We start from the raw sequence: 45,918 nt of genomic DNA, 5'->3' as shown, positions 1-45,918 counted from the left end.
CGCTTTTGCAGCGTCAGTTTGCTCTGGCCGAATCGTTACTCGCGCGCCAAACAGCCTAACGCTGTTTAGGTGACTAAGCTTTGGGGATCACTGAGTGATAGCCCGCGAGCAGCGCCGACCAGTCGGCGGGCGTAAAGGCAAGCGTAGGCTGTTTACCTTGCTCTTTGTTGAAGGAGCGTAGCAGCCTATCGAGGTTCGCCTTTTGCCATTGGGCATTGGGCGTTTTGATTTCACCCCTATCAAAATCAATCAGATAGAAACGTTCTTGTACGCCATCCGTTTGCTGTGGTTGCCATAAAATATTCTTCGCGTTTAAGTCGGCATGGTAAACGCCGCGGCGATGAAATTGGGCAATGGTGGCGCCGAGTGCTTGCCATTGCTCAGGAGCCATGGCGCCTTTAGTTAACTTAGCGACCAAGTCTTCGGCACCATCGACCCGCTCGATAATAATGTCGGCGCGGTAGAACAAGCCATCGCGCACAATATTGGCGGCAATAGGTTTAGGCACCGCAAATTGCTCGCGGTAGAGCAGGTCAAGCAGCCTTAATTCGCCCATGGCGCGGGTGTTTTCTGCCCAGCAGCAGAGTGCAGGCATCCTTACTGAATTTCTCCATCAGGCCACCGCGCCAGTAATGTCGCAATACCCAATGGTGCTCGCTAAAGGCCACAAACCAAGTGGTGTAACGTCCCTTGGATGATCCCACAACCGCGGCTTTTTCACGCCAGAAATCCACCGAAAACCAAGCTGGTGTTATGTCTTCAGGCGTATCTTGGCAAAGTGCCATATAGCCATCGGCGGTATTTATGATTTTGATTTGTGCGTTCATGGGAGATTTGTTGACTTAAGCGTGGCACCTGCGGCCATTCTACATTAAGATCCTTAGCTTGCGCCAAATAACCTTAAGAGCTATTCGCTTGAGTTTAAATCCCAACACCATGAATTCTCTCTGCCTGCTTAGGCTATCGGCTATCGGTGACGTCTGTCATGCCGTGGCTATGGTGCAGGCGATTCAACGCCAATATCCCCAGCTCAAAATCACTTGGGTGATAGGCAAGCTCGAATACCAACTATTAAAGCACTTGCCTGGTATTGAGTTTGTGATTTTCGATAAATGCAGGGCTGGCGCAGTTATTTCAACTTGCATAAAGCCTTGAAAGGCCGCCGCTTCGATGTCTTGTTGCACATGCAAGTCGCGCTACGTGCGACCTTAGCCTCCCTCGCGATTTCGGCAAAGGTTCGGGTCGGATTCGACCGTGCCCGCGCCAAAGAAGGTCAATGGCTGGTCACCAATCATAGAGTCGAACCTTTAGCTCAGCCCCATGTGCTGGACGGCTTTATGGGGTTCGCCAAGGCGATAGGCGTGAGCGACATCACCCCTAGTTGGAATATTCCAGTCCCTCAAGCGGACACTGAATTTGCCCAGCGCCAGATAGCCGATGGCGAGAAGGTATTGGTGATTTGTGCAGCCGCCAGCAAAGCCGAGCGTAATTGGCTGCCCGAGCGTTATGCGGCGGTAGCGCAACATGCGGTAAATAAGGGTTATCGAGTCATTCTCTGCGGTGGCCCAACGGCACTTGAAAAGACATTGGCCGAAAATATTGCTAATGCGTGCTCTGCCAAACTCGACAACTTAGTCGGCAAAACCAGTTTGACTCAATTACTGGCTCTGCTGAAACGCGCCAGCCTAGTGTTAGCGCCAGATACTGGCCCTGCACACATGGCGGTCACGCAAGGGACGCCTGTCATAGGTTTATATGCCCATTCCAACCCAGGTCGCACAGGGCCTTATTTATCGCAGCAATATGTGGTGAGCGCCTATCAAGAGGCCATCGCCTCACAGCAAAGCGGTGAGGTGAAATGGGGCACCCGTGCCAAGGGAGAGCACCTTATGGCGCTAATTAGTGTCGAAGCCGTGATTGAGAAATTTGATCAGGTTATTCAGCAGACACACAGTTAACCACTGTTAGCCTGTCATCCTGAGTTTTAGATTATCGTTTAGGAGAAAAATCATGCGGATAGCCATAGCCATCGACAGTTTAGCGGGTGGTGGAGCCGAGAAGGTCATGATTACCTTGGCAAAGCAGTTTATTAGCCTAGGGCATGAGCCGCATTTTTTGGTCATGGAAGATAATCGTTATTACGAAACGCCAGACAATTTACCTGTTCATCAATGTTTTGCCGACAAAGATAAAGATTATGACCACTTCGGGCGCCTAGGGGCATCGGTCGATAAGTTACGGGCAAAGATTACCGAGATTGAGTCCCGAGTCGGTAAGTTCGATCTGTTTTTATCTAATCTTGATAAGACCAATTTGATGATGACCAAAACCGGGGTGACACCACTCTATGTGATTGTGCACTCATCGGTTGAAGAAGAATTGAGTCGTCAGTTTAAGTTAGGCCCCTTCGCCTACTATAAGAAACTGCGGGCGAAAAAAGCGCTCAATGGCCAGCATTTGATCACTGTGTCCAACGGCATCGCTAAAGAGATTCAAGCTAAGGGGCGTTTGCAGCCAGCATCCATGCGAACTATCTACAATCCATTTGAATTTAATGAGATTGTTGCTCAGTCACAGCAAGAGAATCCGCAAATCCCTCAGGGTGACTATCTGATCCACGTAGGACGTTTTGCTAAACAGAAGCGCCACGATGTGTTGTTTGAGGCCCTTAAACAGACCCAAAATCAGTTACCTGTGGTGCTGTTATGCCATAACCACAAGAAGGCGATTAAAGCGGCGAAGAAATACGGCATCGAGAAGCGTTTAATCATTCCTGGGTTCCAGAGTAATCCTTTTCCTTGGATCAAACGCGCTAAAGCTCTGGTGCTGAGTTCCGATTTCGAAGGATTGCCGACGGTATTAATCGAATCCTTAGCCTGCGGCACGCCAGTGGTCAGTACCGACTGCCCACACGGACCTAATGAGATTTTGACCGGAAATTTGGCTCCCTATCTTGTGCCCCGTCGCAATCCTGCGGCCTTGGCGAAGATGATTGACGCCGTGGTCGCGCAGCCACCATCCCTCGACAATGTGGAGATTTTAGCTAAGGTGGATGCGACTGCGATTGCCGAACAATATCTCGCGCTCGCGAAATAATTTACCCGAGGAGAAAGCGGTGGAAGCGCGTAAATCAAATAAAAGACGTTATTTGTTCTACATCGCACAGAACTATTCCTATGCGATGCTAAGGCCGCTGCAGCAAGTGATTCTGGCGCGTGGCGATGAGGCGTGTTGGTTCCTCGAAGGCCGTGAGGTCGACCCCAAATTCCTTAAAGCGGATGAAAAACGCTTACCCGATATCGATGCCGTTAAGGCATGGAAACCCGATGCCGTGTTCGTGCCGGGTAACGTAGTGCCAAGCTTTATCCCTGGGGTTAAAGTGGGGGTGTTCCACGGTTTTAATGCGGGCAAAATGAATCATAAGGGGAGAGAAGATCACTTCGAAATCCGTGATTGCTTTGACTTGTATTGCACCCAAGGGCCGGCGACGACGTTACCTTTCCTTGAGCTAGAGAAAAAAATCGGCACCTTTACTGTGGCCGAAACGGGCTGGCCAGCGCTCGATCCCTTATTTATTGAAAATAAAGATAATCCTTACATTAAGCCCGATGATCCACGGCCAGTAGTGCTGTTTTGCTCGACATTCTCCCCCAGTCTGACCTGTGCGCCAGAGGTATTCGAGCAGATTAAAGCCCTGTCGCAAAAGAGCCAGTGGCGCTGGTTGGTACAGTTCCATCCTAAGATGAAGCCAAGTATTGTTGAGCAATACAAGACTCTCGAAAATGAGAATCTCCAGTTTGTGGAAACCGACAACGTGATCCCGCTTTTGCAGGCAGGTGATGTGATGCTCTGCGATACTTCTTCGATTTTATTGATGTTTTTAATGCAGCGTAAGCCAGTGGTAACCTTTAAAAATCAGTCACCGAAGGCTCATTTAATCGATATTAACCGAGTCGAAGAGATTGAACCTGCACTCATGAGAGCGCTGAGCCGCCCCGATGATTTGATGGCGCATATCCATGATTATTGCAATCAAATCCACCCTACGGGAGATGGTCAGTCTAGCCAGCGTGTACTCGCGGCAACCGATGCTCTGATCGATAAGGGAACCGCTTGGCTGAAACCTAAGCCATTGAACCTACTGCGACACTTTAAAATGCGCCGCAAGTTAGGCTATTGGAAACTGTTTTAAGAAAAAGTAAGGCCGACATAGTGTCGGCCTTGTTTTTAGCTTTGCGCTTTAGTCTCTTCGACTAGCTTAAAGATAATCTCTTGCATATTTTTCTGAAAATCTTCAATGCTGTGAGTCGCTTTGATGTAGTTCACCGCTTTTAGCGCCAGCTCTTGGCGGAGTGGCTCGTTTTCCATCAAATGGCGGATACCGTCGACAAAGAGTGGGACTTTATCGAAACCATCTCCTAGTACTGTGCCTGTAAATACCCCAAATTGGCTGGTGAGTTCATCGGGATCACGACAGCTCACGAGCAGCGTTCCGTAGGATAAGGCTTCCAAAAACGAAATAGGTAGCGCCTCGTGGATTGAGGTGTTCACTAAAATCTTAGCGTCCTTAATCAACTGTGCCTTTTTCTCGCCCTCAACATGCCCCACAAAGTGTAAGTTGGGGATATCGAGGTAGTTATTCATGATGGATTGGTTTTTCTTCGACTGTCTAAAGGATTGACCAAGCATGAAAAATTCATATTCTGGCATCAATTTGGCAATCTCACAGAATAACCAGCCACGCTTAACCGACTCGATACGGCCGAGGAAGATAATGTGATTTTTCTTCGGATGGGTTTCGACATCGAAGTTGTGATCGATTTCGATAGGATTCGGTAAGTATTTGATCTCGGTTTTATCGTCGAGGTTGTAGAGATCCCGCGCTTTTCTATCGAGAAAACGTGCTTGAGAAATAAACGAGACTTTACCCGCGGCCCATAGGTCATGGACAAATTGATAAATATTGCTATCCCAATAACTTTTCTCAGGAAAAAGTTTTACGGTATTAATTTCATCCCATTCGTAATCGGGGCGCGGATCTTGAACCCAGAACAACAATTTTTTATCGATATTGGGGATTGTTTTAAGAATACGATAGGAATGGGTCGTCATTTCGATGGATAAAAAAAGATCATAGTTTTTCTTTTTTAAGAATCTGATATTAAGAAAATCCATAAACTTAGCGGCAAGGCGATACACTTTGATACCATCGATCATATAACGACGGGGAATTAATCGCTGTTTGCTGCAATCTTTTTTTATTAGTACTTCTACTTCAATGTTCTCATTGGGTAGATGTTTGGCGATCAGATGACGGGCCAGAAAGCCGTATCCACCGTACACTGTACCTGTACCACCAAAATATTCATCGACTAATAAAGCGACCTTTAGCTTACTCATAACTACCCCAAAAATACTCACTAAATCCGTTTGTGAGACAAATTTATTCCAAGCGGAATATTTTGAGGTTTTTAATTCTGGCGATCAATTAAATAATGATTTAATTAATGCAGGACGCGGTATTATATAATTAATTGTTCGTTAAATGTTTTTAATTTGTATCACCTTAATCAATAAGTATGATGACATTAATGGTTTGTTGATACATTTGTTATATTAATTTTTATTTTAAATAGTGTTTCATGCTGTATCAATTTGTTGCGATATTAATTAGAACGCCAATATAAGAAATGGCGTTCTAATTAAAAGTGAAAATTTATTTCGCTAAGTTAATATATTGAGCGGCAATATATTGGCTGTCTACGGCCTTTAATATTTCTAGATTGTCTAAAGCGGGCGGTGAGGCCAGACACTCCAGTGCCTTTTGTGCCAACAGCGCGGGTTGGCGAACGGGGACGAGATATTGTGCTAAATGCCCTGTGAGAATTTCATTGGGCCCGTGTGGGCAATCTGTACTGACGACAGGTGTGCCACAGGCTAAAGACTCAATCACCACGGTCGGTAGGCCTTCAAAATCTGAGCTGAGTAACATCAACTCGGCTTTGGCAATCCAAGCGTAGGGATTGTGTTGGAACCCAGGCGTGATGATTCTGTGTTCGACACCGTATTTCTTAGCGAGTTTGCGTGCCTTTTTGGGGCGGTTGCACAGCAGGACAAGTTTAGGGGCCGTTGGCATATCCCTAAGTGCCTTAAACAAAATATCGTGGCGTTTTTGCCGTGTCACACGGCCGACATGGATCATATAAGGCTCACTTGGGATCTCGGCAATTTCTTCCTGAGTCTTCTTGCGGATTTCCTCCAATCTAAAGGGATTATAGATGGTCTGAACGCTTTGTGGCTTCAGCCAAGAAGTGGCACTGAGCTCATCGGCGATGCCATTGGAAACTGTAATGATCTTTTTGCCAATCAGTGCCTTGGCCTTTTTCCAGCGCCGCCAGAAATGCACTGGACCACGCTTTAATTCCATCAAGAGTTCTTGCTTAAGGGCGCAGTGGCAAAAGTAATAGCAGGGATCGAAATCGCAGCCGGAAACAACGACATCGCAGTCGGTCGAGTTACTTAAGAATAGCGAGAACTTACCCGATTGTTCCGCTTCGGCCACCTTGGCCTGCAGGCGTTGTCTTTGCTCCTGTAGACTTGGCTTTTGACCTGCTTCATATAGGTAATGAATCGTCACATTTTCTGGCGGCATAAAATCCCCCTCTTTATGGAACACAAAGAGGTGAACATCTTGCCCGGCTTCCTGCAGCACTTCTGCCTGGGATAAGGCGATTTTGACTGTGCCGTTAGAGAAAAAGTTATGGCAAAAAATGGCGATTTTTTTCATATAAGTGCTCTGATGACGTGGACTTAATCGGTTGTGGTGTGGTTTCAATCCATCTTGGTTGGACGAAAGCCGCTGCCTACTTAAGCCAATATATATCGAGTCGGCATTATATCAGTTCATGCCTTTACATGGGCTTAATCCGAGGAATTCTTGCCAGTATTTCAATTTTTAACGGGATTTTCAGCGGTTTTTATCTGGATGATTCACTCAAGTGGCTAAAACGAGTAGACTGGCGGCAATGATTTTTGGGTATCTATCTGAGTCGAGTCAGCAAAGTGCATACAAGAGCTATTTATCCTGGGACTTTCGATCCCATTACCAATGGTCATGCCGATTTGATTGAGCGTGCGGCTAAGTTGTTTAAGCATGTGATTATTGGCATTGCGGCCAATCCATCTAAGCAGCCAAGGTTTACTCTTGAGGAGCGCGTTGAGTTGGTAAACCGCGTCACAGCCCATTTGGATAATGTGGAAGTGGTTGGTTTTTCGGGCTTGCTGGTGGATTTTGCCAAGGAACAGCGTGCGAGCGTGCTGGTGCGTGGTTTGCGTGCGGTTTCCGACTTTGAGTATGAATTCCAATTGGCCAACATGAATCGCAGATTAAGCCCTGATCTTGAGAGCGTGTTTTTAACGCCGGCTGAAGAAAACTCCTTTATTTCTTCCACCTTAGTGAAGGAAGTCGCGCTGCATGGCGGCGATGTGAGTCAATTTGTACACTCTGAGGTGGCAAGCGCGTTGACCGCCAAGCTTAACCTCGCAAAGGCCTGATAAGGCTGAGTATTTCCATAAAACCTTTGAGGCATCAGGCCTCGCGATGATAATGAAAAGGATGTTATGAAGGCTTTTTTGACCCCCACTATCCTCGCTGCTAGCGTTGCATCTGGTTTATTGTTTTCTGCTTCCGTTGCTGCAGCCCCTTGGGTGGATGCCTCGGACATTTATTTAAGAGCCGATATTCAAGCTCTGGCCGATGCGGGCGTGATCCGTGTGCCAGTGAATACCTTTCCCTTGATGTGGTCAGGTATTGGTGGCGACTTAGCGAAAGTCGAACCCGAACTATTGTCTCCCCGTTTAGTGCAAGCCTTTGCCCGAGTTAACTTTTACTATCAAAATGCCGTCGATAATCGCGGTAATGCTAGGGTTAAACTCTCGGGCGCGACCGATCCCGCTCGCTTCCAGCATTATGGCTCCGACTATCGTGAAAAGGGTGAGGCTAAAGCCTCTTACGAATACTTAGGCTCACGTGTGGCCTATAAAACCACAGTTGCCGAGACTTACGACCCGCAAGATAACAAAAACTTCCGTCTCGATGAGTCTTACTTCGCGGTGATCATGGGTAACTGGATTGCGACTTTAGGTACGGTTGAGCAATGGTGGGGCCCGGGATTTGATTCTGCATTGCATCGCTCTAACAATGCGCGCCCTATGCAGTCACTGTCGCTCAGCCGTAATAATGCTGCCGCCTTCGAAACGCCATGGTTATCTTGGATTGGTCCTTGGACTTTCAAGACCGGTTTTAGCATGGCTGAAAAAGAGCGTGCCGTGCCTAAAACGGCGGAATGGGATATGCGCTTTACCGCCAAACCCCTTCAGCAGTTAGAAATAGGCCTATCTTGGTCGACACTATTCTGTGGTGAAGGGCAGAATTGCGACTTCGATTCTTGGTGGGATTCAGTTGCTGGTAATGCGGTGTGCATCGACGGTTCGGATTCTTGCCTTGCCGATCAACGCCGTGGCGCTGGCCATAGAACCCAGAGCATCGATTTACGTTATGCCAATACTTGGCAGGATATCCCTGTGGGTTTGTACCTTGAGCATAGCTGTGAAAACGGCAGCGATTGCGGCTCACTTTGGGGGATAGATACCCATTTCGGCACGTCGGGTAAGCAATTCAAGCTGTTTATGGAATACTCGGATACCTTTGTCGAGTGTGATGGCAAGCCTAACTGCTTCTATGAAGATCCTGTCTACCTGAGTGGAGCGCGTTACTACGGCAGAGCCTTAGGTTCGACCTATGATAGCGATGCTCAAGTCTTTGTATTGGGTTTAGTTGGCCAGTTCCATAACAGCCGCGGTTTTACCTCGCTCCTGCGTTATGCCAAGTTGAATAAAGACGGCACCAATGTGGCGACCACATGGGCGCCACAGCCACCGAAGGAAGACTTGCTGATGCTGGAGCTTTCCTATCGTATGCCTGTGTGGAAGGGCATGTGGAGTCTGGGCGGTACAGTATCGAGATCGGAATTTGATGTACAAGAAAACGATACTAATGCGACTTTCTTCAGCAGTTTTGAATATCGTTTTTAAGCGTTAACTCAATAAAAAGGCCTGCAAATCAGCAGGCCTTTTTATTTTCTCAAAGAAGTTACTTCGCATAAAACGCGCGGTACCACTCGACAAATCTGCTCACCCCGGTATTGATATCCACTTGGGGTTTATAACCCACGGCCTTAAACAGGTCTTCGGTATCGGCCCAAGTGGAATGCACATCTCCGGGCTGCATGGGTAAGAATTGTTTGTTAGCCTCAATACCGAGTGCACTTTCGAGTGCGGTAATAAAATCCAGCAATTGCACTGGGCTGCCATTGCCTATGTTGAATACGCGATAGGGGGCGCTGCTATTGGCGGGTGTGCCAGTTTCAACATGCCAGTCCGGTGTTGGGTGAGGAGGTTTGTCTTGTACCCTGATGATGCCCTCAACGATATCGTCGATATAGGTGAAATCACGGCTGAGATCGCCATGGTTATACACATCGATAGTGTCGCCTGCGAGAATCGCTTTTGTGAATTTAAACAAGGCCATATCGGGTCGTCCCCAGGGGCCATACACGGTAAAAAAGCGCAAGCCTGTGGTGGGTAATTGATAGAGATGCGAGTAAGTGTGCGACATTAACTCGTTAGCTTTCTTGGTCGCCGCGTATAGGGAAATCGGGTGATCGACACTATCCTCGGTCGAAAATGGCATCTTTTGATTCAAGCCATACACAGAGGATGAAGAGGCATAGACTAGATGCTCAATCTTATGGTGCCGACAGCCCTCTAAAATGGTGAGATGCCCGACTAAATTGCTATCGGCATAGGCGAGGGGATTATCGAGGGAGTAGCGCACCCCAGCCTGCGCGGCGAGATGGATAACCCGTTGAAAACCTTGCTCTGCAAACAATGCCGCTATGCCTTCTCTGTCGGCTAAGTCCAGTTTGATAAAACGGAAATTGCTTAACGCTTCGAGTGGAGATAACCGAGCTAGTTTTAAGCCGACATCATAATAGTCATTGAGGTTATCGATACCGATTACCTCATGGCCCTGTGCGCAGAGGCGCTCACTGACTTTAGCGCCGATAAATCCGGCGGCGCCTGTGACTAAGTATTTCATAGTAAACCTTTATATTCTGGACGCTTAGTCGTGATGGAACAGATCCCGAGTGTAGACTTTAGCGGCGACATCTTCGAGTTCATTGGCCATACGGTTAGAAATAATCACATCGCACATGGCTTTAAATTCGTGTAAATCGCGGATCACTTTCGAGTTAAAAAACTCGTCTTCCTTGAGTACGGGCTCATAGACTACGACTTCGATGCCCTTGGCCTTGATGCGTTTCATCACGCCCTGTACCGCCGAGGCGCGGAAGTTGTCCGAGTCGGATTTCATGATTAAGCGATAGATACCCACTCGCTTCGGTTGCTTATTGATAATAGCGTTGGCGATAAAATCTTTGCGGGTCGTATTGGAGTCGACAATGGCGCTGATGAGATTGTTAGGCACATCGTTATAGTTGGCTAACAATTGCTTAGTGTCCTTGGGCAGGCAGTAACCGCCATAACCGAAGGACGGGTTGTTGTAGTAATCGCCGATGCGCGGATCTAAACATACGCCTTCGATAATCTGACGGGTGTTGAGTCCTCGGCTCTCCGCATAGGTGTCCAACTCATTAAAGTAGGCGACGCGCATGGCTAAAAAGGTGTTGGCAAACAACTTAATCGCCTCGGCCTCAGTGCTGTCTGTGAGTAAAGTCGGAATATCTTGTTTAATGGCGGCGCGGGCAAGAAGATTAGCGAAGGCTTGGGCGCGCTCGGAACGCTCACCCACTATGATGCGCGAGGGGTGCAGGTTATCGTAAAGCGCCTTACCTTCACGCAAAAACTCTGGCGAAAATAAGATATTGTCACTGTTGAGCTTATTTCTCAGCCCTTCGGTAAAACCCACTGGCACAGTCGATTTGATAACAATGGTGGTATCTGGATTCAGGGCGAGTACTTCCTTCGCGACCCGTTCTACCGACTGAGTATTAAAGTAGTTAGTTTGTGGGTCGTAATCTGTAGGAGTCGCTATGATGACAAAATCAGCTTCTTTAACGGCTTTTTTGTCGGTCGTGGCACTGAGATTTAAGGCTTTATGCTGCAGATATTCTTCAATCAGGCTGTCGGCGACCGTTGGTTTACGCGCATTAACTAACGCGACACGCTCGGGCATCAAATCAATCGCTACTACATGGTTTTGCTGGGCGAGTAAAACCGCGTTCGATAGGCCAACATAGCCCATTCCAACTACAACTATGTTCATAGGTTTTATACAGTTTGGCATTTTGTTTCCCAAACTAGCATTTTCTGCGGAGATAAAACATGTCATTTCGATGAAATTCACAGTTCCAAATTAAGTGCTCTTTTCTCGATTTTCACCCGTATACAATGCTGGGCCTGCATACTGTTTAATTCATAACATCCTATCGATACAGATTTTTGTTTGCCACAATCCTATGTTACCGTACTCATGGTTATTAAGCTTGGAGCCTTAATGTGATTTCAGTCGTGATCCCCGCAAAAGATGAAGTGGGCAATATTGGCCCATTAATGAAAGAGATATGCCAAGCCCTGCAAGGGTTGACTGAGTTTGAAATTCTTGTTGTCGACGACGGTAGTCAGGACGACACTTTTGGTGAGGTGATGCACACCGCCGAGGTGATGCAATGCGATGCCAAAGCCATTCGTCACGAGCGCAGTACGGGTCAGAGTACCGCTATCTCCACTGGCGTTTTACATGCCCGTGGTAAATACATAGTCACCTTAGATGCTGATGGGCAAAACGACCCTGCGGATATTCCCGCCATGTTGGCCCAATTGCCGCAAATCCATGCCGAACACTTTTGTATCGCAGGCTATCGCAAAAGCCGCAAGGACACGGCGTGGAAGCGCTTCCAGTCCCGCTTTGCCAATAAAGTGCGTGATGCACTGTTACACGATGGCGTACCCGATACCGGATGTGGCTTAAAACTCTTCCCCCGTGAAACCTTCCTGCGTATGCCTTACTTCGACCATATGCACAGATATATTCCTGCACTGGTGCGCCGCATGGGTGGCGAAGTGTTTATTTCTGTGGTTAATCATAGGGATCGCCAAGTAGGCGTGTCTAAATATACCGCTTGGAATCGGGTCTGGGTCGGGATTGTCGATATCATGGGCGTCATGTGGCTCGGTCGCAGGGCGAAAATCGCTAAGGTCGCCCGTAGCGAAACCAGCTGGCACGATTAAGATGAAGCGACTCTATAAGGCGATTTTTATCGTCTTTATTTTGTTGGTGTTAATGTTTGCTGCCCAGCAAGGGTTATTCGAGCATGTGACCGATAGCAATTGGGTGGCACACTTTATTGCCGCCCAAGGGGTCTATGCGCTGGCGGTATTGCTGATGGTGGGCGCCTTGTTTACCGCTGTCGGTGGGCCGAGGCAGGTGATCGCCTTTGTATTTGGCTTTGCCCTCGGCGGTATCTATGGCGGTCTATTTTCCACCTTAGCGGCATTGCTGGGTTGTGTGCTGGCGTTTTATACCGCGAGATTAACCATTCGAAGCAGCCTGCAACGACGTTTTGGCAATCGTTTACAAAAGTTTGAGGCGCTGATCCTTCATCGGACTTGGTTAAAAGTCTTAATGATCCGTCTGTTGCCTGTGGGGAGTAATCTGCTGACGAATCTGTTTGCGGGGGCGACACACATCCCCGCGGGGGGATTTATGTTTGGCAGCGTGCTGGGTTATTTGCCGCAGATGCTGATATTCAGTTTTGCGGGCGCGGGCATTGGTTTGTCTGATCATAACCAACTGGGGATCAGTATTGGGCTGTTTATTATCTCGAGTCTTATCGGCGCTTACCTTTACCGTTCGAGCCTGCGCAAGCAGGTGGATGAATTGGAAAACTAAATAGGGATTAGGAATGGATGCATTGAATCGTCGTTTCAATAGCGAAGATTATTACCAAGTACTCTGGCCGCTGCTGTTGATGAGTTTGTTGATCTTACTGGTTGGCATAGGTTTTCGTTCACCTTGGCCCGCCGACGAACCGCGGTTTGTTGAGGTCGCGCGGGAAATGGTTGCCTCGGGTCAATGGTTATTCCCTACCCGGGGCGGGGAATATTATCCCGATAAGCCGCCAGTGTTTATGTGGGCCATCGCCCTGTTTTATCAACTCACAGGCTCGTTAAAACTCTCCTTCTTACTCCCCAATGCCCTCTGTGGTTTGCTGACGGTATTCCTTGTCTATGATCTGGGTGCCAGATTGTGGAATGTGCGGGTTGGCCGCAACGCTGCACTGTTGCTCCTTATCGTGCCGCAGTTTTTGATGCAGGCGAAAAATGCCCAGATAGATGCCATGGTGATGTGCTGGATAACCGTGGGATGTTACGGATTAATCAGGCATTTTATGCTTGGGCCTAAGTGGCATTGGTATTTTATTGGCTGGGCGTTTATGGGGCTAGGGGTAATCACTAAGGGAGTTGGTTTCTTGCCCCTATTGTTGCTCATTCCGATTGGGATTTACGCCTTCAAAGATAAGACCCGTTTTGAGGGCCGTTTAACTTGGCTTTGCCTCGCGGGGCCTTTGGCCATGCTGGCCGTGATTGCCTGTTGGCTAGTGCCCATGGTGATGACGGTTCAAGCCCATGGTACTCCTGAGATGGTGGCCTATCAAAATAATATTTTGTTTAAGCAAACGGGCGAGCGTTACGTTAATGCTTGGCACCATATCAAGCCATGGTACTTCTTCGTGCTGAGCGTGATCCCTTGGATGTGGTTCCCGATTTCGTTGCTGGTGGTGGCCTATTGGAAACAGTGGGTGCAAAAGGTGAAGGCCGATCCCACCATTGCGATTCTGCTGATTTGGGTCGGGCTCGTGGTGCTGTTTTTCAGTATCAGCCCTGGCAAGCGCAACGTGTATATTCTGCCCGCATTACCTATGTTGGCCCTAGCGGCGTCGGCGGTATTAACGGGCGTTTCGCCAAAAGCCTGGTTTGAAAAACTGGTCACTGGTGTGCTGTGGTTCTTAGGCGCACTCGTGTTAGTGGCAGGTGTGCTGGCGCTTATTCATCATCCCGCACTCGTCAAAGCGCTAGCTGACTATACCGATGATCTTACTGGCATTGGTTACTTGTTTATTTTGCTCGGGGTGCTTTGGTTTGCCTTGCTGTGGCTGGCGCGTCGTCAGTTTGCACTGGTAAAGGTGGGGCTGGTTTCAGCCTTGGGTTGGGTGCTGGTGAGCACTTGGGGTTACGCTATGCTCGATGAGATGCGCACCCCCAGAAGCCTGATGCTACACACTGCCGAAGTGATAGGTGAGGATGCCGAACTTGGCCTAGTTAACTTTAAAGAGCAATTTATCCTGTTCTCGCCCATGAGTGTAACGCACTTTAGTTACCTCGCGCCGCTAGAAGAGCAAGAGCGTAACGCGTGGCAATGGATGCAGGAGAACAAACAGCGTTATGTTTTAGTGCCTAGCGGTGCCGAGCTTAGTTGTTTCGATATCAAAGGCGGTAAGATCATGGGGATTGCCCACCGTGACGAGTGGATTTTGTTATCCGCTGCAGAACTTAAGCCTCAGTGCCAAGCGCCAGAACGTGAGTACCGTTACTTTACTGACCATCCAGGCCGTTGGTTAAAAGAGTAATCAAAAGCAGTATCGAAGAAGCTAAAAATGCCTGCGATTGCAGGCATTTTTATCGGCGAGATTAACGTGTCTGGCAGATGCCGCAAAACACTGTGGTGCGTTGACCAAGGCGGATTTCGCTGAGTAGATTGCCGCACTGAGTACAGGTTTCGCCACCGCGGCCGTAAACATGCAGCTTTTGTGCGAAATAGCCGGGTTTACCCTCGGCATTGGTGAAGTCCTTAAGCGTGGTGCCGCCCTGCTTAATGGCGTGGGCGAGGATTTGTTTGACCTCGGCAACCAGTACCGTTAAGCGTTCAATATCTATCTTGCCCGCCTCCGCCTCGGGGTGTATTCCGGCGGCAAACAGAGCTTCGTTGGCGTAAATATTTCCCACACCCACCACAATATGGTTATCCATCAGGCAGAGTTTGATGGCCTTCTTCTTACCTGCCAGCGCGGCCGCTAACTGATTGACGTTAAAGGCATCGGTCAGAGGTTCTGGCCCGAGTTTTTCCAGCAGTGGATGGGCTTCCTCAGGCAATTGGCACCATAACCAGGCGCCGAAACGTCTTGGATCGTTAAAGCGCAGAATACGGCCATTGGCGAGGACAAGATCGATATGGTCGTGCTTCTCCACTGGCGTGTCATGGGGCAGGATCCGCAAACTGCCCGACATTCCCAAATGCACTATGCTGGTGCCTGCATCCGTATCGATTAACAGATATTTAGCGCGGCGGCGCACTTGGCGTATGGTTTGGCCGATGATCTGTTTGGCAAGTTCGGGAACGGGCCAACGCAGTGAGGCGTTACGGATTACGAGGTCAGCCACGGTTTGTTCGACAAGATGTGGGGCTATGCCCTGACGGGTGACTTCGACTTCTGGTAATTCCGGCATGATTGAGTTCTTTTAGGTAATAAATTAGCTGGTGGATTTGGCATCGAGGATTGGCTGTAAATCGGCCCTTAGGCTGGGGGGCACTAAGTACCAGTTGCCAGCGGGTGACTTGAGTACACCGTCCTCGGGGAAATAAATCCAACGTTGCGATTGGCGGATCTCGGCAATTTGGATTACCAGTTCCTGCGGCTTGCCTGTGGGTTGTGGTGCCTCGCTGAGTGGCGAGACTCTTAGGCCTTGCCAAGCCTTGACCCATTGCGCACAGTTGAGCACCAGCGGATCGCACTCCCAACCCGAGGCTCGCTTATGCAACCACACGCCATCTAGCTGCAACTGCGCCAGCGGCGCATTGTCATCAAATAATAGTTGGGCATCACTCGGCACATTATGAGTTTTCTTGTCCATAAACGTCAGCACCGCAATGATAAAAATGCAGGCAAGAATAATGATGTTATTCCACTGTTTACGAGTAAGCGCCATGGTAAGAGTGACACAAAAAAGGGGACTGATGCCTTGAGTGTATCACGGCAAAATAGAGATGCTAGCCCTAGGTGAGAGGGGTTAACCGCCAGTGCTATTCATAAAGCGCAGGATTTGTACGCCGTTATTATCGAAAACATGCTGCTTAGGTTTGAGCTTAATACCTTGGAGAATCGCGGTTTTAAGTCGCTCAATGTCTCCGGGGTATTCTCGCACAATGCTTTTTAAATCAATGGAGTGTTCATTACCTAGGCAGAGCAATAATTGCCCCTCTACGGTCACGCGCACTCTATTACATTCGTGGCAAAAGTTGTGGCTATGGGGTGAGATAAACCCGATGTGAATCGGACTATCCGCCATGGTGTAGTAACGCGCGGGGCCGCCTGTGCGTTTATTAGAAAGCTGCAGGGGATAATGCTGGTTAATCATGGCCTTAACTTCATCACTGCTGCAATGACGCGCGTCTTTGCGCTCGTCCATTTCACCCAGCGGCATTTCTTCAATAAAGGCGATATCTAACTTACGGTCACGACAAAAATTAACTAGATCAATAACTTCATGATCGTTTTGCTGTTTAAGGATCACCGCATTGATTTTAATCCGCTCAAAACCTGCGGCGATGGCCGCATCAATCCCTTCGATAACACGTGCTAATTTGCCGTTGCGCGTCAGTTGGGTAAAGAGTTCGGGGTTAAGGGTATCTAGGCTGATATTTAAGCGCTTAAGACCCGCATCAAACATAGGTTTGGCAAACTTACTGAGCCTAGAACCATTGGTGGTCATCGATAAATCTTTGAGCCCAGGGAGCTTGCCCAGTAAGTGCACCAGTTGATCGCAATCGCTACGCACCAGCGGCTCGCCGCCTGTGAGGCGAATTTTAGTCACCCCCAGTTCAGTAAAGGCTTGGGCAATCCAAGCCAACTCTTCGAGGTGCAGTACATGGTCCTTGGGCAAGAAGCAGGGATCTTCCGTCATGCAATAGACACAACGGAAGTCGCAGCGATCCGTCACTGAGAGTCGTAAATATTCGACCTGACGGCCAAAGGCATCCACAAGTTGGCTCATAGAGCTTACCTGAACTTATAAAAGATCGGCAAATGGTTGAATAAACACAGTTTCACCCGCATTGACCGCCTCAGCGTCATCTCCAATGATGATAAGGCAATTGCCTTTGACCATAGAGCTGAGCATGCCCGAACCTTGGTTGCCAGTACTGGTCACGTGCAGCCTGCCATCATTACCGAGGCGATAAATTCCGCGGATAAACTCAGTACGGCCCGTGCGGCTACGCAGGGTTTCATCGGTGATCGCCGGAAATAACGGTGCCTGCCAGTTTGTTTCGCCAGCGAGTTTACGCAGTGCAGGTTGCACAAATTGCAGGAAGGACACCATCACAGCCACTGGATTGCCGGGCAAGCCGAAGAATAGGCTATCGCCGACCTTACCAAAGGCGAGTGGACGACCTGGGCGCATATTGATCCGCCAGAAGTCGATATTGCCAAGGCGTGCTAGCACGGCCTTGATGTAGTCGGCGTCGCCAACGGAAACGCCGCCAGAGCTAATCACCACATCTGCCTGCGCCGCGGCTTTGGTCAAGGTGGCTTCGAGAGCGCTTTCGGAATCTTCGATAATGCCTAAGTCAATGACTTCACAACCTAAACGTTTTGCCATCGCCTTGATGGTGTAACGGTTCGAGTCATAAATACAGTTTGGATTTAGCGCTTCGCCGGGTTGGCTGACTTCATCCCCGGTTGAGAACACGGCCACCGTCGGGCGGCGATAAACCGTCACACGGTCAAGGCCGAGGGAAGCTAATAAGCCCTGTTCGGCGGCGCTTAGGCGTGTGGCTTGGGTGAGGGCGACTTGGCCTTGGCCTATGTCTTCACCCGCAAGGCGTACGTGTTGGCCTTGCTGAATGCGACCATCGAAACTGACCTTGGCATTGGCCTCGTTAGCTAGCTCACGAGGTTGAACTGTATCTGCGCCAGCGGGTACGGGCGCGCCCGTCATAATGCGCACGGTTTCACCCGCTTTGAGTGTGCCCGAATATTGATGTCCGGCGAGGACTTCACCGACTAAGTCGAAGCTCGCTGGCAGCGGATCTTGATAGGCAAAGGCATAGCCATCCATCGCCGAGTTGGTTTGCTGCGGCACATCCACGGGCGAAATGCTGTCGCGGGCGAGCACGCGGTTATCTAACGCATCTAAACCTATGTCTTCCACCTCAGTGACAGGGGCGACATGGGATAAAATCTGCGCTAAGCCTTGGCTCACGCTGAGGTTTTTATCGCTACCCAAGGTGCAGGCATCGACAGTCGCAATCGGTAATGCGGGGTTAGGGGCTTGCCAGCTATTGGCGTATTCCATCACAAAGTCAGCAATTTGCGCGACATTGTTGAGGTCGAGTCTTCTTAGCTCGCTCGGCAGCTCAGTGTCATCACAGCAAGCGATGGCGAGAATATTGTCGTCTTGGGTATAGATAAACGGCTTGCCGTGGGCGGCGCGGTGCAGCTCAATTTTCGGCAGCGTGAGTTTTTTAAAGCCTTCGACTAAGACGATATCGACTTTATCGGCTTCAATTTGTTTGAGTAGGTGGACTAACTCAGGGTCGCCATCGCGGGCATCTTCGGTCATCAGCGCCCAACGCACATGGGAGGCTACTAACATTTGCCGCGCGCCGGCTTTGCGCATCTCGTAGCTGTCTTTACCGGGAATATCGACATCGAAATTGTGGTGAGCATGTTTGATCACCGCCAGACGCAGGCCGCGCTGATTCAACTCGGGGATCAATTGCTTGAGTAGGGTGGTTTTCCCCGTGCCGCTATAGGCACAAAATCCGAGAACGGGAATAGATAGCGGATTGACGAAGGGAGTACTCATTTGCACCTCTAATCTAGGAAATTTGAAGCCTTAGCTTTGGTTTATCTCTGCAGCCAGTCGTTGTTTTTGTTCTGGCGTGTTCACATTGACAAAGGCATTGGGTTGATCGGCAAAGGCCGCTACTGCAAAGCGATGTTTGGCATACCAAAAATCAATTTTACGCTCGCCCGCTTCGAGGAAGGCTGTCATCGACTCGCGCAGGCTCGGCTTTAGTAACATCACCACCGGCTGCTCTCGTTCACCATCGCTGGCAACGGCAAGTTCAGCATCGTTTGCCTCAATGGCGGCCAATAAGCGGGCGACTAAATCCCGCGGCAGCAGCGGACAATCACAGGGCACCACGAGCAGATAGTCTGCTTGGGTGTGACCCATAGCGGTGATCATGCCCGCCAAGGGGCCGAGAAACCCGGTATGTTCATCGCTCAACACCGTAAAACCGAACTCAGCATAACGTGTTTGGTTACGATTTGCGTTGATCAGGATCTCCTTAACCTGAGGTTTTATCCGCTCGATAGTGTGTTCAATCATGGCCTTGCCGTTTAGCTCGACGAGGCCTTTATCGTCCCCGCCCATACGGCGCGCCATACCACCGGCAAGAATTACGGCATCAATTTGCAACGACATATAAAGATCCCTGTGTGGAGTTTGTGGGCGTTTGCTGACGGGAGGTTATCACCTGTTGGTCTTCAATGTGCCACTGCTGCTCGCAAATGGCGGTGAGCGCACAGTTTTGATGGCTGCTTAATAGCATTCCCGTCCCTTGCTGTTTGAGCTGCTGGATCATTTGCAGCACTAAGGCTTGGGAGTCCTTATCCATATTGGAGGTCGGCTCATCGAGCATCAGTAACTTTGGCTGCAATATCCAAGCGCGGGCGATGGCGAGGCGTTGTCTCTCGCCGCCGGATAAATTGCTGGCTCTGGCCTGTAATAACGAGCCCAGTTGCGCCATCTCAATTGCTTGGCCAATTCGGCGTTTGGCCTCGGTTTTTGAGGCCGCAAAGGGGAGCCCGTAGGTCAGGTTGTAATTGACTGTGCCATCAAAAAGATAGGGATGCTGGTGGAGATAAACGGCTTTACCCAGCAAAGGGTTACGTGTCCACCATGCGTCCTTTTTAAAGCCGCTGACTTCAATCTTGCCCTTAGATGGCAGCTGTAGACCCGCGAGGATCTTCATCAGTGTCGACTTGCCCGAGCCGTTGTCACCCTGCAAATAAATAACGTTCCCTTGGCATAACTCGAGGCTGTGGGCTTTGAATAATAAGCGCGGGCCAAAGGACATTTCCAAGTCACGGGCGATCAGTTTGGCTTGGGTCATAAGTTAATGGCTCCTTGGCGTTTCTTTGCCGCGTAAACTACCTAAGGCAAAGTTGAGGATCAAGGCCAAGATTAGCAGCACTAATCCGAGGGCGATAGCTTGGGCGAAATCGCCTTTACTGGTTTCCAGTGCGATAGCCGTCGGGATATTACGTGTTACGTTTAAAATGTTGCCGCCGACCATCATAGAACAGCCGACTTCGGTGAGAATACGGCTAAAGGCTGCGACAATCGCCAGTAATAACGGCATACGCAGTTCGCGACACACGGTCCAGACCGCGCTAAACCAAGAGGCGCCTAAGGTACGTGAGGTTTCCCATGCCCGGCGATCGACACTGGTGAAGGCTGCTTGACTCATGGCGATCATCACTGGGGCGCAAATCATCATTTGGCCGAGGATCATCCCCTCTTGAGTGAACAACCACTTTAAATCCCCAAGCGGGCCGTTGCGGGTCAAAATGAGATACACCAGCAGGCCGATGACGACCGTGGGAATCGATTGCAATGTTTGCACTAAGTTAGTGACAAACCACTTTCCGGGGAAATGGGCAAACGCCAACACAAAACCGAGCACCATAGAGGGGACTAAGGTGATGAGCAGCGCCGCGAAAGAAACCGAAAACGAGACAGAGATGATGGACCAAACGTCAGGGTCCAATGAAAACAGCAGGCTTAACGCCTGCTGTAACAGTGCTAGCCAGCCTTCGCTCATTCGCTATAGGTTGCCTTGAACAGTTGCTCGCCTTCAACTTTGAAGTTGTTGATCATGGCTTGACCTTCTTTGCTGATCAACCAGTCACTGAAGGCTTTGGCGCCTTTGTGGTTCAGATCTGGGTATTTAGCTGGGTTGATCAGAATCACTTGGTATGGGTTCGCCAGCGTTTTACCGCCATCGAAATCCACGCCTAAGTCCAGCTTAGTTTTGTACGCCACGAAAGTACCACGGTCTGACAGCGTATAACCTTGTAATTCGTTTGCCATCAGCAGGGTTTTACCCATGCCTTGACCGACGGAAGTGTAACCTTTGAAGTCAGGAGTCACGCCTGCGGCTTTCCATACTTCTAACTCTTTGATATGGGTGCCAGAGTTGTCACCACGAGAGACGAAAGGTAAGCCAGATTTGGCGATTTTCGCGAAGGCTTCTTCGGCAGTTTTGCTTTCACGTAGTTTTGCTGGGTCGTTTTTAGGACCTAACACCACGAAATCGTTTTCCATAATGCCACGTGGCTCAACACCAAAACCGTCGGCAACAAATTTTGCTTCAGCACTTGGGGCGTGGGTCATCACTAAATCCACATCGCCTTGCTCGCCCAGTTTCAGCGCTTTACCGGTACCCGTTGCGATAACTTGTACTTTGTAGCCTGATTCACTTTCAAACTTAGGCAGTAATTCTTTTAACAGACCTGAGTTTTCAGTACTGGTGGTGGTGGCTAACTTGATCACTTCAGCAGATTGAGCGGGTAACACTGTGAGCATGCTGGCTGCAACAACCAGGCCCAGTAATGACTTCATATGGGATTTCACGTTTAGCATGGATACTCCTTGGCGAAAAATAGGGTTCCGACTCAATTGCCTACTGAGTGGAGGTTCCGTAAATTGTAATGCGTTCGATTGAAAGCAAATAGGATGCCAAACCAACAATGACGCATTTACGTTCACAGCTTGATCTAAATTGTGACCCTGATCTCAGGCTTAACAAATAGTTCGCAGACAAATTGTCTCAGCGCATGCTTCTTATGGTTCATAGTGACCTATTTGTCTAGTTTCAATGCTAGAATTGGTCGCAATTGAGTCAAAATGTCCAGAAGTGAGCACTATGAGCCAGATAGATAATAACCTCAAGCCCCTTCCTTCCGCTGTGTCTGTCCTGATCGTCGATGACGAGCCCGGGATGCGTAGCTTTTTGAATAAGGCGCTGTCGAAGAAATTCGCCTTAGTCGAAACGGCGGGCAGTATTGAAGATGCTGAGCAGTTACGTAGTCGCTGCCACTTCGACCTATTGATTGTCGATATCCGTTTACCGGGGCGCTCGGGAATCGAGTGGCACGAAGCCTTAGATGAGCAAGGCCGCCGCTCCGATGTGATTTTTATGACCGGCTATGCGGATTTAGAAGTCGCGATTAAAGCGCTGCGGGCCGGTGCCTCAGACTTTATTATGAAGCCCTTCCACCTCGAGCAGATGATGTCGGCGGTTGACCGCTGTATCGAGCGCCGTTTGTTGCGCCGTGAAAACTTGATGCTGCGCCGTGAAGTCTCTATCGGCTATTCCTCCACCATTATCGGTAGCAGTGAGGCCATGAAGTCGGTTAAGCAAGTGATTGAGCGTGTGGCGCCGACCAATGCGGTAGTGTTAATTCAAGGCGAGTCTGGCACGGGTAAAGAGTTGGTTGCGCGCCAATTACACTTACTCAGCGGCCGCCAAGGGCCCTTCGTGCCCGTTAACTGCGGCTCTATCGCCCCCGAACTACTGGAGAGTGAACTCTTTGGCCATACCGCGGGTGCCTTTACCGGTGCTAAGGGAAACCGTGAAGGCTTATTCAGTTTTGCCTCTGGCGGCACCATTTTCCTCGATGAAATTGGCGAGATGCCCCTCAAGATGCAAACGGCCCTGCTCAGGGTATTAGAACAGAAGGCGATTCGCCCCGTCGGCAGTGAGAAGGAAGTCAATATTGATGTCCGGGTAATTGCGGCCACTAACCGCACGCTGGTGGATGAAGTCGAAGCGGGTAACTTCCGTCGTGATCTCTATTATCGATTGAATGTGCTGGATATTTTAATTCCTCCCCTGCGTGAGCGTCCGGAAGATGTGGTCGAATTGACCCACCACTTTACTCGCCAATTAGCGGCCGAATTGGGTGTGCGTGAAGTTGTGTGGAGCCATGAGGATATGGTGAAACTGCAACAACACGAGTGGCCAGGTAATATCCGTGAACTGCGCAATATGATTGAACGCTGTATTCTGCTGGGCAAGCCACCGGCGGAATATTGGAAGCAACAGGTGAAGACTGAATCTTCGGCTTCCCAAGGTTATCCCTTAGATTGGTCGTTGAAAGAAGTGGAAAAACACCATGTGACTAGCGTGGTGGATCTGCACTCTGGTAATAAATCGGCGGCGGCTCGGGACTTAGGCGTTTCCCGTAAGACCTTAGATCGCAAGTATAAAGAGTGGTTTGACGTTAGCGACGAGCAGGAGTTCTAAGTGTCGTTTTTTACTCACTTTTTTGGTGTCAGTTGGCAGCAAATGCAGGCCAAAGTGCGTTATCGCATTCTGATCCTCACCTTGCTGCCGATTTTGCTCACCTTGGTGAGTTTAGTGTTTATCACTATTTACTGGAATATCAGTTACACAGGCAAGCAACTGTTTATGAAGGTAAAAGCCGATCTGGCTGTGGCTGAAAATACCTTGCAACAGGTGCAGGTTCGTCAGGAGAAACAGCTCGAACGAGTGATGACCTCATGGACTTTTCAGAATGATTTTCGGCCCATTCTTAGCGGTGAGTTGGCCCACAGGGCGAGCATAGATACCTTTCTGAATGAGCAGAAAAAGCAACTCGATTTAGACTTCTTGCGGCTTGTGAGTGTTGCCGAAGCGGCGTCCGACCCGGATTTACGGCAAATATTACCGAAAATGGGTGGGCTCTTGCCCTATTCGGGATTGATGGTGTTATCGCCCGATCGCTTAGCCCGCATCGACCCAGACTTAGCCCAAAGGGCGGCCATCCCACTGTTGGCGACATTGCGGGCGCAGAGCCCGAATAAGCAAGTGGAAGACCGTGGTTTACTAAGCCGCAGTTTGCTGCCTATTCCCGACTTTGAGGGGAAAGTGGCTTGGTATCTCGATGGTGGTGTGTTGTTTAATCGGGATACCCGCATCGTCGACCATATCCGCGACCTCGTCTACGACAAGGGCACACTGCCAGAGCGTTCTATCGGTACTGTGACCATCTTCCTCGACAATATTCGCGTTTCCACCAACGTGCCTTTACACTTTTTTCCGCAGCCGAATGAAACTCAAGGGCGAGCGCTCGGCAGTTTAGTGTCGGAAGAAGTGCGTGAAAAAGTGCTGAATCATGGTGAGTTATGGGTCGACCGCGCCTTTGTGTTTAACGATTGGTTTATTTCCGCCTACGCCCCCTTAGAGGACATTCGTGGGCAACGTGTCGGTATGATCTATACTGGCTTCTCAGAATCGCCCTTTATCCATAACTATCTGCTTAATATCATCGAGTTAGGCACTATTCTGATGCTGGTGCTGCTGATTTCCGGTTTATTGGTTTACCGCGGTGCCTACAGCTTGTTGCAACCGATAGAGCGTATTCATCATGTGGTGCAAGCGGTGCAGTCGGGGCGCAATGTGCGTATCGGTGCCTTGGGGCTAGATAGGGATAACGAATTGTCGAACCTTGCCGAGCAGTTCGACCGTATGCTCGACTTATTGCAGCGGCGCAACGCACAAATCCAAGCCGCCGCCGAACAACTCGAGATGAAAGTCGAGGAGCGGACTCGAAGCCTGCAGGACAAAACCTTAGAGTTACAGCGCAACGTGGCGCTGCTCAATGAGACTCGCCAGCAGTTAGTGACCAATGAAAAATTAACCGCGCTGGGTGAGCTAACCGCAGGGATTGCCCATGAGATCAACAACCCAACGGCGGTGATCCTCGGGAATATGGAGTTACTGCGTTATGAGCTTGGGGATAATGCTGAGTCGGTAAAAGAAGAAATCGATCTTGTTATCCAACAGGTTGGCCGTATTAGCACTATTATTCGCAGCCTGCTGCAATACAGCCGCCCAGGTGAGTTTAACGCTCCCTTAGAGATGCATCCTATTACGCCTATCATCGAGGAAATGCTGGTATTAGTGCGGCACTCGATTCAAAAACAAGAAGTGGTGCTGATAACAGAACTGAACGCCAGTTGCCCAGTGCAGGTTAACCGCCCGCAGTTATTGCAAGTGCTGATTAACCTTGTTGTTAACGCCGCCCATGCGATGGATGGCAAAGGCAGGATTTGGGTGCGAACCTATGATTGGCTGCAACAAGATATGCCGATAGGGGTGAAAATCGAGGTTGAGGACGAAGGTTCGGGGATTGCCCCTGAGCAGCTAGGGCGGATTTTTGATCCCTTCTACACCACGCGTAAAGACGGCACTGGCCTTGGATTATCCTTAAGTTACGGCATTATCAAGCGAATCGGCGGCACCATAGAGGTGAGCTCTGTACTGGGTAAGGGGTCTATCTTCACCATTGGCTTGTACCATGAGGCGAAGGAAGATCAGCAAAACAACCCCTACGATGGCTTACATTTTTCCGGCCAAAGCACCGAAATGTCATCTTAGAAGCTACTCTGCACGAAATGCTATAGGATTGATTTACTGAATAAAACGCAAAAAAAAGCCGGATGATGAATCCGGCCACAAAAGAGTGTGTGTGAGCAATGTCGTGCTTGCAAACTCAGGAGCACTTTAACAACGTCAGATTACCAGTCATCCGTGTTAAAGATGAGTTTTGGAACGCAAGTTAACGATAATCATTCTCAATTAGGTTTGCAAGCTATTTCTCGCAAAAAATGCACATTTTTATGTAAATCGCTTTTAAGCTGTCGCAATCGACTTGCTTAAATGCAGTTTATGATCGATCAGGCTTTGCGGATCGGCCTTCAGTTCAGTAATCAAATACTGGTTTCTAATCAGCAGATTGAGCATGGCAGGGAAGCGATTCATGGTTTTTACTTGGATCAGCTTGTAGCCTTGGCGGCTCGCCCACGTTTCTTGGTATTCCAATAGGCTCTGTGCCAGCCCTAAGCGTCTAAAGTCGGTCGCGACACCGCCTAACCAACTGTAAAACACGGCATCAGCCTGCTCGTATCCCAGCTTAAAGCCTGCCAATTCACCTTCCACATAGGCTAAGAGAATCAAGCAAGTCTTATCTGAGAGACGTTCCGCGAGGATTTCGCTCGTTAGCGGGCGGTCAAGTTCAGGGATTTGCTTGCTCAGTTCGATAAGCTGTGTGGTCAACTCAGGTGTCAGAGCTGTCAGTGCTTTGATTTCAATTGAATACATAATTTTCTCTCACAGAAAATCAGCCCCAAATGCGCATAAACACAGTGGGGCTGAACAAAAAACTGCTCAAATTATAACAGGTCTGGCCAGTTGAGTTAATCAGGAAAATGATTTTTGTGGACTGGTTTGCAAGATCTTGTCTTGTAAGACCTTCAGCAGGACGCCGTAGGCGGGCAGGAATAAGCCTAAACTCACGAGTAATTTGAAGCTGTAATCCACGGCCGCGATTTCGGGCCAGTTGGCCGCCATAAAGCTGTCTGTCGAGGCATAAAAAGCGACACTGAAGAACACTAAGGTGTCGACTAAGTTACCGACAATGGTCGATGCCGCAGGCGCGACCCACCAGGAACGGCTTTGGCGTAGGCGAGCGAAGACTGTGATATCCATCAGTTGGCCAATCAAATATGCCGCGAAGCTGGCGAAGGCGATGCGAAACACAAAAGTGTTCCATTGGCTTAAGGAATCAATCCCTTGGAAGCTGCCTTGATGGAATACCACACCCATGACATAGGAAATCATCAACGCGGGCACCATGGCCTTGAGGATGATGCTACGGGCAGGTGTTTGTCCAAAGATGCGCACGGTGAGATCGGTCGCGAGATAGACAAAGGGAAAACTAAACGCGCCCCAAGTGGTGTGAAAACCAAACAATTGAAACGGTAGTTGTACCAAGTAGTTGCTGACGCAAATAATCAGTATATGAAATCCCACTAATAGCAGGAGTGCGCGGCGAAGCTGCGCAGGGGTTAACATTAACATATGTGGCCTTTTTAGTTGTGTAGGGCGGGGTGAGGGAACCCGCTAAATGATCTGTTGTTATTTTACCCAAAATCAGCGTGCTGAAATCGGGGTCGCCATTATAGTGACCAGGCTTGAAGATGCAAGCTTACTGTTTATATTCCAAGCAATTTAGCTGCTCTCTCCAAGCGCGAGTGATCGATATGGTCACAGCATGGGTATAGAAACTATTCTACACTCTTAAGAAATGGGAGGAGAACGCGATGCGATCATTTCTTGCGGCCTTGTGTTTAAGCTTTTTGAGTTTGTGCGCTTTCGCTACGCCGAGTAAGCCTGTGATTATTCATTTGGTTACTGCTACTTGGGAAGGTTTCGCGAATCCCGATGAAACGGGTTATTACTTCGATATTTTGCAACGTACTTTTCCTGCGCCCGAGTGGCAACTCGATGTGCAGTTTATGCCTTTTGCCCGCACTTTATACCTGATTGAGCACAACAGAGCCGATATGATCCTCAGTGTGTATCGAGGTGATGTGAAACAGAGTTTGCTGAGTGAAAATCCCGTCGAGGTCGATAGTATTGATGCGGCCGTGACGCCGGCAATCGCGGCCAGCTGGATTGGTATTGAAAGTTTATCCTATCGTAAAGTTCAAGCCATGTTGGCCTATCGATTCAATATGCTCACTCCAACGCCAATGTATTACGAAGAGAGCAGCGATATGCTTAACATGTTGAATAATCTCAATGCGGGACGAGTCGATGCCGTTTTAGATTATCAGCCGGATATCTTAGCGTTAGCGCCAAAAATGAAGGAGCCGCAAAACTTTGTGGTGATACAAGGTGTGTTAAAGGCGGAAGCTTTTTTTGCGTTTTCGAATACCGATAAAGGACGAATGTTAAAGCAACAGTTTGATACGGCACATAAAAAGCTTATCGATTCTGGAGAGCAAAATAGGCTATACACTGAGACCAAAGCAAAGGGATTTTAGTGTTTATCAGTAGCTTAAAGTTCAATCAGGATCGACATAATCGTCGCTAACTTATTCTCTAGCTCTTGCCATTCCGCCTCGGGATCTGAGCCCGCAATAATCCCCGCACCAGCAAACAGATTGATCTTGCCAGGTTCAATCAAGGCGCTGCGAATCGCCACCGAAAACTCACTCTCATACTTATTGAAATAGCCACAGGCACCGGCGTACCAACCGCGCATATAGCCTTCACGTTCACGAATAAAGTTCATTGCAGACTGTCTGGGAAGACCACCCACTGCTGGAGTTGGGTGCAGAGCCTGTAGCAATTGGAAGTCATTCACGCCCTGCTTTAACTCGGCACGAATGGCGCGGTGGAGATGCTGAATATGGTTTAGCTTAAAAATCGTCGCGGTTTCTTCGGCGCCCACATGCTGGCTCAAGGGGGAGAGCATACTGACGATATGACGGCGAACCAGCTGGTTTTCTATGCTGTTTTTGTTGTCTTCGAGCAGCGCGTTGGCCAGTGCCGTGTCTTCTTCTTGGTTTAAGCCACGTACAGTGGTGCCAGCAAGCGCCTCGGTAAACAATTCCTGCTGACGACGGCGAAATAACCGCTCTGGCGAGCAGGAGATATAGGTGCGCTCAGGGCTAAATTGGAAGCCAAATTGGAAACTATTCGGATTACGCCCCTGCCAGCAGGCTAATACCATCCAAGGATCGACCTGTGCATTGACCTCAAGCTCTGTGTGGCGCGACAGCACCACCTTGGGCGTCTCTTGGTTAAACTTGGGGTCAACAACTTGCTCGATTAAGGTCTTCCAACGCGGAAAATCGGGAATATCGGTGCGGCTCAACAGTGCAAGTTTATTGGGCGGTGTGAGCGGACGAGCCGGCTGCACGGCTTCTATCGCGGCAATGGCGAGGTCTATTTCCTCTTCGGGATGCCTATCGGCAAAGTTCAGATTGACCCGCAAACTGAACTGATTGTCGCTGCGCCTAAATTCGATACGCGGTAACACAAAACGACTGTTACCAAACTCGGGCCAAGATTCGATGCTGCGGTCAAACGCCACGCCGCCGTAGTAGCGGATCTCTGGATTGCTGGATAAGGCGCGCTGCTGTTCGTAGACGTTCGCTAATGTTTTATCGTCGACACCTGTTTCAAACTTAAAGTCTTTGCAGGCGCCAATCGCTGCCACTTCTTCAACCTTGTCGCGTCCATGCCAGTAAATGCGCGGATATTGGTGTTGGGATGCCAACCACGAAATCAAAGGGATAGAGACAGTTGTTAAGGATAACTGCACTATCGGCTCCGTCGGTGGAACCTGCTTCAATTGAATGAGTTTGTCGATGAGAGACTTAAGGTCTTCAGACAGGGCGTGAGCGGGCAAATAAAACTCCAAAGGTAACGAGATGAAGGTAGTGGCTGAAGTTCCGGCAGTCAGCGATAAGTTAATCCATTCTTTTTAAAGTCATTTACACCAAGTGGGTGAGAACGTGTAAATAAGAATCTTTCGCTCAAATTAAAGGCCGAGGCCGCGAGTGTCAAGATGCAACCCACGAGTGTGTGACTTTTGCCATAGTCTCATTTCGAGACGCTAAAAAATGTGACCTAGATGGGTCTTTTTGTCGATACCGTCGTCTGTGTTGGACATTTTGTCTCTTTGTGACAGATGGCGTTTTCCATTTGTTGCAATTAGTCGATCTGAGTTGGTTTTTGATTGTTTTTCAGTTGAGGCGGAAATTCCTCAGACCACAATAGGGGGCACATCCTAAACTTCCTGTATGACAACAATAATATGATTACCAGAAATACCGCCTTTAGAGTGTCGTCCTTAGCGCTTGCGATTGGGTTGAGTTTTAGCGCCAACGCCGATGAAATCGCCCGTGATCCCCTGCTGAATGTGAATGAAGTCATTGTCGTCCATGGTGAAGGTGCCGATGCCGAGCAATTGGCGACCACCCATTGGAGCATAGACGAAGCCGAAATCCGCGCTTTAGGTGCGCAGACCTTAGATCAAGTACTGAAGAATGTGCCCGGGGTGTATATCCGTGTGGGTGGTGATGGCACTCCAAGGGTCGATATTCGTGGTTTTAAGACACGCCATGTCACTTTACTGGTGAACGGCGTGCCCATGAGCAGTGCCGATGATGGCCAGTTCGACCCAAGCGTGATCCCAACCAGCCAAATTGCCTCGGTTGAAGTGTCGGTCGGACCGACCTCAGTGCTGTACGGCCCAAGTGGCGCTGGTGGGGTGATCAATATTATTACTAAGCAGGGCAGTACTGCGCCTGCTCTGTCTGGACGCTTGGAAGCGGGCAAAGACAATACCTTCAATGGTGATATCAGCGCCGCTGGCTCGGGTGATGATTGGCAGGGATTGGTGAGTGTTAGCCGTCAACAGACCGATGGCTACCCTATGTCGAACGATTTCGAGCCGACCCAATATCAAGACGGTGAGCTGCGTGCTAACTCAGATAAAGAAGTCACCAACGTCTATGCCCAAGGCAGTTACTGGTTATCGGATAAGACCCAATTGATTGCCAACATGGCACTGCGCAATGGTGAGTGGGGCAAACCTGCCCGTGATGGTACTGGTAGCGGCAAACTTAAGTATGAACGTACCGACGATTACGACTCACATACCTTCCAACTTGGCTTAGCCCATCAGTTTGACGATACCTTTACTCTGCGTGGATTTGGTTATCACAATCAAAGCGATACCTTAGAAGCGGCCTATGCCGATGAAACCTATCAGGCATTGACGCAAACTCAAGATGGCCGCTCCGTGGTGCAAGGGGTCAATTTACAGCTGATCACCGATTTCCATAAGGCCGGACTGTTAACCACCTCTGTGATTGCTGAAGAACAGAGTTGGAAGTCAGTCGTCGATACTTACTCAAGCGATACTGGCAGTGGCACGGGGAATAACTCGGGCACAGGCTCAGGTTCTGGCAGCGGCTCAGGTAGCGGTAGTGGTACAGGCTCTGGTGGTGGCACTGGTAGTGGCGGCGGTACAGGCTCGGGTGGTGGCACTGGTAGCGGCGGCGGAACAGGCTCGGGTGGTGGCACTGGTAGCGGCGGCGGAACAGGCTCTGGTGGTGGCACTGGTAGTGGCGGTGGAACAGGCTCTGGTGGTGGCAATGGTAGCGGTTCCGGCGGTGCTGAAAACCTAAATGATTCTGCATGGTTATATACCGCTGCGGCCGAATATCAGTATCAATCTGAGCACAACTATGGCTTTACCTTCGGTGGTGCCTTCCACTCACTCGATACCTCCGATGGTACGGATGATAACTACTCGGCAATGGCCTCTAGCTATTGGCAGGTGGTACCCGATTCACGCTTGAGCCTGAGTGTGGCCCGTAAAGTGCGTTTCCCCTCTATGGTGAACCTGTACTCGCAATCATCGGGCAATAGTGAGCTAGAAGCGGAAGAATCTAAACATGTCGAGCTGGGTCTGGAGCAAAACTTACCAGCTAGCACCGACTTCTCGCTCTACGGTTATTACACGGATGCGAAGAACTATATCGCCAAAGATACCGATGGTTTCTACCAAAATATGGGGCGCTATGAGTTCAAAGGGATTGATTTCCAAATTAACAACCATGCGATTGAGCATTTAGATCTGAGCTTCTCCTACAGTTTCTTAGATTCGAAAGAAATGGAAGGCGACGATACCTTAGATGCGCTGCAATACCGTCCTCGTCATCAGCTGCGCTGGCAGATGAGTTACGAGTTCCCCTTCGAGACGCAAATTCACCTGAATGTGGAGCGTATCCTCGATCAGGTTTATGCGACTCAGGTGAAAGTGAACGGGCAGAACCAGTATCAACAACAGTCGCTGGATAACTACACCCTAGTGGACATTAACTTAGTGCAACCGCTGATCGCCGATAAGTTAGAAGTGTATCTGCGCGCCACTAACCTATTGGATGAGAACTACTACCAGAGTGAAGCCCTGCCTCAGGCTGGCCGTCAGTTCTTTGTGGGTGTGAACTGGCAAATTTAAGATGAAATTACTCGAGCTCGAAGGTGTCAGCTTTAACTATGGCAGCCAATTAACCCCTGTATTACTGGAGGTCAGTCTAGGGATTAGCGCTGGTCAATGCCATTGTGTCAGCGGGCCAACGGGTTCGGGTAAATCGAGTCTATTAAACCTGCTTGCGGGCGTGCAGAATCGCCCGCATGAGGGTGATATTTGGCGTCATCCCGAGCTGATCACTGGCTTAGTGATGCAGGATCCTCAAACTCAGCTATTAAGGCAAACCGTGGGCGCCGAAGTCGCCTTCGCCTTAGAGAATCTCGGCATTCCCGCCGAGAATATGTTGCCTAAGGTGCAGTTAGCGCTGCGACGCGTTGGGTTGTTTCTGCGGCTCGATACCCAAGTCAGTACCCTTTCCCTCGGCCAAAAATACCGTTTGATGATCGCCGCTCAGCTGGTGTGCGAGCCGCACTTATTGCTGCTCGATGAGCCATGGGCACAGCTCGATGATCACGGTGTGGCTGAGCTATTAGTGGTGCTGCGCAATCTTATTGCCGAAGGCATGGCGCTGGTGCTGGTGGAGCATAATGCGGCGGCGTTTGCCGAGATTATCCAGCATTATTGGCAATTGGAGGCTGGCCGTTTATCCGCAGGTATCTACACAGTTAGCGATACTCAACCGATTGATACGCCAGTTAAACCTTGGGGATCCTGTCATGTAGGTAAAGTGCTGGTCAGCGCCGAGGCGTTCGATTTCTGTTTCGACGGTAGTCAGCCTTTGTTTAGCTGTCCGCAGGGGTTTCAGTTACATGCGGGTGAGATAGTGACTCTGGTCGGGGATAATGGCTCGGGTAAAACTAGCCTACTAAAATCCTTAGCCGGGATGCTCAACCTAAAGCTGCGTTTGCCGCTCAAAGTCTTAGGTCGTAAACCTAAATTGGGCATCTATGGTGCCGAGTTAGGATTATTAATCCAAAGGCCGAGTCGACAACTGTTTGAAACCAGCGTGTTAGCCGAGATGCAATTTAGCCTGAATCGTTTCGAACTCCCTAAAGAGCGTGCCGAGCAAATGCTGCTTGATCTCGAGTTGATGGCGCTTGCCGAACAATCTCCCCATAAATTGTCCTACGGGCAGCAGCATTTGGTTGCCTTGGCATCCTTGGCCTGCCTGCAGCCTAAGGTACTGTTACTCGATGACCCGCTTGCTGGCATGGATAAGCACTATTACCGAAAAGTGTGGTTCCTGCTCAAGCGTCTTAGGGCGCAGGGCTGTGCGATTCTAATGAGCAGTCACAGAGTGGTGGAGCATAGTGCCGTGTCTAGGCAACTCAGTTTACACAATGGCTTGCTGACGGAAGATGCTATGGGGATGGAGGAGCGCTATGTGGGTTAGTTGCCGTCGCTGGCGACTACGAGCTCGCAGGCGTTGGAGTCGCGAACGCCAAGAAACTACGCTATGCGCGCTATCGCTATTGTTGGTCTGTGTGCTCTCTGCCTGCGCCTTTGTGTTACCCGCCGATTTATTACTGCCGTTGGTGGCGATCAATGGCTTGCTCGTGCTCCATGGTTTAGCGCGCCGCGGCAGCATCATGGGGGTGGTTAAACTCGGCGCGATTCAACTGACAATTACCTTGAGTCTGTATCTGTTGCTCTATGGGGTTGGCCATTTAGCTCAAGGCGCCGTGGTGGTCGGGCGGATTATTCTAGCGACTATCCCCGGCTGGTGGTTGTGTATCACGGCGGCGCCCGAGCGTATCGGCGAAGTGTTAAGTGCTTTTTTGCCAACTAAATGGGCCTTTGTGGTGGCAGCTTCTTTGAGTCTGCTGCCCTTTATGGCGGACGAAGTGCGTGAGATTTACCAGATCCAATGTCTGCGCGGCGCACGCATTACCCCTAAGGCGCTGCGAAATCCTAAAAATTGGCCAGAGCTAGTGTATTGCGTGCTGTTTCCCGTATTAATCCAATTACTTAAATTATCTCGTCAGATGGCGATTGCGGCCCAGAGTCGTCACTTTGGCAAGAGTACGCGTGTCACCCATTGGCACTCACCGAGAGACAAAAAATGAAGAAAAAACTCCCTCTGAGTCTACAGGACTCGTTGTTTATTGGTTTTTGCGCCACCTTGCTGGTGGCCTTGACGGGAATGTTAAGGCTCAAGCTTGGGATCTCAGGTCACAGCATGTTTTTAATGAGCTTCTTCTACTTGATTTGCTACGGCGTGCTTGGGCGTTTCGGCAGCATGATTGCCTGTGGCGGGATAGCAGGCTTAGTCGCCATGGCGCTCGGTGTCGGCAAGGGCGGCCCAATGATTTTATTGAAGTTTATCTTACCAGCGATTGCGATGGATCTCGTGGCTTTACTGTTACCGCTCACATTAAGCCTGCATTGGCGCTGCGTGATCTTAGGCATTATTGGCTGTATGGCCTGGGCGGTAAAAGTGGCGCTTACCAATGCATTGGCGGGCATGGCCTTCGACGTCGTGCTTATCCAATGGGGAGCAAGCGTGCTTAAGGGCGGATTCTTTGCCACCTTAGGTGCCTTGCTGGTGCCGCCTGTGTTGCATAGGCTTAAGGCCCATGATCTCCTCCACCGCGACAAGTTTTAACTGCTAGGAATACCGATGAAAAATTGGCTTATTTGTATCGACGATACCGACGACATTGGCACTAAAGGCACAGGCGAGATTGCCGAGGAAATTGCACTATTACTCGCGCAAACCTCGGGGGGCAAGGCCTCCTTTGTGACGCGGCATCAGTTGTTTGTGCATCCAGATATTCCTTACACCTCCCACAACAGTGCCATGTGTTTTGCGTTGCAGTCGCCATTATCGCAGGCGGATATCCATCGTCTGGCGGTCGCGCATCTAGTGGCCGAATCGGCGCCAAAGGCGGATCCTGGCATTGCAATTTTGGATATCGATTCCGACTATGATGTGAATACGTTGATAGACTTTGGGCTCAGAGCCAAGCGCGAAGTGATCACCAAAGCGGCCGCTTATCAGCTTGCCGAGCAGTTACAGATCCAACTCACCGAGCACGGTGGTACTGGCCAGGGCGTGATTGGTGCTTTGGCGGGATTAGGGCTGCGTTTAATGGGCAGTGATGGGCGCGTTAAGGGGCAAATCAAACTCGGTCAGCTTGAGGAAGTGTCCCTCGAGTTAACTGTGGCAGAAATACTCGAACAGACAGGCCTCGATGCGGTAATGAGCACAGATAAAACCCGTTTAGCGGCGGATGAAAAGGTTCAACTCAAAGGCAAAGTGAAGGCCGTTTATCTTGAGCATCAATTTGTATTGCTCGTTAGCCGTGACGGTGAGCAGTGGCGTAATGCGGGCAAACAAGCATTGCAGGACTATTGAGGTGAAGATGAACCAGGAACTTCTCAACCAGTTTGAATACGAGACCGAACGTTGGATTTTTCGAGCGGGTTTGCAGCAATATCCTGAAGCAAGGCGAGCGGCACAGCTGTGTTCTCGCTTTGCGCCCGACGATGAGGATGAGCAGGTCGATGATGAAATGCGCTCTTGCTACAACTGCCAATATCGCCGCTGGATGGTGACAAGCTTCGAATGTATGATGCTAAAAAATACCGTATTATTAACCAATTAGCTCTTGGTTGAGCAATACCCCATCATTCTGCTTGGTTTTTATCTGGTTCTTTGATGCTCGTCATCAAAGCATATGGTGCTTTTCCCTCCCTCGGCTTAGAATGCAGGATAAACTGTCCTATACTACCAAGAGATAAGTCACAGCTAATATGCCCAATAGGGCGGCAAGCTGCGTAGTAAATAGCAGTCATTTTCTCTATGCCTTGGGGTTGCTAGATATGAGTGAGTCGGCAGAATCAGTTGACCTAATCAAATTGCCCGTGTCGCAATTGACACTGGGTATGTTTGTCAGCGCGATAGACAAAAGTGATCAAGGTCGGCTCGCGATTGCGAATGCAGGACAAATCAAGCATAAGGATGCGATTGCTAAATTAACGAGGAGTGGGATCAAATTTGTTTGGGTCGACACTGAGCGGTCGGCCGAACATTGCGGTTTTAAGCGCAAAGCCAGTAACGATGGGTCTGCTGGTGTTAAAAAGCCGTTAGCAACCCGCGAGAATCAGCAAAAGCAGGCACAGGTCATTCTGACTGAGGCTAAGGATTTGATCCGCAAAGTCTTGTCCGAAACCTTTGAGGGTAAGGCGATAGAGGTCGCCCCCTTCGAAGCCCTAGCCGACAGCATGATTGAATCGGTTTTATTGGATGAAGATGCACTGAGATGCATGTCAGCACTGCGTTCAAAGGATGCTTATCTGCTTGAGCATTCAGTGAATGTGGCCTTCCTGCTGGTGACTTTCGGTAAATACCTTAAACTCGACCGTTCAATTCTCAGGGAGATGGCGGTCGGTGGTATTTTGCATGATATCGGCAAGATTAAGGTCGATAACAAAGTTTTGCACAAACCTGGCAAACTCACCCCTGAAGAATTCGAACATATGAAGCTGCATCAAGTCTATGCACTTGAGATTATGAACGAAACAAAGGGCCTATCTCAGGTCAGTAAAGACGTTTGTCTGATGCACCATGAAAAGCTCGATGGCCGAGGCTATCCTCGGGGATTAAAGGGCGAGGAAATCCCGCTCCATGGTCGCATGAGTTGTATTGTCGATATCTTCGACGCCTTAACCGCCACTCGTTGCTACAAAGAGGCCATGAGCCCAGCGGCGGCCTTTAAGATCCTACTGAGTCTGACGCCATTCCACCTCGATCAAGAGCTGGTATACGAGTTTATTCGCTGCGTCGGCGTGTATCCTGTCGGCTCTTTGGTCGAATTGTCCGACGGACGCGTAGGTATCGTCTGGACCTCGAAGGACAGGGACGCATTACACCCGATCGTAAAATGTTTTTATTCTTTAAAAGCAAAACGTTATACCGATGTGGTTATGGTCGATCTACTCAAGTCGGATCTGCATATTGAACGAGGCGTGTCGCCAAGCTCGCTGGATATCGATCCTAAACCCTTCTACTGATGCCTATTGCCGCACCTGATATCTGCCACGATGTCAGGTGCCATTCATTGCCCCGATAAGGGGAAAGGCCGTACACTGAGCCAAAATTTCCCAAGGGCTTTGTTATGAACAGTGTACGCAATTCTCTTCTTCCCATTCTCGTTATTCTGCTGTCTTTGGCGCTGTTAATCCCTGGCGTAACTCAGCCCATTTTGAGTCTCAATGGCAGCATAGATAAGGCCAAACTCACCGAACAAGGGATTGAGCAGGTCGCACAAAGTTTCGATGAGGATTCGGGGCGCGACAGTGCCCGCGGCATGTTGAATATGGTCAGTGGCCTGTTGGGGCTGAATAATCTCAAGGGCGAGGTGGAGGTATTACAGCAAACACGCAGTATTTGGAGCACAGTCACCGAATTATATAATACCGGCAATGGCTTAGTGGCTGGGTTGGTGATGCTGTTTAGCATCATAATCCCCGCGGTGAAACTCAGTCTGATGCTAGTACAACAAACCGTGAGTTCGGTTGCGTTGCAGTGGCGCATTCATCATATGGTCTCTGCGCTGGCGAAATGGTCTATGGCCGATGTGTTTGTGGTGGCTCTGATCATTACCTTTTTGGCGGGCAATGCCTCGGGTGGCATGGGCGAAATGCTCAAAACTAAGGCGCAGTTTGAGAGTGGATTCTACTTCTTTACCGCCTACTGCATTCTCTCCATCGCCAGTGGTTACTTAGTACGTCGTCCAACTCCGATTCTGTAGTTATACCAATCGTATTAAATATCTGTTCATTCAGCGGGAGTTAAACGGGCTTTAGACAAGGCGAAGGCTTGAAGGCATAGTGGCGCTCTGTCGAAAGCCTTAAACGCAGTATAAAGCCCGTTCAACCCCGCCCCTTCGGGAGCCTCACAGGCATCTCACTCCCGTGTTACATTGACTTAAAAGGGAATAACCATTTCTTCGTCAAGGCGCCTTGAATTGAGATGCCTGTGGTGCTCTGAACTGATTAGATATTTAATGTGATTGGTATTAATCAAAGGGCATACAGCAGGTTCTGTATGCCCTTTATCGTTAGGAAAGCGTGCCGTTTTGATAGATGGGCATAATCCAATAACGACAGGGATTGTGTTTACAGACCTTTGCTAGTGCCTCAAGCAAAGCGGTTTGCTGGCTTGCAGGGTGCATAATCTCAAACTTACAAAACTCCCGATAACCTTCCACCTGTTCCTTGATATTGAAATGGCTGTGCTCTCGGCTAAATCCGCAAATATTGCCCAGACTAAAGCCGGATAAAAACTCCAAGTCAATCAGGGTATCGACTATATCGTCCTTGATATCGTTTTGGGCGATCAGGACTAGCAGTTGTTCGGTGCTCATCGGCGTTTCTCCAGCCAAAAATACAACATGGGCAGTAAATACAAGGTCGTGATAGTGGAGGTGAGCAAGCCACCGATCACCACAATGGCCAAGGGTTTTTGGATTTCAGCACCAGGACCCGAGGCGAACACTAAGGGGATTAAACCAAACATGGCGGTAGTGGCCGTCATCAGAATGGGTCTGAGTCGCCGTGCGGCGCCCTGTTCGACCCGTTCCCTGAGGCTACCGAATAAGTATTTGGTTTGTTCGTAATAACTGACCATCACTACGCCGTTCAGCACGGCAACACCCAGCAGGGCGATAAAACCCACCGAGGCGGGTACCGAGAGGTATTCCCCCGAGAGATACAAGCTGACGATACCGCCCATCATGGCGAACGGGACGTTGGCGAGGATTAATCCCGATTTTGCCAGCGAGCCGAAGGTGGTGAATAAAATCAAAGTGATCAGCGCGATAGCAATAGGGATCACCAGCAATAAATTGCTGGTGGCGCGCTGCTGGTTTTCAAACTCGCCACCGAAGCTGACGCTATAGCCGCTGGGCAGTTTGATCTCCTTGGCGATTTTGCTATTAAGCTCCTCCACAAAGCCCACAATATCCCGCCCTTGGACGTTGGTGGTGATTACCGAAAAGCGATTTCCCTGTTCCCGCTCGATAAGGATTGGGCCCTGTTTATAGCTCAATACCGCCACATCGCTTAGGCGTTTTAGGGAATGATCTGGCATTACCAATAACTGATTTTGCAGTTCGTTAATGTTGCTTATCTGCGCCTGATTATTAGCGATAAGCACGGGCGTGCGCTTCTTCCCTTGCAGCACTTCGGTAACAACCACGCCTTCGAGTTGGCTCTTGAGGTAGCGGGCAAACTCCATAGTGCTCATCCCAAACCCTCGGGCCAGCTCATTATCTAAGGTGAGATTGATAAAGGGGCTGCCTTCAATCATCGCCATCTTAACGTCGACGCTGCCCTGAGTGGCGGTGACCAGCTGTTCTATCTCACCGGTGAGTTTGCCTAAGGTCTCGATATCATTACCGAATACTTTTATCGCGACATCGCCAATGCTGCCAGTGAGCAATTCGGAGACGCGCATCTGTATCGGTTGCGTAAAGTTAAAGTTCACGCCGGGATATTTAAGCAGCGCAGTGCGGATGGCATCGATAAGCTGCTCTTTGGTCGCAAAACGCCATTCGCTGCGGGGCGCCAGCTCTAAAAACACATCGGTTTCGTTCAGCCCCATGGGATCTAAACCAATCTCATCGGCGCCGGTGCGCGCCACCATCTGCTTGATTTCAGGGATTTGGCTTAGTAGGGTTTGTTGGATCTGTTTATCGATAGCGATAGAGGCATCGAGGGAAATCGAAGGGGATTTCTCTAACTGGAGAATAATGTCGCCCTCATCTAAGGTCGGCATAAAGGTTTTCCCCACCAGACTAAACAGGCCGAGACTGACGATCAGCAAGCTAAAGGCGGTAAGCATAAAAGGTTTTTGCCAACCAAAGCAGGCTTTTAGGCTGACAAGGTAAAGATGCTTGAGCTTTTCGATGGCCTTAGGTTCTTTTGCGGCCTTCTCATTCACGAGATACGAGGCAATCACGGGGATAACGGTCAGCGATAACACCAGCGCCGACAGCATGGCAAACACTATGGTGATGGCGACTGGGGTGAAGAGTTTACCCTCTAAACCACTGAGGGTAAGCAGTGGCGAGAACACTATGATCACGATAACCGTGCCCGACACCACAGGAATGGCGACGTCTTTGGTGGCGCGAAAGATCAAGTGCAACCGCGGTAAACGCTGTTTAGTGGCGATTAAATTCACCATGTTTTCAACCACTACCACGGAGGAGTCCACCAACATGCCGATAGCGATAACGAGGCCACCGAGGCTCATCAGGTTCGCGGAAAGATTGAAGTTATCCATCATCAAAAAGGTGAACAGTGCGGCCAGCGGCAACGACAGGGACACCACTAACGCGGCGCGCACATTCCCTAAAAACAGCGCCAGCAATACGATGACCAGCACAACTGCCTCGAATAGCGCATGGGAGATGGTCTCGATAGCGGTATTGATCAAGTTAGCGCGGTCGTAAAAGGTGTTTATCTGGCTGCCTTCGGGGAGAGTCAGGCTGATTTGCACCAGCTTTTCTTTAATGTTGTTAACCACTTGTGCCGTATTGGCGTCCTTGAGGGCAATGATTAAGGCTTCGGCGGTTTCGTTGCCATCCTTAGTGACGGCGCCGTATCGCGCAAGGTGGCCAATCTGGATATCGGCGAGATCCTGCAAGCGATAGACCTTGGCATTATCGGCTTTGATCACTAGCTGTTTGAGCTCGTCGATATCATCGATGCGTCCCTCGGAGCGCACTATGATGGTGTCAGTGCCTATGGTGAGCTTACCGGCACCTTCGTTGTGATTATTCTCCACTATCGCCTGTTGCAGCGCGGCAAAACTCACGCCCGCAGCCGCCATCGCCGCAGGATTGGGGCTGATGCTAAAACTCTTGGCATAACCGCCAAGGATATTCACATCGGCAACGCCGGGCACTGTGCGCAGCAGCGGCCGAATTTCCCACTCGAGTAATTGACGTCGCTCCAGCAGGGAAAGATTGGGGTTTTCGAGTGAAAACATAAAGATTTCACTCAGCGGCGTGCTCATGGGCGCCACACCGCCACTCACGCCTTCGGGAAAACTGTCCCAGACCGCCGAGAGGCGCTCGCTCACCTGTTGGCGCGCCCAATAGATATCCGTGCCTTCTTCAAAATCGAGGGTGATATCGCTAATGGCGTACTTAGTGGTCGAGCGCAGAATCGATTGCTGCGGAATGCCGAGCAGCTCGGTTTCAATCGGGACAGTAATCTGCGCTTCGATTTCCTCCGGCGTCATGCCGGGAGCCTTGAGGATAATTTTCACTTGGGTTGGGGAAATATCCGGAAAGGCATCCAAGGGAATGGCAAACCAAGCGCGTGCACCAGCCAACATGAGGATCAGCGCCACAATCAGCACAAACAGTCGCTGAGTGAGCGAAAAACGGATCACAGAGGTGAGCATCTTATTCGCCTCCTAAACCGAGCATGATGCCTTTCACTGCGGCAACCGACTGAGATAGGACTTGCAGCTGGCTCAAGTCTTGATCGCTGGCGACCATATATTGCTCCGGCGTCGAGCCTAAAATATCGACCGTTAGTGCATTGAGCTGATTATCGGACTGAGTGAACACTTGGCTGTCTTGCTCCCAACTAAACACACTGTTTTTGGGCAGTAAATACACGGCTTTTTGATACTCGGGAACAACAGTCATTTGCTGACCTAACAATAGGTTACATTCCTGCGGCACCGCCGATGACCAAGCCGTGACAAAGGCGCCTTCGGCAATCGCCGACAGTGACTCAATCGCGATATGGCATTGATTAATATTGATGGCAGACAGGGAGTGGGACTGCCCTGTCGGCACATTCACTTTGATGCGGATGCTGTTATTGGGCACCAGTGAAAACAGTTGATCCCCGGCCATATAAGGGCCGCTGATGGCATTGAGTTTAACGATACCGTCGACGGGCGCGGCGACCACTAAGGAGTCGGTAGCCGCATCCGTGCTGTGGACGCGTTCCATAAAGTGCTGCATATGCTCGTATTCGAGGTGAGTCGTGAAATAGTCCTGACTGATCTCACGCCATTTTTCGGCGCTTATGCTGCCATTGGCGAGCAAAGGTTTGTTGCGCTCATAACGACTTTTGGCGAGTTGATACAGGCTCGCCGCGGCCTCGACTTGGGCGAGGTAGTGGAACACTTCTGGCCCTGTGAGTTTGACTATCGCTTGGCCTTTACTGACGCGCTGGCCTTGGCCGACGAGAAAGTGCACCTGCTGGATATTCTCGGGCGTGCTGATCCAGTAGTCATTGCCGGGGAGGATTTCAACCTGCGCGGGCAGTGGGCTGCCCTCATAACTGGCGACTCTTTGTGGCTGGGTGTAACTAAGGTCGAGATTGCCTAAGGCGCTAATGGCTAAGCTTTCGGCCTGCGCCGAACCTACAACACTCGCGGATAAACAGAGAAGGCATGCGCCGTACTTGGCCATCATAATGAAATTCCTAAGGCTTGTAGTTGTTGAGAATGCAGTTGTTGCAAGCTGACGCGGTTGAGCGCCAAGCGGGATTCGGTGTCGAGCGCTTCCATATAGCGGCGCAGCCAGACTTCATAACTCACCTGATCTTGATCTTTTACCTTGGCGAGTTCCTCGGTAATGGTGCGGCTGAGGGCGAGTGCTTGGGTGAGTAAGTGCTGTTGTTCGACGAGGTTAGTTTGCTGGCGGACTAATTGATCCCATTGGTTTTTAAGCTCGAGGGCGCTACGGTCAAGATTGAGGCTTTGCTCGGTATTTGCTTGTTGCCATTGGGATAAATCGCTCTGGGACAGCGCCGAGCCTAAGGTTAACGGCACTGATGCGGCTATGCCTAATTGCTGATCATCCACGCCAGCATCCGCGGTATTTTTTGCCGTGAGTGAGACGGTCCAAGGATCGCGCTCACCCGCTTGCTGAGTTTGGATCAGCAGCAGATGTTGCTGTTGTTGTAGCTTCAACAATTGCCATAGGGGGTGCTGGGCTAAGGCATCGGCGCCCTTGCCAAGCGGACGGTCAGTTTCCTCTATCACGCTTGGCATCTGTTCTTGGCCCGTCAGTTGTTGATACAGGGCTAAAGACTGAGCTTGTTGCTGCAGAATGTCGGCGCGGCTTAAGGCGATATCGACACTTTCCCGCTCCAGCAGGAGAGTGTTGGTCAGTGGCAATTCCCCCGCATCGGTTAGTTGTTTTTGCTGGCGATGGAGTTTATCGAGCAACTGCTGTTTGCGCTCAAGCTGCGCCAGTTTGACTTCGCTCTGGCGGTATTCCCACAGGCTCTGCCTTAATAATCCCGAGAGATACAAGCCTTGCAGGGCCGTTTGTTGTTGATGGATTTGCTCGGCGAGCTGTTTTATTTGCTTATCGCTGCTGTGTAGTGCGGGCGATTTAAATGGCAAATTGACTGAGAGTTCCTGCTCGTAGCTGTTACTATTATCCAAACTCCCGAGATGGCTTAAGCTGACGCTCGGCAGGCCTGTGAGCCAGGTCGAGCTGGTTAAATTGGCCGCTTGAGTATTCGACGAAGTGATATGAGCCAACCTCGCTTGGCTGCTCGAAAGCGTTTGGGAAAGTTCGGCTTCCGCCGCAAGACACAGGAAACTACTGCCGACTAAGCTGGTCAACAGACATAACTTGATACAAGACGAACTGACAGACATAACATGATTCTGTGGTATTAAACAATGCTGTCAGTGTAGGGATTGACGGCTGAAAGTCGTCGGGGACCTGTATCATAAATCCGCCTATGGTACATATGTCCTATAAAATAATTGATTGATTTTGCTTTTATTTAGGAGTTTTAGATGAAGGATATTGTCATTATTGGTCTGCTGGCACTCATCATGTGCTTTAAGCTTTTTGACATTAGTTCCGACATTCAATTAGGCATTCCGCAATGGCATTTAGTGCAGGAAGCCATACTCTTAGTGCTCACCGCAGTCGGGGCCATCTACCTCAGTTACGATTTAATTCGCCGCTCGCGCGAAGTTAAAGCCTTAGCAAAACGCCTCGAGTACGCCGATAAAAAAATCGACAATATGTCGACCCAAATGCGTTCCGCGAGACAGGAATACAGCCAAGCCGTCGCAAACCAGTTTGATACTTGGGGTTTTACCAAGAGCGAGCAGCAAGTCGCGTTTTTATTGCTCAAGGGGCTGAGTTTTAAAGAAATTGCCGAAGTGAGGCAGACAAAAGAGAAAACCGTGCGCCAACAGGCGTCGACCATTTATGGCAAGGCCGCCGTGGATGGTCGCCACACCTTTTGTGCTTGGTTTATGGAGGATTTTATTCAAGAACATAACCAAGAACTGGCGGCAAACGAGTCCGATAGCGCCCATAAAGCCGCTTAATCTAAACGCTCAGGCTTAGTTGTTATAGCTATTTGTTATTGAAAATCGATATTGGCTGGCTTTTTGGTTCTAAACAATAATGAGCATCCCCTAAGTTTGTCGGAGGATGCAATTGAAAAACTCGCTGCTGATTGTGTTTTGCCTTATTGCCTTGGTTGCATCCACGCAAACCACAGGATTACTCCGCTCGCTGATCGAATTTTCCGCCTTTTTAGGCGTACTGGGGTTGGCTTGGCGGATTAAACCCAACGCCGAGTAGGCTTCCGCATCAGTGTGTCAATTTAAGCCGCTTAGCTTAAATCCAATCTATTGAAAATACAGAATATAACCTAAAGACGTTACCCCAATCGCCGCCCACAGAACCACGCCCAGCAGCAAAGGCTTAGGGCCGCTCGCCCGCATTTTTTGCACCGTAATCCCCGCGCCAATCAAGAATAGACACAGAACCAAGGTACGTTTCGACACCATAAACAGCGTGTCGTAGAGCGGCTGAAACTGCGGCAGCCAATGGGCGATTGCGATCGCTAAACAGTAAAATCCGATAAAATACGGTAGGTTAAGCTTACGTTTATCGCCGCCAAAGATCAGCGCACTGACAAGGGCGATAGGGATAATCCACAGTGCGCGCGCCAGTTTAATGGTCGTTGCGGTTTTAAGTGCTTCATCACCATAGGCAGAGGCCGCGCCGACGACTGAGGAGGTGTCATGAATCGCGATGGCACTCCACACGCCAAAATCGTATTGGCTCATATTGAGCAAATGCCCGAGGGCGGGGAATAAAAACAAAGCCACCGAGTTGAGTACAAATACACAGGCTAATGCGGTGGCGGTTTGGTCTGGTTTGGCATTAATGGCGGGTGATACGGCGGCAATGGCGCTGCCGCCACAGATGGCGGTGCCAGAGGCGATTAAGTGCCCTGTGATCGGGTCAAACTTCAGGGCGCGAGTCACCATAAAGCCTAAGATCAGCGTAAAAATAATCGAGCCGACAATTAATCCGAGGTTATGGCTGCTGGCCGCAATCGCGGCATTGAAGTTAATGCCAAAGCCTAAGCCGATAATCGAATAGGACAGTAATTTTTTGGTGAGGGCGGCGATATTCCAGTCGTTTGGCACCCAACCTAGGCTGGCCAAGGTAAAACCAAGCACAAGCGCCATAGGGGATGAGATAACAGGCGCGAGACACAGTAGCGCGGCGCAGATAAACACAAGGCGATGGGGTTGCTTAAGTTGCGAGACTATCGATGAAAAATTCATAACGCCTTAGGTTTGCGACTGAGTGTTATCGTTCCAATCTTGGGTTTTCAGCTCCATCCACATAGGCATGGATACTCGAATAAGCCAATCGAACAAGCATTGGGACGCTGACAAAGACGGGCATTATAACGATTGGGTTCAGCTTCAATAAAATCAATTTAATTTATTTTGTGAGTCAATTTTATTGAGTCTTAATGGGTAGGTAGGTTTGAAGTAAAAAAAGGAGAGTCGCCGACGGCAGCTCTCCCGTGAAAATATGCGGAATTTAGAGATTTACGATACGTTGCAGGCTGTAGTCGCCACCAT

Annotated in this window: 41 protein-coding genes and 2 pseudogenes (1 of these 43 cut by a window edge); 21 read left to right on the top strand and 22 right to left on the bottom strand. The window is 49.8% G+C overall.

All coding sequences use genetic code 11. The annotated features are described in order from the left end of the window. Positions 1–73: 73 nt before the first annotated feature. Positions 74–827 (bottom strand): annotated as a pseudogene (locus K0H60_RS20485) (3-deoxy-D-manno-octulosonic acid kinase). Between the two features lie 88 nt (positions 828–915). Between K0H60_RS20485 and K0H60_RS20480 the strand changes: the two are divergent. The 3 genes and pseudogenes from K0H60_RS20480 to K0H60_RS20470 all read left to right on the top strand — a co-directional run bounded on the left by K0H60_RS20480 (position 916) and on the right by K0H60_RS20470 (position 4,192). Further along, positions 916–1,958: pseudogene (locus tag K0H60_RS20480) on the top strand (glycosyltransferase family 9 protein). A gap of 52 nt (positions 1,959–2,010) precedes the next feature. Further along, the gene (locus K0H60_RS20475) at positions 2,011–3,096 is read left to right on the top strand and encodes a glycosyltransferase (protein ID WP_220056889.1); all 1,086 of its coding nucleotides are present in this window, start codon (positions 2,011–2,013) and stop codon (positions 3,094–3,096) included. Between the two features lie 19 nt (positions 3,097–3,115). Beyond that, on the top strand, positions 3,116–4,192 hold the full coding sequence (locus tag K0H60_RS20470) for a CDP-glycerol glycerophosphotransferase family protein (RefSeq protein ID WP_220056888.1): 1,077 nt from the start codon (positions 3,116–3,118) through the stop codon (positions 4,190–4,192). Positions 4,193–4,227: 35 nt separating this feature from the next. Here the strand turns inward: K0H60_RS20470 and K0H60_RS20465 are convergent, their stop codons facing one another. Both K0H60_RS20465 and K0H60_RS20460 read right to left on the bottom strand, forming a co-directional pair. Further along, a complete protein-coding gene (locus tag K0H60_RS20465) occupies positions 4,228–5,400 on the bottom strand; it encodes a glycosyltransferase family 4 protein (protein WP_220056887.1) in 1,173 nt (390 codons plus the stop codon). 316 nt (positions 5,401–5,716) lie between these two features. Then, complete coding sequence (locus tag K0H60_RS20460) at positions 5,717–6,787, bottom strand: glycosyltransferase (protein WP_220056886.1); 1,071 nt, start codon at positions 6,785–6,787, stop codon at positions 5,717–5,719. Between the two features lie 275 nt (positions 6,788–7,062). On the opposite strand from K0H60_RS20460, the gene coaD reads away from it, so the two are divergent. After that, positions 7,063–7,554 (top strand): pantetheine-phosphate adenylyltransferase, encoded by a 492-nt coding sequence (coaD, locus tag K0H60_RS20455; RefSeq protein ID WP_220056885.1) that lies wholly within the window; start codon positions 7,063–7,065, stop codon positions 7,552–7,554. 66 nt (positions 7,555–7,620) lie between these two features. Beyond that, positions 7,621–9,093, top strand: coding sequence for a capsule assembly Wzi family protein (locus K0H60_RS20450; protein WP_220056884.1), 1,473 nt, complete (start codon positions 7,621–7,623; stop codon positions 9,091–9,093). Between the two features lie 58 nt (positions 9,094–9,151). On the opposite strand, the gene K0H60_RS20445 is transcribed toward K0H60_RS20450, so the two are convergent. Further along, a complete protein-coding gene (locus K0H60_RS20445) occupies positions 9,152–10,159 on the bottom strand; it encodes an NAD-dependent epimerase (RefSeq protein ID WP_220056883.1) in 1,008 nt (335 codons plus the stop codon). Between the two features lie 24 nt (positions 10,160–10,183). Next, the gene (locus K0H60_RS20440; RefSeq protein ID WP_220058215.1) at positions 10,184–11,347 is read right to left on the bottom strand and encodes a nucleotide sugar dehydrogenase; all 1,164 of its coding nucleotides are present in this window, start codon (positions 11,345–11,347) and stop codon (positions 10,184–10,186) included. Between the two features lie 233 nt (positions 11,348–11,580). On the opposite strand from K0H60_RS20440, the gene K0H60_RS20435 reads away from it, so the two are divergent. From K0H60_RS20435 to K0H60_RS20425, 3 genes are read left to right on the top strand one after another with little or no spacing between them, the layout of a single operon-like run. Further along, the gene (locus tag K0H60_RS20435; protein WP_220056882.1) at positions 11,581–12,312 is read left to right on the top strand and encodes a glycosyltransferase family 2 protein; all 732 of its coding nucleotides are present in this window, start codon (positions 11,581–11,583) and stop codon (positions 12,310–12,312) included. A gap of 1 nt (position 12,313) precedes the next feature. Next, complete coding sequence (locus K0H60_RS20430; RefSeq protein ID WP_055648187.1) at positions 12,314–12,973, top strand: TVP38/TMEM64 family protein; 660 nt, start codon at positions 12,314–12,316, stop codon at positions 12,971–12,973. A gap of 13 nt (positions 12,974–12,986) precedes the next feature. Continuing rightward, positions 12,987–14,711 (top strand): ArnT family glycosyltransferase, encoded by a 1,725-nt coding sequence (locus K0H60_RS20425; protein WP_220056881.1) that lies wholly within the window; start codon positions 12,987–12,989, stop codon positions 14,709–14,711. 61 nt (positions 14,712–14,772) lie between these two features. On the opposite strand, the gene mutM is transcribed toward K0H60_RS20425, so the two are convergent. The 8 genes from mutM to K0H60_RS20385 all read right to left on the bottom strand — a co-directional run bounded on the left by mutM (position 14,773) and on the right by K0H60_RS20385 (position 21,795). Next, positions 14,773–15,588 carry a bifunctional DNA-formamidopyrimidine glycosylase/DNA-(apurinic or apyrimidinic site) lyase gene (gene mutM, locus K0H60_RS20420; protein WP_220056880.1) on the bottom strand — a complete coding sequence of 272 codons (816 nt, stop codon included), beginning with the start codon at positions 15,586–15,588 and terminating at the stop codon, positions 14,773–14,775. A 24-nt stretch (positions 15,589–15,612) separates the two neighbouring features. Beyond that, complete coding sequence (locus tag K0H60_RS20415) at positions 15,613–16,068, bottom strand: hypothetical protein (RefSeq protein ID WP_220056879.1); 456 nt, start codon at positions 16,066–16,068, stop codon at positions 15,613–15,615. An 81-nt stretch (positions 16,069–16,149) separates the two neighbouring features. Beyond that, positions 16,150–17,133 carry a GTP 3',8-cyclase MoaA gene (moaA, locus tag K0H60_RS20410; protein ID WP_220056878.1) on the bottom strand — a complete coding sequence of 328 codons (984 nt, stop codon included), beginning with the start codon at positions 17,131–17,133 and terminating at the stop codon, positions 16,150–16,152. Between the two features lie 15 nt (positions 17,134–17,148). Then, complete coding sequence (locus tag K0H60_RS20405) at positions 17,149–18,948, bottom strand: bifunctional molybdopterin-guanine dinucleotide biosynthesis adaptor protein MobB/molybdopterin molybdotransferase MoeA (protein ID WP_220056877.1); 1,800 nt, start codon at positions 18,946–18,948, stop codon at positions 17,149–17,151. Between the two features lie 30 nt (positions 18,949–18,978). Further along, positions 18,979–19,572 carry a molybdenum cofactor guanylyltransferase MobA gene (gene mobA, locus K0H60_RS20400; protein WP_023266178.1) on the bottom strand — a complete coding sequence of 198 codons (594 nt, stop codon included), beginning with the start codon at positions 19,570–19,572 and terminating at the stop codon, positions 18,979–18,981. Beyond that, positions 19,556–20,263 (bottom strand): energy-coupling factor ABC transporter ATP-binding protein, encoded by a 708-nt coding sequence (locus tag K0H60_RS20395; RefSeq protein ID WP_220056876.1) that lies wholly within the window; start codon positions 20,261–20,263, stop codon positions 19,556–19,558. The genes mobA and K0H60_RS20395 overlap by 17 nt, the downstream gene beginning before the upstream one ends. Before the next feature lie 3 nt (positions 20,264–20,266). Beyond that, positions 20,267–20,974 carry an ABC transporter permease gene (locus K0H60_RS20390; protein WP_011624596.1) on the bottom strand — a complete coding sequence of 236 codons (708 nt, stop codon included), beginning with the start codon at positions 20,972–20,974 and terminating at the stop codon, positions 20,267–20,269. Continuing rightward, positions 20,971–21,795 carry an ABC transporter substrate-binding protein gene (locus K0H60_RS20385; RefSeq protein ID WP_011624595.1) on the bottom strand — a complete coding sequence of 275 codons (825 nt, stop codon included), beginning with the start codon at positions 21,793–21,795 and terminating at the stop codon, positions 20,971–20,973. The genes K0H60_RS20390 and K0H60_RS20385 overlap by 4 nt, the downstream gene beginning before the upstream one ends. A 283-nt stretch (positions 21,796–22,078) precedes the next feature. On the opposite strand from K0H60_RS20385, the gene K0H60_RS20380 reads away from it, so the two are divergent. Together K0H60_RS20380 and K0H60_RS20375 are read left to right on the top strand one after the other, a co-directional pair. Next, positions 22,079–23,461, top strand: coding sequence for a sigma-54-dependent transcriptional regulator (locus K0H60_RS20380; protein ID WP_258405772.1), 1,383 nt, complete (start codon positions 22,079–22,081; stop codon positions 23,459–23,461). Continuing rightward, positions 23,462–25,597 (top strand): sensor histidine kinase, encoded by a 2,136-nt coding sequence (locus K0H60_RS20375; protein WP_088212780.1) that lies wholly within the window; start codon positions 23,462–23,464, stop codon positions 25,595–25,597. 255 nt (positions 25,598–25,852) lie between these two features. Here K0H60_RS20375 and K0H60_RS20370 read toward each other — a convergent pair whose 3' ends face one another. Both K0H60_RS20370 and K0H60_RS20365 read right to left on the bottom strand, forming a co-directional pair. Further along, on the bottom strand, positions 25,853–26,320 hold the full coding sequence (locus K0H60_RS20370) for a GNAT family N-acetyltransferase (RefSeq protein WP_011627666.1): 468 nt from the start codon (positions 26,318–26,320) through the stop codon (positions 25,853–25,855). A gap of 99 nt (positions 26,321–26,419) precedes the next feature. Further along, positions 26,420–27,079: a 7-cyano-7-deazaguanine/7-aminomethyl-7-deazaguanine transporter gene (locus K0H60_RS20365; protein ID WP_039977624.1), complete on the bottom strand. Its 660-nt coding sequence runs from the start codon at positions 27,077–27,079 to the stop codon at positions 26,420–26,422. A gap of 242 nt (positions 27,080–27,321) precedes the next feature. On the opposite strand from K0H60_RS20365, the gene K0H60_RS20360 reads away from it, so the two are divergent. Beyond that, a complete protein-coding gene (locus tag K0H60_RS20360) occupies positions 27,322–28,047 on the top strand; it encodes a substrate-binding periplasmic protein (protein ID WP_220056874.1) in 726 nt (241 codons plus the stop codon). A 14-nt stretch (positions 28,048–28,061) separates the two neighbouring features. On the opposite strand, the gene K0H60_RS20355 is transcribed toward K0H60_RS20360, so the two are convergent. Further along, positions 28,062–29,420, bottom strand: a complete 1,359-nt coding sequence (locus tag K0H60_RS20355; protein WP_220056873.1) for an isochorismate synthase — start codon at positions 29,418–29,420, stop codon at positions 28,062–28,064. Positions 29,421–29,828: 408 nt separating this feature from the next. Between K0H60_RS20355 and K0H60_RS20350 the strand changes: the two genes are divergently transcribed. The 8 genes from K0H60_RS20350 (at position 29,829) to K0H60_RS20315 (ending at position 37,771) form a co-directional block, all read left to right on the top strand. Then, positions 29,829–32,042 carry a TonB-dependent receptor plug domain-containing protein gene (locus K0H60_RS20350; RefSeq protein ID WP_220056872.1) on the top strand — a complete coding sequence of 738 codons (2,214 nt, stop codon included), beginning with the start codon at positions 29,829–29,831 and terminating at the stop codon, positions 32,040–32,042. 1 nt (position 32,043) lies between these two features. Then, on the top strand, positions 32,044–33,408 hold the full coding sequence (locus K0H60_RS20345) for an ATP-binding cassette domain-containing protein (protein ID WP_088212785.1): 1,365 nt from the start codon (positions 32,044–32,046) through the stop codon (positions 33,406–33,408). Further along, positions 33,398–34,081 carry an energy-coupling factor transporter transmembrane component T gene (locus K0H60_RS20340; RefSeq protein WP_220056871.1) on the top strand — a complete coding sequence of 228 codons (684 nt, stop codon included), beginning with the start codon at positions 33,398–33,400 and terminating at the stop codon, positions 34,079–34,081. The genes K0H60_RS20345 and K0H60_RS20340 overlap by 11 nt, the downstream gene beginning before the upstream one ends. Then, entirely contained in the window at positions 34,078–34,620 is a 543-nt protein-coding gene (locus K0H60_RS20335) for a core component of ECF transporter (protein WP_133181794.1), read from the top strand. Before K0H60_RS20340 ends, K0H60_RS20335 begins: the two co-directional genes overlap by 4 nt. A 15-nt stretch (positions 34,621–34,635) precedes the next feature. Then, positions 34,636–35,373, top strand: coding sequence for a DNA-binding protein (locus K0H60_RS20330; RefSeq protein ID WP_220056870.1), 738 nt, complete (start codon positions 34,636–34,638; stop codon positions 35,371–35,373). Between the two features lie 7 nt (positions 35,374–35,380). Continuing rightward, positions 35,381–35,623 carry a hypothetical protein gene (locus tag K0H60_RS20325; protein WP_172590723.1) on the top strand — a complete coding sequence of 81 codons (243 nt, stop codon included), beginning with the start codon at positions 35,381–35,383 and terminating at the stop codon, positions 35,621–35,623. A gap of 217 nt (positions 35,624–35,840) precedes the next feature. After that, on the top strand, positions 35,841–37,031 hold the full coding sequence (locus K0H60_RS20320; RefSeq protein WP_220056869.1) for a cyclic di-GMP phosphodiesterase: 1,191 nt from the start codon (positions 35,841–35,843) through the stop codon (positions 37,029–37,031). 104 nt (positions 37,032–37,135) lie between these two features. Next, the gene (locus K0H60_RS20315; RefSeq protein ID WP_220056868.1) at positions 37,136–37,771 is read left to right on the top strand and encodes a paraquat-inducible protein A; all 636 of its coding nucleotides are present in this window, start codon (positions 37,136–37,138) and stop codon (positions 37,769–37,771) included. Between the two features lie 309 nt (positions 37,772–38,080). On the opposite strand, the gene K0H60_RS20310 is transcribed toward K0H60_RS20315, so the two are convergent. The 4 genes from K0H60_RS20310 to K0H60_RS20295 are packed head-to-tail and all read right to left on the bottom strand — an operon-like array spanning position 38,081 to position 43,665. Then, the gene (locus tag K0H60_RS20310; RefSeq protein ID WP_220056867.1) at positions 38,081–38,386 is read right to left on the bottom strand and encodes a DUF3240 family protein; all 306 of its coding nucleotides are present in this window, start codon (positions 38,384–38,386) and stop codon (positions 38,081–38,083) included. Then, entirely contained in the window at positions 38,383–41,436 is a 3,054-nt protein-coding gene (locus tag K0H60_RS20305; RefSeq protein WP_220056866.1) for an efflux RND transporter permease subunit, read from the bottom strand. Before K0H60_RS20305 ends, K0H60_RS20310 begins: the two co-directional genes overlap by 4 nt. A 1-nt stretch (position 41,437) precedes the next feature. Then, positions 41,438–42,466 carry an efflux RND transporter periplasmic adaptor subunit gene (locus tag K0H60_RS20300; protein WP_220056865.1) on the bottom strand — a complete coding sequence of 343 codons (1,029 nt, stop codon included), beginning with the start codon at positions 42,464–42,466 and terminating at the stop codon, positions 41,438–41,440. After that, the gene (locus tag K0H60_RS20295) at positions 42,463–43,665 is read right to left on the bottom strand and encodes a metal transporter (RefSeq protein ID WP_220056864.1); all 1,203 of its coding nucleotides are present in this window, start codon (positions 43,663–43,665) and stop codon (positions 42,463–42,465) included. Before K0H60_RS20295 ends, K0H60_RS20300 begins: the two co-directional genes overlap by 4 nt. 144 nt (positions 43,666–43,809) lie before the next feature. Between K0H60_RS20295 and K0H60_RS20290 the strand changes: the two genes are divergently transcribed. Next, entirely contained in the window at positions 43,810–44,355 is a 546-nt protein-coding gene (locus tag K0H60_RS20290) for a helix-turn-helix transcriptional regulator (protein WP_011718776.1), read from the top strand. A gap of 112 nt (positions 44,356–44,467) precedes the next feature. Further along, entirely contained in the window at positions 44,468–44,614 is a 147-nt protein-coding gene (locus tag K0H60_RS20285; protein ID WP_083758005.1) for a hypothetical protein, read from the top strand. 47 nt (positions 44,615–44,661) lie between these two features. Here K0H60_RS20285 and K0H60_RS20280 read toward each other — a convergent pair whose 3' ends face one another. Further along, on the bottom strand, positions 44,662–45,612 hold the full coding sequence (locus K0H60_RS20280) for a YeiH family protein (protein ID WP_220056863.1): 951 nt from the start codon (positions 45,610–45,612) through the stop codon (positions 44,662–44,664). A gap of 265 nt (positions 45,613–45,877) precedes the next feature. After that, positions 45,878–45,918 carry the 3' portion of an aldolase/citrate lyase/malate synthase family protein gene (locus K0H60_RS20275; protein ID WP_220056862.1) on the bottom strand. Its footprint extends 523 nt past the window's final position, so 41 of the gene's 564 nt are visible here — the last part of the coding sequence; its start codon lies beyond the right edge, outside the window; its stop codon occupies positions 45,878–45,880.

The sequence above is a fragment of the Shewanella mangrovisoli genome (assembly GCF_019457635.1).
Classification (GTDB): Bacteria; Pseudomonadota; Gammaproteobacteria; order Enterobacterales; family Shewanellaceae; genus Shewanella; species Shewanella mangrovisoli.
The sequence above is the reverse complement of the archived record's forward strand: the minus strand, read 5'-3'. Positions and strand labels throughout refer to the sequence as shown.

Excerpts from the sequence above, each read along its gene's own strand:
- K0H60_RS20475 (WP_220056889.1), top strand. The coding sequence starts at position 2,011 with ATGCGGATAGCCATAGCCATCGACAGTTTAGCGGGTGGTGGAGCCGAG.
- K0H60_RS20465 (WP_220056887.1), bottom strand. The coding sequence starts at position 5,400 with ATGAGTAAGCTAAAGGTCGCTTTATTAGTCGATGAATATTTTGGTGGT.
- K0H60_RS20460 (WP_220056886.1), bottom strand. The coding sequence starts at position 6,787 with ATGAAAAAAATCGCCATTTTTTGCCATAACTTTTTCTCTAACGGCACA.
- K0H60_RS20450 (WP_220056884.1), top strand. The coding sequence starts at position 7,621 with ATGAAGGCTTTTTTGACCCCCACTATCCTCGCTGCTAGCGTTGCATCT.
- K0H60_RS20445 (WP_220056883.1), bottom strand. The coding sequence starts at position 10,159 with ATGAAATACTTAGTCACAGGCGCCGCCGGATTTATCGGCGCTAAAGTC.
- K0H60_RS20440 (WP_220058215.1), bottom strand. The coding sequence starts at position 11,347 with ATGAACATAGTTGTAGTTGGAATGGGCTATGTTGGCCTATCGAACGCG.
- K0H60_RS20430 (WP_055648187.1), top strand. The coding sequence starts at position 12,314 with ATGAAGCGACTCTATAAGGCGATTTTTATCGTCTTTATTTTGTTGGTG.
- K0H60_RS20425 (WP_220056881.1), top strand. The coding sequence starts at position 12,987 with ATGGATGCATTGAATCGTCGTTTCAATAGCGAAGATTATTACCAAGTA.
- mutM (WP_220056880.1), bottom strand. The coding sequence starts at position 15,588 with ATGCCGGAATTACCAGAAGTCGAAGTCACCCGTCAGGGCATAGCCCCA.
- K0H60_RS20415 (WP_220056879.1), bottom strand. The coding sequence starts at position 16,068 with ATGGCGCTTACTCGTAAACAGTGGAATAACATCATTATTCTTGCCTGC.
- moaA (WP_220056878.1), bottom strand. The coding sequence starts at position 17,133 with ATGAGCCAACTTGTGGATGCCTTTGGCCGTCAGGTCGAATATTTACGA.
- K0H60_RS20405 (WP_220056877.1), bottom strand. The coding sequence starts at position 18,948 with ATGAGTACTCCCTTCGTCAATCCGCTATCTATTCCCGTTCTCGGATTT.
- mobA (WP_023266178.1), bottom strand. The coding sequence starts at position 19,572 with ATGTCGTTGCAAATTGATGCCGTAATTCTTGCCGGTGGTATGGCGCGC.
- K0H60_RS20395 (WP_220056876.1), bottom strand. The coding sequence starts at position 20,263 with ATGACCCAAGCCAAACTGATCGCCCGTGACTTGGAAATGTCCTTTGGC.
- K0H60_RS20390 (WP_011624596.1), bottom strand. The coding sequence starts at position 20,974 with ATGAGCGAAGGCTGGCTAGCACTGTTACAGCAGGCGTTAAGCCTGCTG.
- K0H60_RS20385 (WP_011624595.1), bottom strand. The coding sequence starts at position 21,795 with ATGCTAAACGTGAAATCCCATATGAAGTCATTACTGGGCCTGGTTGTT.
- K0H60_RS20380 (WP_258405772.1), top strand. The coding sequence starts at position 22,079 with ATGAGCCAGATAGATAATAACCTCAAGCCCCTTCCTTCCGCTGTGTCT.
- K0H60_RS20370 (WP_011627666.1), bottom strand. The coding sequence starts at position 26,320 with ATGTATTCAATTGAAATCAAAGCACTGACAGCTCTGACACCTGAGTTG.
- K0H60_RS20365 (WP_039977624.1), bottom strand. The coding sequence starts at position 27,079 with ATGTTAATGTTAACCCCTGCGCAGCTTCGCCGCGCACTCCTGCTATTA.
- K0H60_RS20360 (WP_220056874.1), top strand. The coding sequence starts at position 27,322 with ATGCGATCATTTCTTGCGGCCTTGTGTTTAAGCTTTTTGAGTTTGTGC.
- K0H60_RS20350 (WP_220056872.1), top strand. The coding sequence starts at position 29,829 with ATGATTACCAGAAATACCGCCTTTAGAGTGTCGTCCTTAGCGCTTGCG.
- K0H60_RS20345 (WP_088212785.1), top strand. The coding sequence starts at position 32,044 with ATGAAATTACTCGAGCTCGAAGGTGTCAGCTTTAACTATGGCAGCCAA.
- K0H60_RS20340 (WP_220056871.1), top strand. The coding sequence starts at position 33,398 with ATGTGGGTTAGTTGCCGTCGCTGGCGACTACGAGCTCGCAGGCGTTGG.
- K0H60_RS20335 (WP_133181794.1), top strand. The coding sequence starts at position 34,078 with ATGAAGAAAAAACTCCCTCTGAGTCTACAGGACTCGTTGTTTATTGGT.
- K0H60_RS20330 (WP_220056870.1), top strand. The coding sequence starts at position 34,636 with ATGAAAAATTGGCTTATTTGTATCGACGATACCGACGACATTGGCACT.
- K0H60_RS20325 (WP_172590723.1), top strand. The coding sequence starts at position 35,381 with ATGAACCAGGAACTTCTCAACCAGTTTGAATACGAGACCGAACGTTGG.
- K0H60_RS20320 (WP_220056869.1), top strand. The coding sequence starts at position 35,841 with ATGAGTGAGTCGGCAGAATCAGTTGACCTAATCAAATTGCCCGTGTCG.
- K0H60_RS20315 (WP_220056868.1), top strand. The coding sequence starts at position 37,136 with ATGAACAGTGTACGCAATTCTCTTCTTCCCATTCTCGTTATTCTGCTG.
- K0H60_RS20310 (WP_220056867.1), bottom strand. The coding sequence starts at position 38,386 with ATGAGCACCGAACAACTGCTAGTCCTGATCGCCCAAAACGATATCAAG.
- K0H60_RS20305 (WP_220056866.1), bottom strand. The coding sequence starts at position 41,436 with ATGCTCACCTCTGTGATCCGTTTTTCGCTCACTCAGCGACTGTTTGTG.
- K0H60_RS20300 (WP_220056865.1), bottom strand. The coding sequence starts at position 42,466 with ATGATGGCCAAGTACGGCGCATGCCTTCTCTGTTTATCCGCGAGTGTT.
- K0H60_RS20295 (WP_220056864.1), bottom strand. The coding sequence starts at position 43,665 with ATGTCTGTCAGTTCGTCTTGTATCAAGTTATGTCTGTTGACCAGCTTA.
- K0H60_RS20290 (WP_011718776.1), top strand. The coding sequence starts at position 43,810 with ATGAAGGATATTGTCATTATTGGTCTGCTGGCACTCATCATGTGCTTT.
- K0H60_RS20280 (WP_220056863.1), bottom strand. The coding sequence starts at position 45,612 with ATGAATTTTTCATCGATAGTCTCGCAACTTAAGCAACCCCATCGCCTT.